This window comes from Mesorhizobium sp. M7A.F.Ca.US.010.02.1.1, from assembly GCF_004023085.1.
Lineage (GTDB): Bacteria > Pseudomonadota > Alphaproteobacteria > Rhizobiales > Rhizobiaceae > Mesorhizobium.
The window spans coordinates 115,343-173,013 of record NZ_RZRV01000004.1 but is presented as its reverse complement, the minus strand read 5'-3'; the positions used below and the strand labels follow the sequence as shown (position 1 = coordinate 173,013).

At 60.2% G+C, this 57,671-nt stretch carries 43 protein-coding genes, 1 tRNA gene and 1 pseudogene (1 of these 45 cut by a window edge); 22 read left to right on the top strand and 23 right to left on the bottom strand.

Annotated features, from left to right (window positions below):
- The 4 genes and pseudogenes from EOA19_RS05795 to EOA19_RS05780 all read left to right on the top strand — a co-directional run.
- Nucleotides 1–171: the 3' portion of a haloacid dehalogenase type II gene (locus tag EOA19_RS05795; RefSeq protein WP_128302979.1), read on the top strand. 492 nt of this gene lie to the left of the window's left edge; the window shows 171 of its 663 coding nt (coding positions 493–663); its start codon lies beyond the left edge, outside the window; it ends in the stop codon at nucleotides 169–171.
- Nucleotides 172–340: 169 nt separating this feature from the next.
- Nucleotides 341–1,165, top strand: coding sequence for a L,D-transpeptidase (locus tag EOA19_RS05790; RefSeq protein ID WP_023812778.1), 825 nt, complete (start codon nucleotides 341–343; stop codon nucleotides 1,163–1,165).
- A gap of 121 nt (nucleotides 1,166–1,286) precedes the next feature.
- Nucleotides 1,287–2,369 (top strand): annotated as a pseudogene (locus EOA19_RS05785) (alpha/beta fold hydrolase).
- 158 nt (nucleotides 2,370–2,527) lie between these two features.
- Nucleotides 2,528–3,577, top strand: coding sequence for a class I SAM-dependent methyltransferase (locus tag EOA19_RS05780; protein ID WP_023812776.1), 1,050 nt, complete (start codon nucleotides 2,528–2,530; stop codon nucleotides 3,575–3,577).
- Nucleotides 3,578–3,719: 142 nt separating this feature from the next.
- On the opposite strand, the gene EOA19_RS05775 is transcribed toward EOA19_RS05780, so the two are convergent.
- Nucleotides 3,720–5,267: a helicase HerA-like C-terminal domain-containing protein gene (locus tag EOA19_RS05775; protein WP_128302978.1), complete on the bottom strand. Its 1,548-nt coding sequence runs from the start codon at nucleotides 5,265–5,267 to the stop codon at nucleotides 3,720–3,722.
- Nucleotides 5,268–5,615: 348 nt separating this feature from the next.
- On the opposite strand from EOA19_RS05775, the gene EOA19_RS05770 reads away from it, so the two are divergent.
- The 4 genes from EOA19_RS05770 to EOA19_RS05755 all read left to right on the top strand — a co-directional run bounded on the left by EOA19_RS05770 (nucleotide 5,616) and on the right by EOA19_RS05755 (nucleotide 9,914).
- Entirely contained in the window at nucleotides 5,616–7,058 is a 1,443-nt protein-coding gene (locus tag EOA19_RS05770) for a methylmalonyl-CoA mutase subunit beta (protein WP_128302977.1), read from the top strand.
- The gene (scpA, locus tag EOA19_RS05765) at nucleotides 7,055–9,172 is read left to right on the top strand and encodes a methylmalonyl-CoA mutase (RefSeq protein WP_128302976.1); all 2,118 of its coding nucleotides are present in this window, start codon (nucleotides 7,055–7,057) and stop codon (nucleotides 9,170–9,172) included. The genes EOA19_RS05770 and scpA overlap by 4 nt, the downstream gene beginning before the upstream one ends.
- Nucleotides 9,173–9,300: 128 nt before the next feature.
- On the top strand, nucleotides 9,301–9,531 hold the full coding sequence (locus tag EOA19_RS05760) for an AbrB/MazE/SpoVT family DNA-binding domain-containing protein (protein WP_081734931.1): 231 nt from the start codon (nucleotides 9,301–9,303) through the stop codon (nucleotides 9,529–9,531).
- Entirely contained in the window at nucleotides 9,528–9,914 is a 387-nt protein-coding gene (locus tag EOA19_RS05755; RefSeq protein WP_023812771.1) for a type II toxin-antitoxin system death-on-curing family toxin, read from the top strand. Before EOA19_RS05760 ends, EOA19_RS05755 begins: the two co-directional genes overlap by 4 nt.
- Here the strand turns inward: EOA19_RS05755 and greA are convergent.
- Complete coding sequence (gene greA, locus EOA19_RS05750; RefSeq protein WP_128302975.1) at nucleotides 9,911–10,384, bottom strand: transcription elongation factor GreA; 474 nt, start codon at nucleotides 10,382–10,384, stop codon at nucleotides 9,911–9,913. The genes EOA19_RS05755 and greA overlap by 4 nt on opposite strands.
- A gap of 121 nt (nucleotides 10,385–10,505) precedes the next feature.
- Here greA and EOA19_RS05745 point away from each other — a divergent pair, with 121 nt between their 5' ends.
- The gene (locus tag EOA19_RS05745) at nucleotides 10,506–11,882 is read left to right on the top strand and encodes a TIGR03808 family TAT-translocated repetitive protein (RefSeq protein WP_128302974.1); all 1,377 of its coding nucleotides are present in this window, start codon (nucleotides 10,506–10,508) and stop codon (nucleotides 11,880–11,882) included.
- Here EOA19_RS05745 and EOA19_RS05740 read toward each other — a convergent pair.
- Both EOA19_RS05740 and EOA19_RS05735 read right to left on the bottom strand, forming a co-directional pair.
- On the bottom strand, nucleotides 11,875–12,879 hold the full coding sequence (locus EOA19_RS05740; protein WP_128302973.1) for an asparaginase: 1,005 nt from the start codon (nucleotides 12,877–12,879) through the stop codon (nucleotides 11,875–11,877). The two genes, EOA19_RS05745 and EOA19_RS05740, sit on opposite strands and share 8 nt — an antisense overlap.
- A 25-nt stretch (nucleotides 12,880–12,904) precedes the next feature.
- Entirely contained in the window at nucleotides 12,905–14,071 is a 1,167-nt protein-coding gene (locus EOA19_RS05735) for an acetyl-CoA acetyltransferase (protein ID WP_128302972.1), read from the bottom strand.
- 200 nt (nucleotides 14,072–14,271) lie between these two features.
- On the opposite strand from EOA19_RS05735, the gene betI reads away from it, so the two are divergent.
- The 5 genes from betI to betB are packed head-to-tail and all read left to right on the top strand — an operon-like array spanning nucleotide 14,272 to nucleotide 20,555.
- Nucleotides 14,272–14,862: a transcriptional regulator BetI gene (gene betI, locus EOA19_RS05730; protein ID WP_128302971.1), complete on the top strand. Its 591-nt coding sequence runs from the start codon at nucleotides 14,272–14,274 to the stop codon at nucleotides 14,860–14,862.
- Nucleotides 14,859–16,388 carry a choline-sulfatase gene (gene betC / locus EOA19_RS05725; protein WP_164892860.1) on the top strand — a complete coding sequence of 510 codons (1,530 nt, stop codon included), beginning with the start codon at nucleotides 14,859–14,861 and terminating at the stop codon, nucleotides 16,386–16,388. Before betI ends, betC begins: the two co-directional genes overlap by 4 nt.
- On the top strand, nucleotides 16,388–17,389 hold the full coding sequence (locus EOA19_RS05720) for a threonine/serine dehydratase (protein ID WP_128302970.1): 1,002 nt from the start codon (nucleotides 16,388–16,390) through the stop codon (nucleotides 17,387–17,389). Before betC ends, EOA19_RS05720 begins: the two co-directional genes overlap by 1 nt.
- Nucleotides 17,382–19,034 (top strand): choline dehydrogenase, encoded by a 1,653-nt coding sequence (betA, locus tag EOA19_RS05715; RefSeq protein ID WP_128302969.1) that lies wholly within the window; start codon nucleotides 17,382–17,384, stop codon nucleotides 19,032–19,034. The genes EOA19_RS05720 and betA overlap by 8 nt, the downstream gene beginning before the upstream one ends.
- 57 nt (nucleotides 19,035–19,091) lie before the next feature.
- Complete coding sequence (betB, locus tag EOA19_RS05710) at nucleotides 19,092–20,555, top strand: betaine-aldehyde dehydrogenase (RefSeq protein WP_128302968.1); 1,464 nt, start codon at nucleotides 19,092–19,094, stop codon at nucleotides 20,553–20,555.
- A 6-nt stretch (nucleotides 20,556–20,561) separates the two neighbouring features.
- Here betB and EOA19_RS05705 read toward each other — a convergent pair whose 3' ends face one another.
- From EOA19_RS05705 to EOA19_RS05695, 3 genes are read right to left on the bottom strand one after another with little or no spacing between them, the layout of a single operon-like run.
- Nucleotides 20,562–21,170, bottom strand: a complete 609-nt coding sequence (locus EOA19_RS05705) for an STM3941 family protein (protein ID WP_128302967.1) — start codon at nucleotides 21,168–21,170, stop codon at nucleotides 20,562–20,564.
- Nucleotides 21,171–21,174: 4 nt separating this feature from the next.
- Nucleotides 21,175–23,412 (bottom strand): mannose-1-phosphate guanylyltransferase/mannose-6-phosphate isomerase, encoded by a 2,238-nt coding sequence (locus tag EOA19_RS05700; protein WP_128302966.1) that lies wholly within the window; start codon nucleotides 23,410–23,412, stop codon nucleotides 21,175–21,177.
- Between the two features lie 11 nt (nucleotides 23,413–23,423).
- Complete coding sequence (locus tag EOA19_RS05695; RefSeq protein WP_128302965.1) at nucleotides 23,424–24,944, bottom strand: phosphomannomutase/phosphoglucomutase; 1,521 nt, start codon at nucleotides 24,942–24,944, stop codon at nucleotides 23,424–23,426.
- 200 nt (nucleotides 24,945–25,144) lie between these two features.
- Here EOA19_RS05695 and EOA19_RS05690 point away from each other — a divergent pair.
- Nucleotides 25,145–25,221 (top strand) — tRNA-Pro (locus EOA19_RS05690).
- A 611-nt stretch (nucleotides 25,222–25,832) separates the two neighbouring features.
- Here the strand turns inward: EOA19_RS05690 and EOA19_RS05685 are convergent.
- The 5 genes from EOA19_RS05685 to EOA19_RS05665 form a co-directional block, all read right to left on the bottom strand.
- The gene (locus tag EOA19_RS05685; protein WP_128302964.1) at nucleotides 25,833–26,525 is read right to left on the bottom strand and encodes a hypothetical protein; all 693 of its coding nucleotides are present in this window, start codon (nucleotides 26,523–26,525) and stop codon (nucleotides 25,833–25,835) included.
- A gap of 32 nt (nucleotides 26,526–26,557) precedes the next feature.
- Nucleotides 26,558–27,739: a hypothetical protein gene (locus EOA19_RS05680; RefSeq protein ID WP_023812758.1), complete on the bottom strand. Its 1,182-nt coding sequence runs from the start codon at nucleotides 27,737–27,739 to the stop codon at nucleotides 26,558–26,560.
- Nucleotides 27,740–27,819: 80 nt separating this feature from the next.
- The gene (locus tag EOA19_RS05675; RefSeq protein WP_023812757.1) at nucleotides 27,820–28,542 is read right to left on the bottom strand and encodes a TfuA-like protein; all 723 of its coding nucleotides are present in this window, start codon (nucleotides 28,540–28,542) and stop codon (nucleotides 27,820–27,822) included.
- A gap of 4 nt (nucleotides 28,543–28,546) precedes the next feature.
- A complete protein-coding gene (locus tag EOA19_RS05670; protein WP_023812756.1) occupies nucleotides 28,547–29,701 on the bottom strand; it encodes a YcaO-like family protein in 1,155 nt (384 codons plus the stop codon).
- Between the two features lie 22 nt (nucleotides 29,702–29,723).
- Nucleotides 29,724–32,885 carry an AAA family ATPase gene (locus tag EOA19_RS05665; RefSeq protein ID WP_023812755.1) on the bottom strand — a complete coding sequence of 1,054 codons (3,162 nt, stop codon included), beginning with the start codon at nucleotides 32,883–32,885 and terminating at the stop codon, nucleotides 29,724–29,726.
- Between the two features lie 338 nt (nucleotides 32,886–33,223).
- Here EOA19_RS05665 and EOA19_RS36520 point away from each other — a divergent pair, with 338 nt between their 5' ends.
- A complete protein-coding gene (locus EOA19_RS36520) occupies nucleotides 33,224–33,904 on the top strand; it encodes an EF-hand domain-containing protein (RefSeq protein ID WP_348629820.1) in 681 nt (226 codons plus the stop codon).
- An 82-nt stretch (nucleotides 33,905–33,986) separates the two neighbouring features.
- Here the strand turns inward: EOA19_RS36520 and EOA19_RS05655 are convergent, their stop codons facing one another.
- From EOA19_RS05655 to EOA19_RS05645, 3 genes are all read right to left on the bottom strand, one after another.
- Nucleotides 33,987–35,753, bottom strand: a complete 1,767-nt coding sequence (locus EOA19_RS05655) for an adenylate/guanylate cyclase domain-containing protein (protein WP_031213570.1) — start codon at nucleotides 35,751–35,753, stop codon at nucleotides 33,987–33,989.
- Nucleotides 35,754–36,217: 464 nt separating this feature from the next.
- Complete coding sequence (locus tag EOA19_RS05650) at nucleotides 36,218–37,252, bottom strand: hypothetical protein (RefSeq protein ID WP_128302962.1); 1,035 nt, start codon at nucleotides 37,250–37,252, stop codon at nucleotides 36,218–36,220.
- A gap of 236 nt (nucleotides 37,253–37,488) precedes the next feature.
- Nucleotides 37,489–37,881, bottom strand: a complete 393-nt coding sequence (locus tag EOA19_RS05645) for a hypothetical protein (protein WP_128302961.1) — start codon at nucleotides 37,879–37,881, stop codon at nucleotides 37,489–37,491.
- A 478-nt stretch (nucleotides 37,882–38,359) separates the two neighbouring features.
- On the opposite strand from EOA19_RS05645, the gene EOA19_RS05635 reads away from it, so the two are divergent.
- Nucleotides 38,360–38,752: an alpha/beta hydrolase gene (locus EOA19_RS05635; protein WP_245486071.1), complete on the top strand. Its 393-nt coding sequence runs from the start codon at nucleotides 38,360–38,362 to the stop codon at nucleotides 38,750–38,752.
- Between the two features lie 288 nt (nucleotides 38,753–39,040).
- On the opposite strand, the gene EOA19_RS05630 is transcribed toward EOA19_RS05635, so the two are convergent.
- Together EOA19_RS05630 and EOA19_RS05625 are read right to left on the bottom strand one after the other, a co-directional pair.
- Nucleotides 39,041–41,617: a PAS domain S-box protein gene (locus tag EOA19_RS05630; RefSeq protein WP_164892857.1), complete on the bottom strand. Its 2,577-nt coding sequence runs from the start codon at nucleotides 41,615–41,617 to the stop codon at nucleotides 39,041–39,043.
- Between the two features lie 734 nt (nucleotides 41,618–42,351).
- The gene (locus tag EOA19_RS05625) at nucleotides 42,352–42,987 is read right to left on the bottom strand and encodes a response regulator (protein ID WP_128302959.1); all 636 of its coding nucleotides are present in this window, start codon (nucleotides 42,985–42,987) and stop codon (nucleotides 42,352–42,354) included.
- Nucleotides 42,988–43,203: 216 nt separating this feature from the next.
- Between EOA19_RS05625 and EOA19_RS05620 the strand changes: the two genes are divergently transcribed.
- A complete protein-coding gene (locus EOA19_RS05620; protein ID WP_031213567.1) occupies nucleotides 43,204–43,608 on the top strand; it encodes a response regulator in 405 nt (134 codons plus the stop codon).
- Here the strand turns inward: EOA19_RS05620 and EOA19_RS05615 are convergent.
- A complete protein-coding gene (locus tag EOA19_RS05615) occupies nucleotides 43,603–49,500 on the bottom strand; it encodes an AAA family ATPase (protein WP_128302958.1) in 5,898 nt (1,965 codons plus the stop codon). The genes EOA19_RS05620 and EOA19_RS05615 overlap by 6 nt on opposite strands.
- A 414-nt stretch (nucleotides 49,501–49,914) precedes the next feature.
- Here EOA19_RS05615 and EOA19_RS05610 point away from each other — a divergent pair, with 414 nt between their 5' ends.
- Both EOA19_RS05610 and EOA19_RS36370 read left to right on the top strand, forming a co-directional pair.
- Nucleotides 49,915–50,739, top strand: coding sequence for an enoyl-CoA hydratase/isomerase family protein (locus EOA19_RS05610; RefSeq protein WP_164892871.1), 825 nt, complete (start codon nucleotides 49,915–49,917; stop codon nucleotides 50,737–50,739).
- Nucleotides 50,740–50,784: 45 nt separating this feature from the next.
- Nucleotides 50,785–50,910, top strand: a complete 126-nt coding sequence (locus EOA19_RS36370) for a hypothetical protein (protein ID WP_023812740.1) — start codon at nucleotides 50,785–50,787, stop codon at nucleotides 50,908–50,910.
- 1,246 nt (nucleotides 50,911–52,156) lie between these two features.
- On the opposite strand, the gene EOA19_RS05600 is transcribed toward EOA19_RS36370, so the two are convergent.
- From EOA19_RS05600 to EOA19_RS05585, 3 genes are all read right to left on the bottom strand, one after another.
- The gene (locus EOA19_RS05600; RefSeq protein ID WP_023812739.1) at nucleotides 52,157–53,272 is read right to left on the bottom strand and encodes a redoxin family protein; all 1,116 of its coding nucleotides are present in this window, start codon (nucleotides 53,270–53,272) and stop codon (nucleotides 52,157–52,159) included.
- A 106-nt stretch (nucleotides 53,273–53,378) separates the two neighbouring features.
- Nucleotides 53,379–53,654 (bottom strand): hypothetical protein, encoded by a 276-nt coding sequence (locus tag EOA19_RS05595; protein ID WP_023812738.1) that lies wholly within the window; start codon nucleotides 53,652–53,654, stop codon nucleotides 53,379–53,381.
- A gap of 550 nt (nucleotides 53,655–54,204) precedes the next feature.
- The gene (locus tag EOA19_RS05585; RefSeq protein WP_023812737.1) at nucleotides 54,205–54,801 is read right to left on the bottom strand and encodes a redoxin domain-containing protein; all 597 of its coding nucleotides are present in this window, start codon (nucleotides 54,799–54,801) and stop codon (nucleotides 54,205–54,207) included.
- Nucleotides 54,802–55,329: 528 nt separating this feature from the next.
- Here EOA19_RS05585 and EOA19_RS36365 point away from each other — a divergent pair.
- A complete protein-coding gene (locus EOA19_RS36365; RefSeq protein ID WP_164892856.1) occupies nucleotides 55,330–55,578 on the top strand; it encodes a heme-binding protein in 249 nt (82 codons plus the stop codon).
- 504 nt (nucleotides 55,579–56,082) lie between these two features.
- Here the strand turns inward: EOA19_RS36365 and EOA19_RS05575 are convergent.
- Nucleotides 56,083–56,784, bottom strand: a complete 702-nt coding sequence (locus EOA19_RS05575) for a type 1 glutamine amidotransferase domain-containing protein (RefSeq protein WP_128302956.1) — start codon at nucleotides 56,782–56,784, stop codon at nucleotides 56,083–56,085.
- Between EOA19_RS05575 and EOA19_RS05570 the strand changes: the two genes are divergently transcribed.
- Nucleotides 56,771–57,274 carry a hypothetical protein gene (locus tag EOA19_RS05570; protein WP_128302955.1) on the top strand — a complete coding sequence of 168 codons (504 nt, stop codon included), beginning with the start codon at nucleotides 56,771–56,773 and terminating at the stop codon, nucleotides 57,272–57,274. The genes EOA19_RS05575 and EOA19_RS05570 overlap by 14 nt on opposite strands.
- Here EOA19_RS05570 and EOA19_RS05565 read toward each other — a convergent pair.
- Complete coding sequence (locus tag EOA19_RS05565; protein WP_128302954.1) at nucleotides 57,252–57,488, bottom strand: 4-oxalocrotonate tautomerase family protein; 237 nt, start codon at nucleotides 57,486–57,488, stop codon at nucleotides 57,252–57,254. The genes EOA19_RS05570 and EOA19_RS05565 overlap by 23 nt on opposite strands.
- Nucleotides 57,489–57,671 lie beyond the last annotated feature (183 nt).

Sequence of the window (57,671 nt, the reverse complement as noted above, 5' to 3'; positions counted from 1 at the left end):
TACCCCGGCGCGGTTTCCTTCCAGTCCTCCAACCGCTGGGACATTGCAGGCGCCACCAAATTCGGTTTTCGCACGGTGTGGATCAACCGCTCCAACCAGCCCGAAGAATATCCGGACTTCCCACCGGCCCTTATCCTGCCGTCGCTCGAAGCCCTTGTGCCCGGCAGCTAGGAGACCTGTGTCTCTGGCGCCACAGTAGCGGCTCGGTCACAGCTTCGCCTTTGTTTGCCCACGTTCGGGCCAGAATCGGAACCGCCTATCGCCCCAGGTGTTGTCAGGCACCCCGCGGAACTGTGCGAATTCACGCTTTGTTGCGATTTGAGACTTAAAGAAGGCAACCATGTCCATAACCGAAATCGAATCTTTTCGCCTGAGCCGTCGCGGCTTTCTCAACGCCGCAGCCCTGGGCGCCGCTTCGATCGCGGTTTCCGCATGCGCCACTACCGGGCCGGGCCCGGTCGAGCCGCCGCCGCCAGCCTATGTCGAACCGCCCCTGACCGATTATGTGACGATGTACGCGGCAGTCAGCGACGGCGGCTTCGATTTGCCGGCCATCCCCGTCGACAAGATCGATCCGCAGTTCCTGCGTCAGATCGTTCCCGACCCGACGGGACAGAAGCCGGGAACCATAGTCGTCGATACCACCGGCCACTTCCTTTATCTGGTTCGTCCAGGCGGTCAGGCGATACGCTACGGCGTCGGCCTTGGCCGCGCCGGTTTCGAGTGGTCCGGCGACGCCGTCGTTCAGTGGAAGCAGAAATGGCCAAAGTGGACGCCGCCGGACGAAATGATAGCCCGCCAGCCGGAATTGAAGCCCTACAGCGCCGACAATGGCGGCATGCCCGGCGGCCTGAAGAACCCGCTCGGCGCACGCGCGCTCTATCTGTTCCAGGGCAATGTCGACACGCTCTATCGTCTGCACGGCTCGCCTGAATGGCGGTCGATCGGCAAGTCGGTATCGTCAGGCTGCGTGCGTCTGATGAACCAGGACATTATCGACCTCTATGATCGCGTGCCCTCGAAGACGCCGGTCGTCGTGACCAGCGACGCCAGCCAACCCATGGTGGCGACGGCCAACCGACAGGCGATCCCGATCGACGCCGGCGTGCCGGACGGTTCGGTGCTACTTGGACCGGTCAAGGCGATTACCAATTCGATCTTCTGAGCAGGCGAAGGGGCGGCGGTTACGACGCTCCTTCACCGGATTGTCTCTCTGAAACGGAACCGATTCTGCATCGGCGGAGACCGGTCTGTCGCGTGGCGGCCCACTGCGATATTCTGTGGTGATGAAACTCAGCCAGAGCATACGGTTCTGCACGTCCGAGGACGGTACCCGCATCGCTGTCGCATCATGCGGGGAAGGCAAGGTGATCGTTCGGGCGGCGCACTGGCTGAGCCATGTCGATTATGATCTCGAAAGCCCGGTTTGGCGGCCATGGCTCCAGGCCCTTTCGGCCCACAACCAGTTTGTGCGCTACGATCCACGCGGTTGCGGTCTGTCGGATCGCCATGTCGCCGACCTCTCGATCGAAGCGTGGCACGCAGACCTGGACGCCGTGACGGCGACCATCGAGCAGCCAAGTTTCGTTCTGCTCGGTCTTTCGCAAGGCGGCGCTCTCAGCATCGCCTATGCGCTGCGGCATCCTGAGCGGGTGTCGCATCTGGTGCTGCTGAATGCCTACGGCCAGGGTGCGAGAGTTCGAGCGCAGACCGAGGCCGAGCGGTTGGAAGCCGAAACACTCGTCAATTTCGTGCGCATTGGCTGGGGACGCGAAAATCCTGCGTTCTGCCAGTTCTTCACCAACCTTTTCATTCCCAACGGGACACAAGAACAGCACCGCTGGTGGGGCGATCTTGAGCGCGTGACGGCAAGCGCCGACGTAGCCGCCCGCCTGCTCTGGCAGATGCAGGGGATCGACGTCCTCGACCTCGCGGTGAAACTCCGCGTCCCGACGTTGATCGCGCACAGCCGCGGGGACATGCGCGTGCCGTTCGATGAAGGCTGCAAGCTTGCCGCAGCGATCCCTGGAGCGCGCTTCCTGCCGCTTGAAAGCAAGAATCATGTTCTCCTGCCGACCGAGCCAGCCTAGAAGGTGTTCCAGGATGAACTCGATGCCTTCCTCGGACATGAGCGGCCCAGGCAGCCGCGCGCAATCCGAGAGGCCGGCCTGACACCTGCCGAGGCGGCGCTTCTGGATCTGGTCAAACAGGGGCTGGACAACCGCGCGATCGCGCAGCGCTTGAGCAAGAGCGTGAAGACCGTGCGCAATCAACTGTCGATGATTTTCAGCAAGCTCGGCGTCCACAGCCGATCGCAGGCAATCGTGATGACGCTGTCCGACAGAGAGCGAGCGCCCCAGCCCGATTGAGTTCCTCGCAGACCACAAATAAGGGACTTCTGTCCCTATTTGCATTCGCTTTCACTTCCCCCACGGGACTGCTGCATCATGCCCATCATCAGAGGGGGTCTCATCCTCGGAATCGGCGGAGCGACAAGCCGTCGTCCGAAGATCAGGAGGAACCCGACATGACGCAACTCAATGAAACCAGGCTCAATGAATTGGTAGGCCGCGTTCTGGGCGACCTTGGTGGCGCGGTCAGCGTGCCGTTGGTTCGGATCGGAGATGCGCTGGGTCTCTACAAAACGCTCAAGGAAATCGGCCCTGCGAAGGCCAACGAACTTGCCGATGCTGCAGGATGCGCGCGTCGCTACGTTCGCGAATGGCTGTCGGCGCAGGCGGCGTCCGGCTACGTGCACTATGAACATGGACGGTTTTCGCTGACGCCCGAGCAGTCATTCGTATTTGCCGAACCCGACAGCCCGGTCCATCTGATTGGCGGTTTCGACACCGCGGCTGCTATGGTCGAGAACCAGCCAAAAGTGGAATCGGCTTTCAGGACCGGGCGAGGCGTTGCCTGGGGCGATCAGGCAGGGTGTCTGTTTTGCGCCGTGTCACGTCTGTTTCGGCCGGGTTATGTCAATGCCCTGGTGAAGGACTGGCTGCCGGCGCTTGACGGTGTCGTCGCCACGTTGAAGGCAGGGGCATCGGTGGCCGACGTTGGGTGTGGGCACGGTCTGTCGACGATCCTGATGGCGCAGGCCTTCCCCGCCTCCCGCTTCATAGGTTACGACTTCCATCCGGCCTCGATTGCCGCCGCGACCGCGCATGCCCGGTCGTACGGACTGACGAACCTGAATTTCGAGGTCGGCCGGGCGCAAGATTTTGGCGGGCGTGGCTTCGATCTGATCACCTGCTTCGACTGCCTGCACGATATGGGCGACCCAAAGGCCGCGGCGGTGCATATTCGCAAATCGCTAAAAGAGGGCGGCACCTGGATGATCGTCGAACCCATGGCGGGAGATACTCTGGAGGAAAATATCAATCCGGTCGGACGGCTGTACTACTCGGCCTCGACGATGATCTGCGTTCCCACATCACTGGCACAGGAGACGGGCCTCGCGCTCGGAGCTCAAGCAGGAGAGAACCGGCTGACGGAAGTGATCCGGTCGGGTGGGTTCTCTCGTGTCCGGCGGGCTGCCCAGACCCCACTCAACATGGTGCTCGAAGCGACCTGACGCAGAAAAGGTCGGTTCGGGCCCTCCTCGAACCGGCCAACCAACGTCTGTCCGCCAAAACCGGCTCAATGCCGCCTATCCGATGCGGCTTCAAGCCACGGGCATTTCGCCAAAGCGGATGCCTCTGCCTCAGATCCGAAGCTCACCGCCCCCTGGAAAGACTGCCCAATATCCCGCGCACGATTGCCCTTCCGACCGACGAGCCGACCGAGCGCACCACCGACTTGATCGCCGCCTCGGCCACCGTCTGGCGGTTGGACGGGCGCGGTGCAGATGTGCGCCTGCCACCCGATTGCGGCGCGGGATCGTCATTGCCGAAGCCCGGAATGGTCCAGCGCGAGCCGCCGCTGCCGGCCTGCTGGGCCTGCTCTTCGGCATCCTGCGCGTCCTTGGCCTTTTTTTGCAGCATTTCGAAAGCCGATTCGCGGTCGACGGCCTGATCGTACTGGCCGGCGACCGGGCTTTCCTGGATCAGCTTTTGCCGCTCAGCGGCAGTTATGGGTCCAAGCCGCGAGGATGGCGGGCGGATAAGCGTCCGCTGCACCATGGACGGAACACCCTTGGCCTCCAGCGTCGAGACCAGCGCTTCGCCTGTGGCAAGCTGGGTAATGGCGGTCAAGCAGTCAAAATCGGGATTTGGCCGGAACGTCTCGGCTGCCGTCCGGACTGCCTGCTGCTCACGCGGCGTATAGGCGCGCAGCGCGTGCTGGACGCGATTGCCGAGCTGGGCCAGGACTTTTTCAGGGATATCCAAAGGGTTCTGCGTGACGAAATAGACGCCGACGCCTTTCGAGCGGATCAGTCGGACCACTTGTTCGACGCGATCGATCAGCACCTTGGGTGCTTCGTCGAACAGAAGATGCGCCTCGTCGAAAAAGAACACCAGCTTCGGCTTGTCGGGGTCGCCGACTTCCGGCAGCACCTCGAACAGTTCCGACATCAGCCATAGCAGGAAGGTCGCGTAGAGCCGCGGATTCATCATCAGCTTGTCGGCGGCAAGCACGCTGATGGCCCCGCGTCCGTCGCGGGTGGTGCGCATGATATCGGCGATACGCAGTGCCGGTTCGCCGAAGAAGTTCGCCGCGCCCTGCTGCTCCAGGACGAGCAGCGTGCGCTGGATCGCCCCGACCGATGGCTTCGTCACATTGCCGTAGCGTGAGCCGATCTCGTCGGCACGCTCGGCGATGTTGGCCAAGAGCGCCTGCAGGTCCTTCATGTCGAGCAGCAGCAGGCCTTCCTCGTCAGCCAGGCGGAAGGCGATGTTCATGATGCCTTCCTGCGCCTCGGTCAGGTTCATCAGGCGCGATAGCAACAACGGCCCCATTTCCGAGACCGTGGCGCGGATCGGATGACCCTGCTCGCCGAACAAGTCCCAGAAGATAACGGGGAATTCCTGGAAGTCATAAGGATCGAGCTTGACCTGTTCGGCCCGCTTGACGAGGAAATCCTGTGCCGTGCCCATCATCGCGATGCCCGACAGATCCCCCTTGATGTCAGCGCAGAACACCGGCACGCCGGCGTTGGAAAATCCTTCGGCCAGGATCTGCAAGGTGACTGTCTTGCCGGTACCGGTGGCGCCCGTCACCAGGCCATGACGATTCCCATATTGCAGCAACAGCTGCTCGGCACGCTGATAGCTGTCGTCGGGCTTGCGGCTGGCGCCGATGAAAATACTGCTGTCGTCAGCCATATGCACGGTCTCCGCAAACTGATGTGTCTAAAGCCAGTGGCCTTGCCGCAGGTATAGTGAGGCCATTGCACAGCGACAATGCCATTCGTCCAAATCGGGGCCATTCGTCCAAATCGGGGCCATTCGTCCAAATCCGGGCCATTCGTCCAAATCGGCCCCATTCGTTCAAATCGGGTTTTTGGAGCTTGCGGATTTTGCCGCTGTTTGGCAATCGTCGTCCTCGCGGACTGACCTATATCTGATGGATCGAATCCGGTCTCTGGAAGCGCATTGCATTGCGATATCGGACCGGGGACCGTAGACTGGACCGCTCCCGGCCGGTGCGGCCGCATGAAACGAGGAGGACGGATGGGCGCCGGAGCCTTGATCCAGGACGTGGAACCCGAAAACATCGAGCGCCAGCGATGGCTCGCCTTGGCGGAAAAGGCTTTGGCAGGCGCTTCTTTCGAGGAAAGGCTGGTCTCGCACAGCGACGACAACATCCGTATCGAACCGCTCTACGATCGCAGCACCGCGGCGGAACCGACCGTGCGCGCAAACCCGAAATCGCCATGGATCGTCAGCCAGCGAGTCGACGATCCCGACACCAACCGCGCCAGAAGCCAAGCGCTGGAGGATGTGGCACAGGGTGCCACGGGATTGTCGCTGGTCTTCGAGGGGGCGCCGAACGCGTTCGGATACGGCTTGCCGAGAACGGCGGAGGCGTTGGAGGCGGTGCTGGACGGCATACCGCTCAACCGCATCCAGGTTCGCATCGACGCCCATCCCTGGAGCCGCGCCGTGGCCGACTGGCTGGTCGCTTTCCTGAGCAAGCGGCGGTCGGACCCGGCAAAACTCAACCTCTCCTTCGGCATCGATCCAGCGGCGATCTTCGCGGGAACCGGTCGGCTGCGCATGTCGATCGAGGCGCTGCAGGCCTCCATGCCGCAGTCGCTGGCGCATTTCTTCGCGATGGGCGTTCCGGGCGTGCTGCTGGAAGCTGACGGGCGCGTGTTCCACAATGCCGGCGCCACGGAAGCGCAGGAGCTTGGCATCATGCTGGCTTCGGCTGTCTCCTACCTCAGAATGTTCGAGACGGCGCGGCAGCCGCTTGTCTATGCCGCACCTCATATCGGTTTTGCACTCAGCGTCGACCAGGACCAGTTGCTGTCGATAGCCAAGATGCGGGCGCTGCGCAGGCTCTGGGCGCGGGTGCAGGAGGCTTGTTCGATCCCGACATCCACGGCCAGTATCCATGCCGAGACCTCGTTTCGCATGATGACGGCGATGGACCCGGAGACCAACATCCTGCGCACCACCATTGCATGCTTTGCTGCGGCGTGCGGCGGCGCCGATTCGATCTCCATCCTGCCGCACACGATCGCGCATGGTCTGCCGGCGGGTTTTGCACGTCGTGTTGCCCGCAACACGCAGCTGATCATGGCCAATGAAAGCCATATCGATCATGTCGCCGATCCCGCCTATGGTTCCGGCGCTGTCGAGGCGCTGACCATGGAATTGTGCGAGCTGGCCTGGGCGGAATTGCAGACGATCGAAGCCGAGGGCGGTGTCCTGTCCAGCCTTCAGGACGGACACATCCAGAAGCGCGTCCACGCAGCGGCGGAGCAGCGCAATGCAGCCTACCGCACAGGTGAACGGGCCATCATCGGCACCACGCTCTATCCATCAAAAGACGAACGCCCGGTCGAGACGCTGGCGGCGGAACGGCGACCGGCCTTCACCGAAGGCGTTGCCGTCTGCGAGCCGCTGTTTCCAGTCCGCATCGACCAATCGATCGGAGCCGGCTCTTGATCCCGGACTTCGGCCAGATCGGCTGGATCCCGCCACGCCGCACGCCTGTCGAGGTCAAAGGCCAGCGGACCACGCCGGAAGGGCTCATTGCCAAGCATCTGTACAATCAAAGCGATCTCAAGGGGCTGCCGCATCTCGACACCTATCCCGGCCTGCCGCCCTTCGTGCGCGGCCCCTACCCGACCATGTATGTCCAGCAGCCCTGGACGATCCGGCAATATGCCGGTTTCTCGACGGCCGAAGATTCCAACGCTTTTTACCGACGCAACCTTGCCGCCGGCCAGAAAGGGCTGTCGGTCGCCTTCGATCTCGCCACGCATCGCGGCTATGACAGCGATCATCCGCGCGTTGCCGGCGATGTCGGCATGGCGGGCGTCGCCATCGATTCCATCCTCGACATGCGGCAGCTCTTCGACGGCATTCCGCTCGACGAGATGACGGTATCGATGACGATGAACGGCGCGGTGCTGCCGATCATGGCGCTTTACATCGTCGCTGCGGAAGAACAAGGCGTTGCGCAGAAGTATCTCGCCGGGACCATTCAGAACGACATTTTGAAGGAATTCATGGTCCGCAACACCTACATCTATCCGCCGAAACCTTCGATGCGGATCGTGTCGGACATCTTCTCATACACATCGAAGAACATGCCGAAGTTCAATTCGATATCGATCTCCGGCTATCACATGCAGGAGGCCGGCGCGACGGCCGACCTTGAGCTCGCCTACACGATCGCCGATGGCATCGAGTATGCCCGCGCCGGCGTCGCGGCGGGCCTCGACATCGACCGCTTTGCGCCTCGCCTGTCCTTCTTCTGGGCCATCGGCATGAATTTCTTCATGGAAGTCGCCAAGCTGCGGGCTGCGCGCCTGTTGTGGGCGACCCTGATGCAGAAGAATTTTTCGCCCAAGGACGAGCGCTCGCTGTCGCTGCGCACCCATTGCCAGACTTCTGGCTGGTCGCTGACGGCGCAGGATCCCTACAACAACATCATCCGCACCATGATCGAGGCGATGGCTGCAACGCAGGGCCATACCCAGTCGCTGCACACCAATTCCTTCGACGAGGCGATGGCGCTGCCGACCGACCATTCGGCGCGGATCGCCCGCAACACGCAGCTCATCCTGCAAAAGGAATCCGGCACCACGCGCATCATCGACCCGTGGGGCGGTTCGGCCTATCTCGAACGGCTGACGCATGATCTGGCGGCGCGCGCCCTTGCCCATATCGAGGAGGTCGAGGCGCTCGGCGGCATGGCCGCTGCGACCGAACAGGGCATACCCAAGCTGCGCATCGAGGAAGCCGCCGCACGCACGCAGGCGCGCATCGATTCCGGTGAGCAGATGCTGGTCGGCGTCAATGCCCATCGGCCCGAGTCCGACATCGAGGTCGACGTGCTGAAGATCGACAATGCCGAAGTCAGGGCGCGGCAATTGTCGAAGCTGCAACGGCTGAAGGGCACGCGCGACGTCGCCGCCGTCGAAAGCGCGCTCGATGCGCTGACCCGTGCCGCGCAAGGCAATGAAAACCTGCTGGAATTCGCCATCCGAGCCGCGCGCGCCAATGCCACGGTCGGCGAGATTTCATTCGCGTTGGAAAGGGCGTTTGGGCGCCACGTCGCCACGGTGCAGACCATTTCCGGGGTCTATCGCAAGGCGCTTGGCGATCATCCCGTGGTCGAGGGTCTGCAGGACAAGCTTGACGCCTTCGAGAAGAAGACCGGCGGCAAGCCGCGCATCCTGGTCGCCAAGATGGGTCAGGACGGCCACGACCGTGGCCAGAAGGTCATCGCCACGGCCTTCGCCGATCTCGGCTTCGACGTCACCGTCGGCGCGATGTTCCAGACACCGGATGAGATCGCCAGGCTGGCGGTCGCACAGGACGTCCACATCGTCGGCGCCTCGTCGCTGGCGGCGGGACATCTGACGCTGATCCCCGAACTACGTGACGCGCTGAAAAAGCTCGGCCGCGGCGACATGCTGATCGTCGCCGGCGGCGTCATCCCGCCGCAAGACTATGACGCGGTGCGGCAGGCGGGAGCTGCCGAGATCTTCCCGCCGGGCACGGTCATACCGGAAGCAGCGGATCGTTTGTTGGACCGGCTGCTGGCTTGACATTCAACGCTTGTCGTTATAATCACTGTTGCAACAGCATATAGAGTGTCTCCTCCTGCACGGCTAGTGGACTTGAGCGTTAACTCAAGTCCACTAGCCGTGCAGGAGGAGACTGAAGGAGGTCACAAATGAACATTACCGTACGCAAAATCGGCAATTCCGAAGGCGTGATTTTGCCCCGGGAAATGCTTGACCGGCTAAATGTTCGAGCAGGGGATACGCTTGTTGCCGCCGAGAACGCAGGCGAGCTTCGGCTTCGTCGGCTTGCGAGCGATCCTGAAGAATTTGAGAACAAAATGAAGGTAGCTCGCGAACGGATGAAAAAATATGAAGTTGCTTATCGCGCACTAGCGAAGTGAGTCAGCATCATTCGCGAGAATTTGTCGAGGCGCTTCACACTGAGCAATTGCGCCTTCACGGTGGCGCGCCGGGCATCCGCGATGAGGGTATGCTGGAATCGGCGCTCCACCGGCCGCAACAGAGAGAGAGCTATGGAGAGCCCGATCTCTGCGAATTAGCATCGGCGTATCTCTTCGGTATCGCCAAGAACCATCCCTTCGTTGACGGCAACAAACGCACTGCTTTTGCCGCAGCAGACTTGTTTCTCTACTTCAACGGGTTGAGCATTGAAGCCGATCCTGCGGATATCATCCAGTTGGTTATGATGGTTGCCGCCAGCGAGATCGATGAAGCCGGTGCAGCCGCTTTCTTCCGCGACCATGTCGTCAAGCTTGAAGACTAGCCATCGGAAAGCTTGACGATTTCCCATTCCTTGCCGTTGACGCTGGCCAAGTCGCCGACCTTCTTGCCGAACAGGGCGACAGCCATCGGTGACACATGGGAAATCGTGCCCTTGGCCGGATCGGCCTCGTCCTCGCCGACGATCTTCCAGTGCACCTTCCTGCCGTCATTGCTCTCGATCGTGACGCCCATGCCGAAGCGCACAAGGTTACTGCCCGGCTCCGGTACGGAGAGTTCGGCGCTTTCACGCCGGGCGGTCCAATAGCGCAGGTCGCGCGACACGACCGCGATGCGCTCGCGGTCGGCTTTGCGTTCGGCCTTCGCCAAGATATCGCGCAGATCGGCGAGATTGTCCTCAATCTGCGTCAGGCCGCGTTCTGTCACCAGATTGCGATGGTGGCTGACTGGCCGTTCACCGACGCCGGGGATGGCATTTTCGCTGTCTTCCTCGCGCGTGAAAGCTCTGCTCATTTCCTGAACTTAGGCCCGCAGAAGCTGCTCGACAAGCCATTGTCGCGCGCTCGGCAGGAGAGACAGAACGGCTGGCACGATTCCTGCGATAAGCAGGCTTGAACGCTGGGATTCTGTGCCGATGTTGAACAGACGAACGCTGCTGACCGGGACCGCCGGCTTTGCCGTCATGGGGCTTGCGCTTGGCAAGGCGGTGGCCGCAAACCTGACTGGCATCGAGAAAGCCTCGATCCGCGGCTCGATCAATGCCACCGACCTCGGCGTGCAGCCCGGCACATCAGACGATCAGAGCAAGGCCTTCGCCAAACTCCTGCGTGACGCAAACAGCCGCGACATGCCGATATTCCTGCCGCCCGGCACCTATGTCGTCTCCAATCTTTCGCTGCCCGGCCGCGTGCGTCTTTCCGGCGTGCCGGGCGCGACGCGCATCGTTTACGGCGGTGACGGCCACCTGTTCATGGCCGAACAGGCCGACCATATCGAACTCAGCGGTCTGGTCTTCGATGGTTCGAACCGCACGATGGGCGATTACACGCAAGGGCTGCTCGATCTGCGCCGTATCGCGCACCTCGCCATCGACAATTGCCAGATCACCGGCAGCGGCAAGAACGGACTGGCGCTGGAACATGCGGCGGGCGGGGTCGAGCGCAGCGAGATATCGGGTGCCGCCGATGCCGGCATTTACTCGGTCGAGGCTGGCGGGCTGTCTATCACGGGCAACACCGTCTCCGATTGCGCCAATGGCGGCATCCTCGTGCACCGCTGGCAGGCGGCGGAAGACGGCACCATGGTCACCGGCAACCGCGTCCAACGGATCCAGGCACGCGGCGGCGGAACCGGGCAGAACGGCAACGGCATCAATGCCTTTCGCGCCGGCAATGTCGTCATCTCGGGCAACATCGTCTCGGACTGCGCCTTCTCGGCGATCCGGGCCAACAGCGCCAGCAACCTGCAGATATCGGGCAACACCTGCTCGCGCTCGGGCGAAACGGCGGTCTATTCCGAATTCTCGTTCGAAGGCGCCATCATCAGCAACAACATCGTCGACGGTGCCGCCAACGGCATCTCGATCGTCAATTTCAACGAAGGCGGCCGCATGGGCGTCTGCTCGGGCAACATTGTGCGCAATCTGTCGACCAGCGGCCCCTACCCCGCCGACTCGCCAGGGTTTGGCGTTGGCATCGGCGTCGAAGCCGACACAACCGTTTCCAACAACGTCATCGAGAACACGCCGCTCTATGGCATGCAGATCGGCTGGGGCCCGTACCTGCGCAATGTCGTCGCCACCGGCAACATCATCCGCAAGGCCGGAACCGGCATCGTCGTATCCGTGGTCGAGGGCGCCGGTACGGCCGTCATTTCAGACAATGTCATCGACGGCGCGCTGAACGGAGCGGTTGTCGGGCAGCGCTGGGCCGACCCGGCGACAGGCGATCTCGCCTCGTCAAACGATAGCGGCTATGCGCATCTGACCGTCGAGCGCAATCACGTCAGTTGAGGGCTGCTGTCGGCCTCAGCGCCCCGACCTTGGCACCGTTGCGGTTTTCGATGGGCGTGTTTGCCAATTCGCTCAGCTTGAACGCCAAGGCCTCGTCGGCGCGCAACAGTTTGGCAAGGACGGCGGCAACCATGGCTTCGCCGGCGCGGCCGGCGCCATCGTCGCATTTGAGCGCGATGCCGAGGCCAAGTTCCGGAATTGCGGCACAGTGGACGCCTTCGGCGCCGCCTTTCGTGAAAATCCGCCCTGGCGCGGCCTGCATCAGCGCGACATCTTCGCGGCCGGTGCCGGCAACGAAGAAAGGCTCGGCCATGCAGGCGGCCAGCAGCCGCCTCGCGGCCTTGGCTCGCTCGGGACCAAAACCATTGGTCGTGGCCATGCGGGCAAAGCCGAGCGCGAAGCTCCTGAGCGGCACCGCATAGGTCGGGATTGAGCAGCCATCGGTGGCTCGCTCATCAACGCCGTGGACAGCACCCGTCACCGACTGCATGGCGTCGCGCACCATTACCTGCAAGCCGTGCCCCGGCTTGACATAGCCGCGATGCGCAATGCCGGCGTGGACGCATGTGCAGAGGAAGCCGGAATGCTTGCCGGAACAATTGTTGTGCAATGCGTTCGGCGAACCGCCGGCGCGGGCGAGCGCAATCTCGGCGTCATGATTGGACGGCCAATGCGTGCCGCATTCGAGCGCCGATCCGTCCAGCCCGGCCTTGGCCAGCATGGAGCGCGCAAGGTCGACATGGGCCGGCTCGCCCGAGTGGGACGCGCAGGCGAGCGCCAGTTCGCGGTTGCCGAAGCCATAGGCATCCGCCGCCCCGCTTTCGACCAATGGCAGTGCCTGGATCGCCTTGACGGCGGAGCGCGGAAACACCGGCTTGGCCGTGTCGCCGATCTCCCAGACGGGCTTGCCGTCGCCATCGAAGACCGCGACCGAGCCGCGATGCGCGCTCTCGACGATCGCGCCGCGCAAGACTTCGATCAGAACCGGATTTGTCATGAACCCTCCCGTAAATGCGGGCGGTTTATCTGATCCGGTCGAGAATGGAAACGTAGTTGGCCACCGCCGCACCGCCCATGTTGAAGATGCCGCCAAGTTTTGCGCCCGGCACCTGGATGCCGCCGGCCTCGCCGACAAGCTGCATGGCGGACAAGACATGCATCGACACGCCCGTGGCGCCAATCGGATGGCCCTTGGCCTTCAACCCGCCGGAGGGATTGACCGGCAGGCGACCATCCCTGGCCGTTGTGCCGTCCAACGCCAGCTTTGCCCCCTCTCCCGGCTTGGCCAGGCCCATCGCCTCATATTCGATCAATTCGGCAATGGTGAAGCAGTCATGCGTTTCGACGAAGGACAGATCGTCGAGCGTCACGCCGGCCGATTTCAACGCCCGGGTCCAGGCCTGCTCGCAGCCTTCGAAGGTCAGGATGTCGCGCTTCGACATCGGTAGGAAATCCTGCACATGCTCGTTGGCGCGGAAGGCAACGGCACGGCGCATCTTCAGCGCCGTGGCGGTGTCGGCAAGGATAAGGGCGGCGGCGCCGTCGGAGACCAGCGAGCAGTCGGTGCGCTTCAGAGGACCGGCAACGAAGGGGTTCTTCTCGCTCTCCTGGCGGCAGAACTCATAGCCGAAATCCTTGCGCATCTGCGCATAGGGATTATCGACGCCGTTCTTGTGGTTCTTGGCGGCAATCATGGCCAGCGCATCCGACTGGTCGCCGTAGCGCTGAAAATAGGCCTGCGCGATCTTGCCGAAGACGCCAGCGAAACCCGCCGGTGTCTCGCCGTCCTCGGGCAGATAGGACGCCTTGAGCAGGTTTTTGCCGATCTCCGGCCCCGGCGTTGTCGTCATCTGCTCCGCGCCGACCACCAGCACGATGCGAGCGGCATTCGCGTCGATGGCACGGATGCCCTGGCGGACCGCCGCCGATCCGGTGGCGCAAGCGTTCTCGACGCGCGTCGCCGGCTTGAAGCGCAGCCGGTCGTCGGCCTGCAGCACCAGGCTGGCGGTAAAATCCTGTGCCGAAAAGCCGGCATTGAAGTGGCCGAGCACGATCTCGTCGACCTCGTCGGGACCGATGCCGGCATGGTCGAGCGCGTCCGTAGCGACCTTGACGATGAGGTTCTCGAGCGTTTCGCCCTCGAGCTTGCCGAAGCGCGAATGCGCCCAGCCAACGATGCATGCGGTCATGGCGGTCTCCATCCTTGGCGCCAGCCTAGCATGTGGGCCACGGCGCATTTCGCCTCTATTGTTCAAATATAAACAATCCTGCTCGCCTCGTGAAGGGCTGGGAGCAGACAATCGCTTGGTACAGGCGACGCCAGTGCTGATTTTTTTGTTGATTGACCCGTCAATAAAAAATAATCCTACTCGAAAGGGATCATTGCAAGATGCCGAAAATCGGAATGGAACCGCTGCGCCGCAAGGCGCTTATCGACGCGACGATCTCGGCGATCGGCGAGCGCGGCTCGCTCGACGTGACCATGTCCGAAATCGCCGGGCGCGCAGGGGTTTCGTCGGCCCTTGCCCATCACTATTTCGGCGCCAAGGACGAGCTGCTGCTGGCAACGATGCGCCACATCCTGGCCGAACTGACCGCCGACACGTTGCGCGCCCTTGGTTCGGCCAACACCGCGCGCGAGCGCGTCTCGGCGGTGGTCGCCGTCAACTTCTCCGACATCCAGTTCCAGCCGGAAACCATCGCCGCCTGGCTCGCCTTCTATGTCGAGGCGCAGAAATCATCGGCGTTGCGCCGACTGCTCAGGGTCTATGCGCGGCGACTGCATTCGAACCTGATGAGCGGGCTTGTCGGCATCTTGCCCAGAGCCGAAGCCGACCGCGCCGCCGAAGCGACAGCGGCAATGATCGACGGGCTCTACATCAGGCGGGCGCTGAAGGACGGCGTGCCCGATGCCGCGACCGCGATCGCGCTGGTCGAGGACTATCTCGAAACCAAACTTGGCGGGCGGCGCAAACAGTGACAATCAAGCGACCCAATTTTCTGATCGTCATGGTCGACCAGCTCAACGGGACCCTGTTTCCGGACGGGCCGGCAGAGTTTCTGCACACACCGCATCTGAAAGCGTTGGCCGCGCGTTCGGCGCGCTTTGCCAACAACTATACCGCGTCGCCGCTCTGTGCGCCGGGCCGTGCCTCGTTCATGAGCGGGCAATTGCCGTCGCGCACCGGCGTCTATGACAATGCGGCCGAATTCGCCTCATCGATCCCGACCTTCGCTCATCATTTGCGCGCCGCCGGCTACTACACCTGCCTGTCGGGCAAGATGCATTTCGTCGGGCCGGACCAGTTGCACGGTTTCGAGGAGCGGCTGACGACCGACATTTATCCTGCCGATTTCGGCTGGACGCCGGATTACCGCAAGCCCGGCGAGCGTATCGACTGGTGGTATCACAATCTGGGCTCGGTGACCGGCGCAGGCGTCGCCGAGATCACCAACCAGATGGAGTATGACGACGAGGTCGTGTTCCTGGCCACGCAGAAGCTCTATCAGCTTTCGCGCGAACAGGATGATGCGAACCATCGGCCCTGGTGCCTCACCGTATCGCTGTCGCACCCGCACGATCCCTATGTCGCGCGCAAGCAGTATTGGGATCTTTACAAGCACTGCCAGGCGCTGGACCCGGAAACCGGGTTCATCGCGCATGACGAGCAGGATGCGCACTCCCGGCGGCTATACCACGCCAGCGACTATCCTTCTTTCGAGATCACGCCGGAACAGGTGCGTCGTTCGCGGCAGGGCTATTTCGCCAACATCTCCTATGTCGACGACAAGCTCGGCGAGATCCTGGATGTTCTCGAGCGCACCCGCATGGCCGACGACACAATCATCCTGTTCTGCTCGGACCACGGCGACATGCTCGGCGAGCGCGGCCTGTGGTTCAAGATGAGCTTCTTCGAGGGCTCGGCGCGGGTGCCGCTGATGATTGCCGGCAAGGGCGTTCACGCCGGGCTGATCGAGACGCCGGTCTCCAATCTCGACGTGGCACCGACGCTTTGCGACCTCGCCGGCATCGACATCGCCGCGATCGCGCCGTGGACCGACGGCCAGTCGCTGCTGCCGCTCACCGAGGGCATTGAGCGCACCGCGCCGGTGTTGATGGAGTATGCCGCCGAAGGGTCCAACGCGCCTTTGGTGGCGATCCGCGACGGCAGATACAAATTCGTCCATTGCGAACTCGATCCGCCGCAACTGTTCGATCTCGAAGCCGATCCGCTCGAACGGGACAATCTGGCCGACGACGCGGCCAATGCGGACCTAGTGGCGGTATTCATGGACAAGGTCCAGGCGCGCTGGGACATGGCCGGCTTCGACGCCGCTGTCCGCGAAAGCCAGGCGCGCCGCTGGGTCGTCTATCCGGCGCTGCGCAACGGCGCCTATTACCCCTGGGATTTCCAGCCGCTGCAAAAAGCGTCCGAGCGTTACATGCGCAATCACATGAACCTAGACAATCTCGAAGAGAGCAAAAGGTATCCGCGAGGCGAATGATGTCAGACCTTCTCGTCCCCTCCCTCGACCATCTCAAGCAGGCCTATGCCGTCACATCCAGGGCGACGCAGATCACGCCGCTGCTGGAATCGACGGCACTGGCCCGCGAGACGGGTGCGGCCCGCGTCTTCATCAAGCCGGAATCGCTGCAATGGGCCGGCTCGTTCAAGGTGCGCGGTGCCTATTGGCGGCTGAAGCAGCTTTCAGCTGACGAAGCGAAGAAGGGCGTCGTCGCCTACTCCTCCGGCAATTTCGCGCAAGGGCTGGCGGCCGCCGGCCAAGCGCTTGCCATTCCGGTCACCATCGTCATGCCGATCGACGCACCGGCCGCCAAGCGCGACGCCACGGCAGGCTATGGCGCTCGTGTCGTGCTGACCGACCACGGCGAGCGCGCACGTGAGGAAGTCGCGGCCGCCAAGGCACGCGAGATCGCCGAGACCGAGGGGCTGGCGCTGCTGCATCCATTCGACGATCCGGAGATCGTCGCCGGCCAGGCGGGCGCCGGCCTCGAAGCGCTCGACCAACTCGAAGCCAAAGGTGCCAGCGCTGATCTTTTGTTCTGCTCGGTCGGCGGCGGCGGACTGATCGGCGGCGTTTCGCTTGCCTTCCACTATCTGTCGCCCGCCACAGAGATCATCGGCGTCGAGCCGGAAGGTTTCAATGGCATGGGCTCGTCGCTGGCACATGGCAGCATCGAGACGATGCCGATCGGGCCGAAATCGATATGCGACGGTTTGATGTCGCGACGGCCGGGCGATGCTCCGTTTGCCGCGGTGAAGACGGCAGGTGTTCGCGGCATCACCGTCGACGACCAATCGGTGCGGCGTGCCATGCGGATCGCCTTCGAGCGCATGAAGCTGGTGCTCGAACCATCGGGCGCAGCGTCGCTGGCGGCACTGCTCGGCGGCAAGGTGAATGTGGCGGGCAAAACCGTCCTGGTTGTGGCTACCGGCGGCAATGTCTCGCTCGCCGACTTTATGGCACATACGAACCATGCTTGAAGCAGATTTCGTCATCATCGGCTCCGGCTCGTCCGGCTCGGCCATGGCCTATCGGCTGTCGGAGGACGGCAAGCATTCGGTCATCGTCATCGAATTCGGCGGGACCGATATCGGGCCGCTGATCCAGATGCCGTCGGCACTGTCGATCCCGCTCAACATGAGCCTCTACGACTGGGGCTTTGCCAGCGAGCCGGAGCCGCATCTCGGCGGCCGCGTGCTGGCGACGCCGCGCGGCAAGGTCATCGGCGGCTCGTCTTCGATCAACGGCATGGTCTATGTGCGCGGCCATGCCCGCGACTTCGACCATTGGGCCGAAGAGGGTGCGGCCGGCTGGAGCTTCGCCGACGTGCTCCCCTATTTCAAGCGCATGGAGGACTCGGATGGCGGCGAGGATGGCTGGCGCGGTCACGGCGGGCCGCTGCATGTGCAGCGCGGCTCGCGTAAAAATCCGCTCTACGGCGCCTTCGTCGAGGCTGGCCGCCAGGCCGGGTTCGAGCTGACCGACGACTATAACGGCTCCAAGCAGGAAGGTTTTGGGCCGATGGAGCAGACCATCAGTGGCGGTCGCCGCTGGTCGGCGGCATCGGCCTATCTGAAACCGGCGCTGAAGCGCAAAAATGTGAGTCTGGTCAAGGGCTTTGCGCGGCGGGTGATCATCGAGAATCAACGCGCCATCGGCGTCGAGATCGAAGCTCTCAAACAGATTCAGGTCGTTAAGGCGCGACGTGAGGTGATCGTTGCCGCATCATCGATCAACTCGCCCAAGATCCTGATGCTGTCCGGCATCGGCCCGGCCGAGCATTTGCGCGAAAACGGCATTGCCGTGGTGGCCGACAGACCCGGCGTCGGCCGCAACCTGCAGGACCATATGGAGCTCTACATCCAGCAGGAATCATTGCTGCCGATCACGCTCAATTCGGTGCTGAATCCGTTCTCGAAAGCGCTCATCGGCGCGCAGTGGCTGTTCCTCAAGACCGGGCTTGGCGCCACCAACCATTTCGAAGCGGCGGCCTTCGTGCGCTCGCGCGCCGGCGTCGACTACCCCGATATCCAGTACCATTTCATCCCTGCGGCTGTCCGTTATGACGGCAAGGCGGCGGCCAAGTCGCACGGCTTCCAGGCGCATGTCGGGCCGATGCGCTCGAAATCGCGCGGCTCGGTGACGCTGCGCTCGCCGGACCCGAAATCGAAGCCGGTGATCCACTTCAACTACATGTCGCATCCTGACGACTGGGCGGAGTTCCGCCACTGCATAAGGCTGACGCGCGAGATCTTCGGCCAGTCGGCATTCGACCCCTATCGGGGCAAGGAAATATCGCCGGGCAGCCACGTGCAGTCGGACGACGATCTCGACATCTTCATCCGGGATCACGCAGAGAGCGCCTATCATCCCTGCGGCACCTGCAAGATGGGCCGCGCCGACGACATGATGAGCGTCGTCGATCCGGAGTGCCGGGTCATCGGCGTCGACGGCTTGCGGGTCGCCGATTCCTCGATCTTCCCGCGCGTCACCAACGGCAATCTCAATGGGCCCTCGATCATGACCGGCGAGAAGGCATCCGATCACATCCTTGGCCGCACGCCGCTGGCGCCGTCCAACCAGGAACCATGGATCAATACGCGCTGGCAGGCGTCGGACAGATAGAGCATGATCGTGTGACTGCACGATCCGCATGCCGCGAAAGACAATCTGGAGACTTCCATGCGCGCTCAGCCCACGGCATCGCACTATGTCAACGGACGCTACATCGAGGACGAAGGTGGCGCCCCGCTGCCGGTCATCTATCCGGCAACCGGTGAGATCATCGCCATGCTGCGTTCGGCGACGCCGAACGTGCTGGAGCTCGCCGTCGAGGCAGCCCGCGCTGCGCAGCCCGCCTGGGCGCGGCTGAAGCCGGTCGAGCGCGGGCGCATCCTGCGCCGCGCAGCCGACATATTGCGCGCGCGCAACGCCGACCTCGCCCGCATCGAGACATTGGATACCGGCAAGGCTATCCAGGAAACGCTGGTGGCGGACGCCCCTTCGGCAGCGGACTGCCTTGAATATTTCGGCGGTGCGGTTGCTGCCTACAATGGCGAGTCGGTCGATCTCGGCGGACCCTTCGCCTACACAAGGCGCGAAGCGCTCGGCGTCTGTGTCGGCATCGGCGCCTGGAACTACCCGATCCAGATCGCCGGCTGGAAATCGGCACCGGCGCTCGCCATGGGCAATGCCATGGTGTTCAAGCCGTCGGAAAACACGCCGCTGTCGGCGCTGGCGCTGGCCGAGATATACAGCGAGGCCGGGCTGCCCGACGGGCTGTTCAATGTCGTGCAGGGCTATGGCGATGTCGGCGCCGGGCTTGTCGGCCACGATGTCGTCGCCAAGGTCTCGGTGACCGGCTCGGTGCCGACCGGCCGCAAGGTGCTGTCGCTGGCCGGCTCAAAAATGAAGCACGCGACGATGGAGCTCGGCGGCAAGTCGCCGCTGATCGTGTTCGACGATGCCGACATCGAGAACGCCATTGGCGGCGCCATGCTCGGCAATTTCTATTCGACCGGCCAGATCTGTTCCAACGGCACGCGCGTCTTCGTGCAGAGCGGCATCCACGGCCGCTTCGTCGAGCGCCTTGTCGAGCGAACCAAAAAAATCCGCATCGGCGATCCGCTCGATCCCGAAACCCAGATGGGGCCGCTGGTCTCCAAGGCGCAGCACGACAAGGTGGTCGGCTATATCGAAATCGGCAAGCTGGACGGCGCCGTTCTCGCCTGCGGCGGCAACGTGCCTTCACTGCAGGGTTTTCAGGGCGGGTTCTTCGTCGAGCCGACGGTGTTCACCGGCGTCACCGATGGCATGCGTGTCGCTCGTGAGGAAATTTTCGGGCCGGTGATGAGCGTGCTGAAATTCGACGGCGAGGACGAAGTGATCGACCGCGCCAACGACACCGAATTCGGCCTTGCTGCCGGCGTCTTCACCCGCGACCTGCCACGCGCCCACCGCGTCATCGCCGAACTGCAGGCCGGCACCTGCTGGATCAACGCCTACAATCTGACGCCGGTGGAAATCCCCTTCGGCGGCTTCAAGCAGTCAGGCATCGGACGCGAGAATTCGCTGGCAGCGCTGGCTCTCTATTCGCAGCTGAAGTCGATCTATGTCGAGACTGGAGACGTGGCGAGCCCGTATTGAATGGATTCAGATTTCGGCTTTTTTAGCAAGGGCGACGATCACCTTCTCAACGAGATCCTCGTCCTCCAAGTCTGACAGCAAGACGACTATATTTGACCTGAGCCCGCTCTTTATCGCGCCACCAACCCGAAACAGTCCACTCCTAACATACACCGGTTGCGCAAGTTTCAGATACAGGACCGTAGTATCCCTGACGGACTGAAACCTTATGCGCTCGACATCGCTCCATTGGATTGGCTTGTCTAACTGACGCTGATCCCACAACGTTTCTCTGGTAAGAATGAGCAATGGGAGAGAGTTCGCGGCGTCGACTATCATCCTTACCAACATTCCCGCAAAGAGAACGCTGACAAAAAGGCATCCGATCACTCCAGCTACCCACGCCATTCGGTCGAGTGAATTTCCGAGCTCCCAATTTTGGACTGCGACGAAATAGAACTTTATCGAAGAGGACAGTGCCAACAAGGCAGCGATTCCGAAGATTGGGTAATACCAACGAAAGCGGCCACCGACCTCCAATGGAAGATCAATTCTTTGTGGCGGAATGTCCTGAGTCTTCCAGAGAGTTGTGTCACCCGGAACGTCCACAAATTCCTTGGCAGTCGTCTGTCCCAACGCCTCATCCCTTCTCCGCCGTGCTGTCCAGATACTGGGTCAGCGCGCAGACCAGATGATAGAAGATGCTGGCCGGCACGTCCGATGCCAGCGAGCGGCCGCGCTCGTCGATGCGGTCGATCCACAGGCCGAGCGGCGCCGGGTCGATGTGCCAGCGAAACAGCCGGCCGACGCGCGCTTCGATTTCCGGCTTGAGATCGGGGCCGCCCGAGCCATCCAGCGCGATCGCCGCCTTCACCGCTTCGGCCTGCGGCCAACTGCGGGATATCAGGTCGAGCGGCAGGCCTTGCCTGGAGACGGCGCCATAGGCAAGCCCGGTGGCGCGGTTGAGGCCATTGGCGGTGGCCGAGGCGTAGAGTTTCCTGGCAAATCCGCTCAACTCGGCCTGGCCGCTGCGTCCAGCGAAATCGACCAGCAGCGAGGCCCACTCGAAATGGTGGCCGGGCTCGGTCCATGACCCTTTCTCGCCGGCGGAGGGTTTCCATTCGGCATCGAAATACTCGCCAAGCGTCCAGCTTTCCGGATCGAAGAAATGACTGCGGAAGAGGTCGATGATACGCGCCGCGCGCCGCAGATGGGCGCGCTCGCCGGTCGCCTGGTGCCAGGCGAGAAAGGCCTCGAGCAGGTGCATATGCGGGTTGGAGCGGCGCTCGCCTTTGCCGTCCGATGTCTCAAGGAAGCCGGTCATACGGCTGTCTTCGAGATGCGCATCGAGAAAGGCGAAGGTTTCCTCGCCGAGGCGCAAGGCGTCGGGATTGCCCGACATATGCGCATGCGCGAGCGCCAGGAGCACGCAGGAATGATCGTAGGCATCCTCGGTGGCGTCGGCGACCGAGCCGTCGACGTTCAGCGTGCGAACCCAGCCGCCTTTGTCGGTGCGGCCCTTGCCGGCCATGAAGGCGATGCCGTGGCTGATCAACCGATCGGCCGGACCATCCCAGCCCCGCGCCCGCGCGACGGCGAAGGCATAGACCTGCCTTGCCATGGTGCGCATGCGCTTGGGCTTCATCAACGGCGAGGCGTCCAGGCCGAGCGCTTCGTGAAAGCCGCCATGGCGTTCGTCGACCCCCGATGTCGACCACAGCGGCAAGGTCTCCTGAAACAGCCAGTGATGCACGCGCCGGCGCCAGGCGCCGCTTTCGATGACGCGGTCATGCGCCGGCGTGAACCTGGTTTCCAGGCGACCCGATTTTTCGAGCTGCTCGACGATCTTCTTGACGTGTTGACTGTGGCTGACCGGGGCAACGAAGGTGGCATCCGATGTCGAAACGATGGCGATGTCCTTCATGCCGATCGCCGACAGCAGGCGGCCGTCACTGCGAATGTAGGAATTCTCGCAATCGATAGCGACGACATCGCCGATGATGACATTGCCCCGGTCGTCGGCGGGGCCGACATCGAGCAGCGACTGCCACGAGCCGAGATCGTTCCAGCGGAAGCCGGCCGGCACCATGGCGATGTCTTTTGCCCGCTCCATGATGGCGTAGTCGATCGAATTCGACGGAATGGCGGCGTAGAGTTCCAGCGGCATGTAAAGGCCGGACAGATCCGATGTCGCTGCCTTGTAGGCTGCTTCGGTGGCCTGCCAGATATCCGGCTGCAACGCTATGAAGGCGTCACGCATGGTGCGGGCGCGAAACAGGAAGATGCCGGTGTTCCAGTAGAAATTTCCGGCCTTGAGATAGCTCTGCGCAGTCGCAATATCCGGCTTTTCGACGAAGCGCGACACGTCGAAGGTGCCGCCGCTTTCGGCCGCGACCTCGATATAGCCGTAGCCGGTCTCTGGTTGCGTCGGCTTGATGCCGAACACCACCAGCCTGCCCTCGCGTGCTGCCTCGGTGCCGGCTTCTACGCTCTGCCAGAATTGGCTTGCGGTGGATATTTCGTGATCCGATGGCACCACCAGCACCAGGCTATCGCCGAATTCAGACAGTGTGCGCAGCGTCGCCAGTGCGACGGCGGCGGCTGTGTTGCGCCCGGTCGGCTCGAACAGCGGACCGCCGCCGGCGAGGTCGAGACCAGCAAGATCGGCGTGAACGCGATCAGCATGGCGCTCCGCGGCGATCAGGAAGATCGGCGTTCCGCCTTCCAGCCGGGCGGTCAGCCGACGCAAGGTCTTGGCCAGCATCGAGCCGTCGCCGGACAGATCGTGGAACTGCTTGGGGTTGTCCTCGCGCGACAGCGGCCACAGCCGCGAGCCGACGCCACCGCTCATGACAAAACTGACGATCCGCTCGGTCATTCAACTACCATTCAAAAGGTCTGGTTGTAGGCGCCCACCTCGGAGCTGCGGCGCAGCACGGCGTCGACAGCCTCGAACATCTCCCGTCGACGCTGCGACGACACCGGGCTTTCGACCACCACGACCAGTTCCGGTTTGTTCGACGAGGCGCGCACCAGCCCCCAGGTGCCGTCGTCGGCGACGACGCGCACGCCGTTGACGGTGATGAGGTCTGCGATCTTCTGCCCAGCGAAAACCCTTCCATCCCGCTTCATGGCCTGAAAATCGGCAACCACCCGTTCGACCACACCATACTTCACCTCGTCCGCGCAGTGCGGCGACATGGTCGGCGTGCCAAAGGTCAGCGGCAGCGCGCGATAAAGATCGGCCATCGAACTGCCCGGGCTGCGATCCAGCATCTGGCAGATGGCGATGGCGGTGACCAGGCCGTCGTCATATCCGCGCCCGATCGGCGGATTGAAAAAGAAATGACCCGACTTTTCGAAACCGGCGACAGCACCGAGTTCGGCGACGCGGCGCTTGATGTAGGAATGGCCGGTTTTCCAATAGTCAGTGACGGCGCCATTGGCGCGCAGCATTGCGTCGGTATGGAACAGGCCGGTCGATTTGACGTCGACGACGAAGGTCGAGTTGGGATGCTGGCTGGAAATATCCCTTGCCAGCATCACACCGACCTTGTCGGCAAAAATTTCATTGCCTTCATTGTCCACGACACCGCAGCGGTCGCCATCGCCGTCGAAGCCAAGGCCGATGTCGGCGCCTGATGCCAGCACCTTGTCCCGGATGGCATGCAGCATCCGCATGTCCTCGGGATTGGGATTGTAGCGCGGAAATGAATGGTCGAGCTCGACGTCGAGCGCGATGACCTCGCAGCCGATGCGCTGCAACGCTTGCGGCGCGAAGGCGCCGGCGGTGCCATTGCCGCAGGCTGCGACCACTTTCAGTTTTCGGGCGATGCGCTTGTCGCGGGTCAGATCGTCGAGATAGGTCGCGCGAAAGTCACGGATGAAATCGTAGGAGCCGCCGCCGATAAGGTCAAAATCGCCGGACAGCACGATTGCTTTCAGCGCGCTCATCTCACCCGGGCCGAAGGTCAGCGGCCGCGCCGCACCCATCTTGACGCCGGTCCAGCCATTTTCGTTGTGCGAAGCGGTGACCATGGCGACCGAGGGCGTATCCAAAGCGAACTGAGCGAAATACGCCATCGGCGACAACGCCAGTCCGATGTCCCTCACCCGTGCGCCTGCAGCCATCAAACCGGACACCAGGGCCAGTTTGATCGACAGCGAATAGGAGCGGAAATCATGCCCGGTAATGATATCGGGACCGGCGCCGAGACGGCGGATTAGCGTACCAAGCCCCATGCCGAGCGCCTGGACGCCGATCAGATTGAGTTCCGGTCGTTGCGCGGAGCCGGGATGGCCGAACCACCAGCGCGCATCATATTCGCGAAAGCCGGATGGCTTGATCAGCGCTGTGGTTTCGAATTCGAAACTGTTGGGCCGGGCGTCGCCAACGATGCTGAAGGACAAGACTGGAAACTCCGAATGGCCGAAATTACGAATTGTCGAGGGCTGCGGCTTAGCACACAAGGCTTTAAGCCACGTTTATTCCGGAAGGGAATCCGGGCCTTTCGGGCAATGCTCGACGAAAGCCGACGAAATGCGACAGAAGTGCCGCCGTGCCGCTTGCAGGAACCAAGTCTGGCGGCTATAAGCCCGCGGTCTGGTCACGGAGTGTAGCGCAGCCTGGTAGCGCACCTCGTTCGGGACGAGGGGGTCGCAGGTTCAAATCCTGCCACTCCGACCAGAAAAAACAGACACTTAGGTGTCTGTTTCTCCCGATACCCCACAGATTTCCCCACAGAAAAGCGGAAAGAACCGGGCGCATGCACCTCAGCAGCGTTTAGTCACCGACAGTTGTCGGATGACTGCTATGGGGCCGCTTCCTGCCTGTCCGGTTTCAGGCGGTAGCACTCGCAAAGCTGACACACTCGTTGACTGGTGCGACTGCTAAAATGCCGTTTGCCGGACACGCCTGCGGTGACAACGACAAACATTGGTTGCGCTCGGATACCGCTACTTCCCCCCGGGAACTTGGGCCTGCGTACAACCGTGAAAATATCAAAAATCACCGCTGTTGATTTCCTCGACGATCTTGGAGGTAGGGCCAAGGTGGGGAACTCCCGTGGCCAGTTATGTGGCCGGGCCGATGCGCCGGAAGCCCGCCCCCTGGATCGAGGACAGATCCGAGACGAAGACACGGAAGGCCGGTATCCAACCCGCGGATGAGAGTCTGATCAACCGTCGTCTCTGAGTTCAACGCCCAGCCCTGTGCAGCTTCAGCCGATCCGACTGCATGGCAAACCTGCCAAGCAGGCGAGCCTTCTTGCCTTCAACCTTGACAGGGGACATGAGAGACTAGTCGTTCAGCTTTCCGCTGCGGTGGCCCATCGTCATCTTGGAAGCGTACATTGTTGGTGAGCGCTTCCCCGGCATGTTGGCGTCAAGAACGAGCTGTTCAATGAAGCCTTGGTTCATCTCCAACTCCACGCATTCGTCGAGCTTATCGACGAGCCAAACCGCGTAGCCTTCAGGTTCCTTGGCGTCAAAATTCGAATCGTCGGCCGGAATCTTGGGCTCCGGAAACGCCGGGATGATCATTATCTTGGGCTTTGGCAAATCGTAGGTATGTCCCTCATAGGCATAACCGACAATTATCCCGCACGATGTTTTCTGCTCTGGAGATGATCCGAGCATGAAGGTACTGCCTACTGTTGAAAGAACCGCAGTGCCAAAATTCTTCAGGTCTATCTTGAAATGAAAGGAGACTCTGATTGGTATCTTTGGGAATGGAAGATTTCCATTTATTATATCTTGGCGGCCTTTGTTGCTGTCATATTTCTCCAACACTTCAAGTGCGTTGACACGTTGCTCATCGGTGATGGGTTCCCCGGGCGCGGTTTCGACATACATGCCCGTGTCCCCAAAGGGTGCTGGCGCACCGGGCACGCTGAGTCCAATTTCCGCCCCCAAGCCATAGAGCCTGACCTGTGTTGCGTTGTAAGCGCCTGATGGAAACGTTAGTGTCGGTCGGTGATAGTCGTCGCTCATTTTCCTCGCTCCTTTTTGCTGCATCCTTCAGTTCACAAGATCTCCCGCCAGCTAAAGTTCTCATCGAATTTTTCCGCGAGCATCGGCGCAACGCGATCGCTGGCATCCACCACCAACCCCGCGGCCTTTTCGAACGACAGGTCATCCGCATCGAGGCGTGGCCATGCCTGAGCAAGTGCGAGAGCCACCTCGTCCCTTGCTCTGATCAGCATGCTCTTGAACATGAAGGGCCGAGCGCGAAAGGCGCGGGACGTGAAATCCGAGATGCGCTGCATGTCGGATTGGTCGACATCCTTGATATCTATCCCCAGCAGCCGCTCGTCGGCCAACCCCTCGTGCACCAGTGCCGCGTGGTAGACGTCGACGATCGTGTCGAACACAGCCCCCGTGAATGGCCGTGACCTGTCATGGATTTCCGCCGTGACCTCCGACATGCGGCGTGCGTTGCTGGCGAGGCGGATCTGCCGATCGCCGGTCAGTTCGGCAATCCGGTTCAATTCATTGAGAACAAGCAGGTTGCCATCGCAGTGCCGCAACAGCCGGTCCATGCCGCTGTCGAAATTCAGGAAGGACAAGAGCGAGACCAGATCCGAGCTGGCCTCGTGGAACGGTCCGAAATCGCCTTGAGTCAGGCCGCCGGCTGGTGTCCCGAACAGCGAAAACAAGATTGCGTGGCCGACCTCATGTGCGATCACATCGAAGTTGAGCGCATAGGGATAGTTGCCTCCGTCGATGCCGCGCTCTCGGCCGAGCTCCAGATAGCCATAGCCTGATTGCGCATTCTCCCAGTCGACGAAGGGGATGATTTCGAGCCGCTCGTAAGTCTCGGCAAAATACCAGACGATCGGTTTGCCGAGGTAGCTTTCCCAGATGTCCAGCACGCGGCTGACCGAGGCGAAAGCGTGCGCAGAAAGGAACTGCCGCGAGGTCAGGGAAAGCTGATCGAAATGGCCGTCAAACCCAGCCTCTGCAGGCGGAAAGATTTCGCCGACAAACGGTGGCAGATAAGGGTAGTCGTAAGGCTCCTTGTCGAGGAGCGGATCGCGAACGTAGATGCGGTGATCTTCTGGGCCGGAGCGGATCAGATCGGGTGGAGTAGAAATCCATACTGTTTCGGGCGTTCCGTAACCCGAAAGGTGAGGGACCTGCGGGTAGACCAGGAACCGCGTTCCCAGCAACAGATCTTGCGCAACGACACGATTGACCGCGTCCAATTGCTTGGCCCCCTTTGACGCTACCACGCTATCACGGCACTTACGTTACGTAAATCGTCGGCCGCCAAGAGACTCAGGGCCTATAGCGCCAGCCCCGCATCATCCATATCCTTGGAGAAGGCCGAGGTTAGCTGTAATTCCGGCATGGGGTGTGCTTTTTCAAATGCTTGCTCCCGCAAAAGTTCGAGTGCCCGCAGGGCATCTTGCTTTTTTTGCTGGACGAAAGCCGCGCCGAGCTCCCTGCACAATTTCTCGACGTCGCCCTTGCCGTCGTGCGCATCCCGAACCATCCGTGCCAGGGTGCGCTCGCGAAAGTTGACGGCCTTTGCCGCACCCTCGAGCCTCGCCTGCTGTTCGGGTGAAATCACGCCGCGCCGGCAAGCAGCGCGAAGGGTTCGGCGCAGGTCAATCAGCGCATGCGTCAATTGAGCGAAATTCACTTCGGCCGGTCCATGCAATACCGCTACTGCGTCGTCGGGTGCAAAGGCGAAGCGGCGATACCATCGGTAGATAAGCCCGACGCCTTGCATATGGGGGAACAGCTCGGCTGCTCGAAGGGCACCCATGCTGGCCGCGCCGACGACGTGAATGCGGCGGCTGAGGGCCCACAGGATTTCCTTGTGCCGAACCGCCGGCTCGGTCTGAAAACCGCCATCTATGAGAAGGATCGCACTCGGGTCGAAATGCTGCACGGCCGAAACGATCGAGCCTTGCACGGCCGGGGGAAGGCATACCGCATCGACGACGTTCAATGCGTCGGAATGGGACACGGTAGGGCCGGTGAAGACGAGTTTCGGGCGCATAATCCTACCCCTGCAAGAGCGGCTGCAAGGCAGGGATGACAATCCTGACAACCGACAGTGCGTCGAGCGGTTTCGTTCCCAGCCGGATTAGGTGAACCGCATCGAACCCTCTCTCTTCGAGAATTGCCAAGAGGACCGACAGCCCATCCGACGCCGTGTTGAACTTCTGCTCGGCGAGCGCGCGGAAATCCACGCTGCGCGGGCCATCGCGGAGGAGCCGGCGATGCGCTGCAATCATCTGCCGATCGGGGTATTTCGGATAGGACGCGCGCGTCAGGTCATCGCGCGCGCCCGAGATCGCCGCCAGACGGGCCTGGGCCGCTTCGTAGATGGCGTGCGCCGCCGCGCCGGCAGGACTGAAACCGGCGGCCGAGCCATCAGCCGGGTGATCCAAAAGAACCGTTTCCGTCGGTTCGTCTTCCAGCAGATGGCACCACACCACCGGTATGCCCAACGGCGACAAAGCTTGCCAGAGGCCGACCAGCACGTTCTTGGCCGCCAAAGTTTCCAGGATATCGCGGAGCGACGGATCATCGATCGTCTCGGGATCGATGCGTTGACGGTGGAAAAACCCGTGAGTCCGATATGCCGTGGCGATCGCGTCGCGTTCGATGCATTCAAGCATGCCATGAACGATAGCATCCGGCTCCTCGAAGCCTGCAGCCAAACCGCTCGTCGATGCCGCGAAAATGCCGTCATGGGGCAGCGACGGAATCACATAGGCGGTGTGCACGAGCTCGAACGGGACCAGGTCGCGGCTGCCGGTAAGAAGATTGTCTGCGGCTACCCACGCCGTCTCCCTGCCACGCCATCCGGGCGCCGTGCCCCCCTGGAGATGCCGTTCGAAACGATCTGGCGGGATGCCCAAGTGATCGGCGCAGCCGACGACTGGTTTGAAATTCGCTACCTGCTCTGCAAAGAAGCTCTCGGCCGATTCCAGCATGGCCGATATCGCGGCTTGCGCTAGGATGGCGCCCTTGCCTTGCGCGACCGCGTTGGAGAGCGAGAAAGGTCTTGTCACCTGCACGACCGGGATGCCGAGCTGGTCGAGCCCCGTAATGTCGGCGATCCGCGTGATGCCCAGGCCTTCGCGCATCTTCATCAGGCTCGCCAGCCCCTCGTCGGGCGGCGGACCAAGGCGTTTGTATCGCTCCAGCATCGCGGTTGCTCTTGCAGGGCGGCTAGTGGCGAACGGCCGATTCGGGATTGACGATCAGCGCGGCGCCCGGCTCGAGAGCGGATTTCGCACGTTCGACCCGATCGCGATAGCGCGACGACAGTTCAGGCGACAGGCCTGATGATTGAAGGGTCTCGTATGTACTGACGAGGAAAGGCACGGCGCTTTGCTCCGCGGCTATGGCGATGCTCTTTTCGAGGGCAGCGATTACGTCCGCCTCCGCATCGCCCTGGAGAAGAAGTAGCTCCGCCCTTCGCCTGTAGAGCTCTGCCAGCCAGAAGCGGCTGCCGCCGGCCTCGGCCTGCGCCACAGCCGAGCCCAGCAGTGCGAGCGCCTCATCGACCTCGGCAGTTCGTGTCAAAAGCTCTGCCAGCATGCCGCAATAGACCGGTTCGTCCTCAGGCGTCTGGAACTCGCCATGGAGGCCAAGGCCTTGCCGCATTTTTGCCCTGCCGCTCTCGACCTGGCCGGCGTTGCCGTCGCACCAGCCTTCGAAGATTTGCGCTGCGGCGGCGAGAGCGGGCATATAATGGCGCTCCGTCAAGTGGCGCAGATCCGCTATCACGCTTCGCAGCATCGAAAAATCGCGGCGATAGCAATGCAGCATCGCCTCGTTGAGATAGGCATGCGCGATGCTGCCGGCATGTCCGGTTTGCTGAGCCCATCTCCTAGCTTCCGACATCGAATGGATCGCGCTTGCCGGCTTTCCGACGAACCAAAGCGACAAGGCGCGGTGGGCGAGCCCGCAGACCCTCGCGTCATGCCCGCCGAACAACGCAGCATTGGCTTTGCCCTGGCCGTGCTCATAGAGCGACAGTCCGGCGTCGACGGCCGCGATGCAGCGGTCGTGGCGGCCAAGATTGAAGTCGATTGCCCACACGCAATGCCTGGCCTGGAGTTGCACTTCAGCATCTTCGACATCCCTGAGATCGCTGAGCACGACTTCCGCGCGCTCGCCGTCCACGACAGTATCCGTGAACCACCAGCCCCAGTAGATCGGGAACCACTTGGCCCGCTCGGCCACCGGCCGACGCCGGGCGATCACCACGCCGTCCTCGTACAATTTGCGGGCGGGCGCCGAGTTCGGACCTTCGACACCGGTCAGGATGGGACCGAGCACGATCATTGCCGATAGCCGCAGCGCGTCTCGCATGTCGGCTGCCGCAACGCGCTCGCAGAGCGCCAAAGCATGCTCGAGTATCTGCCTCGCTTCCGCCATTGCCGAGCGGGACGAGCTTTCCGTGCCTGCGATCACGAACTGAGCGATCGCGTCCTCCAGAAGGCCTGCGCGCTCGGCGTGCTCGGCAACCTCGGCGGTGCCCAGCCACCCGGCCAGGTTTCGGTTGCGGCTCACCGCGGCAAACAGGCGGCGATGCAAGGTCTGCCGTCTCTTGCGCAGCGTTGCGTTGTAGATCGTCTCCTGGATAAGCGCATGGCGCACGCCATAGACCGGAACGCCGGAAGGCCGCACGCGCATCAGGAACCCGGCCTCGCTCAGCGAATCCAGCGCGTTTGCGATGATTTCGTCATCGAGCTCCGGCAACAGGGCGCGCAGCAATTCCTGATTGAAACGATTGCCCGCGACGGCTGCGGCGCGCGCGACTTCGCGGGCCGGCCCCAGCGTTTCGAGCCTGGCCTCGATCACGCTTTCGAACACCGAGGCATGACTGCGCATTGCGGTCTGCGCCAGCCGATCCGTTGCCGACGCCGCGTTCTCCGTCATCCACTGGCAGATCTCTTCGATGAACAGCGGGACGCCGCCGGTCACGCGTTCCACCATGTCGAGCAATTCCGGGGAAGTTGAGGGCTTGCCTTGCGGCCACATGGCCGCGATCGCCAGCCGGGTTTGCTCGCTGTTGAGCGGCTTTAGCGAGATATGCCTTGGATTCGATGCTGCCAGCCAGCTCCCGGATTCAGGGCGCGTGGTCGCGATGACAAGCGCCGGGAAGTGACGGGCTGACTGTGCAAGCTCAGCCAACAATTGTCTCGACGTTAGGTCGATCCAATGGATGTCCTCGACCACCAGGACGATCGGTCCGCTGGCGCACAGGGCTTCGAGCGAGTGGCGAACCGCCCAATTGGCTTTCGCGCGCATTGCCTCAGCGTCGATTTCCCTGAGCATCGGATCGGCTCCCGGAGCGCCGAGCAGGAACGAGAAGATGTCGATGATTTCGGGATCGTGGACGTCATGATCGCGGAATACTTCCGCCACGGCGGCAGCGCTCAGCTGTCCTTCGTTGCCGGCGAGATGGCCGCGTACGTTCTGCAGCAGCGGATGCAGCGCCGAGCGCAACCCGCCGGGCGTGCACTGGAAGAGCAGCAGTTTCGTGCGCTGTTGGCGCGTGCGCCGGCGCACTTCGTGAAGAATGCGCGACTTGCCGATCCCCGCCTCGCCCTCGATCACCACCACGCCGCCCTTTCCTGCAACGGCACTAGCCCATGTTTCGGCGATGCTGGCGAGCTCGGCCTCGCGATCTACGAGCGGACTGCTCAGCTGCCCGAATGCGAAGAAGCGGTCGACCTCGCGCTTGTGACTGAGCGCGCGCCAGACCAGCTCCGGCTCGGCAAATCCCTTGATCGCATGGGGGCCCCTGAAGCTGAACACATGCGACCGTCGCGCCAGGTTGCGCGTCGCGTCCGAGACCAACACCGTATCTGGTTGCGCGATGGCCTGGAGCCGTGCGGCCATCGCGAAGGCAGGGCCGGTGACATTATCCTGACCGGTGTCGGCGTCACCCTTGTGGATCAGCGTCATCGATGTCGCGATTCCGACCCGGACATGCAAATCGGCGCGGCCTTTGTCCGAACCGACGCGCCTGCAGGCGTCGATGATTTCGAGCCCGGCCCGGATCGCCAGCGATGCTGCGTCCTTGGCGTCTATTTCGGCACGAAACAAAGCAACGCCGCCATCGCCGACCTCGACCTGGACGGCTCCCGAACACGACGCGACCGCCTGTCTCGCGGCCCGCTGGAAGGCTGATATCAGTTCCTCGAACTCTTCGATGTCCAGGATGGCAAGAAGGTCGGTCGATCCGACCAGGTCGTAGCAGAGCGCGGTCAGGATCCGGCGCTCGTACCGGGCTTCGGACGCATTGTTGCCGTTGCCACCCAGAAAACCTGTTGCCATCGAGGCCGCCGGCAACGCGACCGGACCCTTTTCCGACATGCTGCGATTTCCTCGCCGAGCGCAGTGACGGCAATATTAGCACGATGCTGTTCACAAAACACTTGATCGGTGGTCAGGCAGGAAAAAGCCGATGCTGAGATCATTATGGAGATATGCTCATGGGGCCGCTTTTGGTGGGCGGCTGGGATGACGCGATGACCAAGATAGGTGCAAAGCTGTCCGGCAATTTTGGGCGGGAAGCGGAATGGCAGCGCTCAGGCCCGCAAGAAATAGGCGGGCTTCCCTTCTGTGCCTCAGCAAGGAGGGCTGTATTTCCTGGCGAAGGCCGTGATCGAGGCCCGGACGGGGACATGCCCCGTTAAATTCGCCGTGACCTGATGCCCTTCGGGGGACAATCAGATCGAGTTCCAGTTTGGCCGTCCAAGCAGACACGACCGATGGAGCATGCCATGAGATTTCCACACAGCACGACGGCCGCGGCCGCCGCTTTCATAGCCTTGGCCTCCCCGGCTCTCGCCCAGACGAGCGGAACACCAGCACCCTCGACACCTGCACCCGCTCCGGCGACCGAACCGCCGGGCGCCGGGCAGTTGCCGGATGTGACCGGACAAGCGGATGGAAAAATACGCGAAATGATCCGCCAGATGGTTGAGCAAGCGGTTCGGGATAGGATGCAGCAGGATCGCGATTCTGAAGAACGTTTCCGAGAGGAAGATAGCCGAGCCTACCAAGGCGATCGCAACGAGGATGCTGGCCGCCACGACGAAGTTAGCCGTCATGGCGACCGCAGGCGGAATCATGGTGACTGGGGCCGAGGACATAGAATGGCTGGACACCGGGACCATCAAATGATGCGCGGCGCCGGCATGCGGCTGACGTTCGGGCTGTTGGACACGGATGGCGACGGATCGCTGTCCGAGGACGAGGTTCATCGCGCGGTTGGCAGGATATTCAGCAGCGTCGACGAGAATGGTGATGGCAAGATCGATCTGGACGAAATCCAGTCCTTCATCCATGGCTCCAGCATAAATGGCACTAATAGCGAAGACACGCCGTAGGTCGCGCGAAGGGGACGTCTCTTGGCTGTTAGGCGCCCGGCGGCCCTAACCAGCACCCCTTTCCAGTCTTGCTGCCAACGCGCTATTCCCGCAACCCCACCAGACGCCAGCCATCAACTAACGGCTGCGCATCACTCGGGCTCTTGAAGGGTGAGTTCGCCACCAAATCACCGACCTTCCAATTTGGATTGCCCGCCAGAAATAGGCGGGCTTCCTGCTGTGCCTCAGGAACGCGACCGGCAAGGGCAAGCGCGGGAACCAGGTGCTCCCTCGAACCCGTCCCGTACGTTTCCTCTCGGCTCAAGGACGCAACTGCTTCTTCGTAGTGACCGGCGGAAATCTGCGCCATGCCCATGATCCAGAAATACCAACCGGGTGGACGAGGATTTATACGGAGCGCTGCGCCACAAGCTATCAGCGCCGCTTGCGGATCGCCTAAGTAGATTTGCAGCTCACCCATCCACGCAACCGCATCTGCATTGTTGGGATTAAGCTGAACGGCAGCATCGAATTGGGATTTTGCTTCATCCCAGTTGCGCTCATAAAGCTGAACGCAGCCTAGGATTCTGCGAGCGTGGGAATCGTCGGGATCGATTTTCACGGCCCGTTTCGCGTGCATCAGAGCCTTTGCGCGGCTGGGTTCCTGTGGCTCACCCCAGATAATCCAGCCAAATAGCAGTGAGATGGCAAGATTGCTGTGCCCCTCGCAGTAGTTTGGATCGATCTGAACGGCACGCTCCAGGTCAGCACACGCCTCACGATTGTCTGAACTGGAATTGTTGCACTTGCCTCGCGACCTAACACAAAGATCATAGGCTTCGAGATTTGACGGTCGGGAACGGGCAACAAGTTTCTTTTCACCAAGCTTGCCAGAAATCGCTTCAACAACGCGTCGCGTGACTTCGTCCTGAACGTCGAATATGTCGGCGATTTCGCGGTCGAAGCGCTCGGCCCACACGTGATCGCCGCCTTCTGCCGCATTGATAAGCTGAACATTGACGCGCAACCGGTGGTTGGATCGGCGGGCGCTGCCCTCGAGAACATATTTGACGCCCAGATCGCGAGCGATCTGACGGACGTCGGTGGGCTTGCCTTTATAGGCAAAGGTGGAGTTGCGGGCGATCACGAAGAAGCCGGACACATTCGACAGATCGGTGATGATGTCCTCCGTCAGCCCGTCGGTGAAAAATTCCTGTTCGGAATCGCCACTCATGTTGATGAAGGGCAGCACAGCAATTGAAGGCTTGTCGGGCGGTGCGAGCGGCTGCGAAAGCTTCTCTAGAACAAGAGGCGCAGTTGGTGCCGCAGGCTTTGCCTTAGTTGGGACGCCGACCTGCAGCGAATAAACCCGGATCGGATAGGCAATGTTCTTGAGTTGCACCTCACCGCGATCGTTGATCGCGATATCGAGCCTTGACTTAACCTGCCAATAGGCTTGTTCGGAAAGACAGATATTGCCAGGTTCGCAGATTCCTTCCAGGCGCGCGGCGATATTGACCCCATCGCCCATAAGGTCGCCATCGCGTTCTTGCACGACGTCGCCCAGGTGAATGCCGATCCGGAACTCGATGCGGCGGTCATCCGGCACCCCGGCATTGCGCTCAACCATGGCATTCTGCACTTCGATCGCGCAGCGCACTGCTTCTACAACGCTGCTGAACTCGATGAGGCTCCCGTCGCCAGTGCGCTTGACGACGCGACCACGATGAATGGAGATGGTGGGGTCGATGAGGTCGCTACGCAGCGCGCGCAGCCGTGCCAAGATGCGGTCTTCATCCGCGCCGGCTAGCCGACTGTAGCCGACTACATCCGAGACCAGGATCGCTGCTATTTTGCGGGTCTCACTCATGTCGTGCTCCCTCCGTCCACTCTGGCACTACTGCCGAGCCAAAGGAAGATAGCTCCGAGCCATTGTTCGGATGGTCCGCGTAGGACCGACCCCAGTCGTTCGAGATGGATGTCGGGCGCACAACTTGCCTGTGGCCTGCAAATGTGTGATGTCCGCTTTGGTGGATGGACGGCGTCGTGGGAATGACACATTGAGGCGCATTGCTGACCGGCAGCCTTGGGGCCGAAAGCGAACAGACGGCTTCTGGCTGCAATCTTTAGGAGCGAACATTACGGTCGGCGTGAGCATTGTCGCCGGATACCTCATCTGAGAAAGCCCACCTACCTACCTACCGCAACGGGCCGATCAGGCAGCGAAACGATCCAGACTAAGAATGACCCGCCGATCCGTATGGTTTTCCAAAGAAAAGGCTCCCAGCCTTTGGATCCTATTCACTTCGTGATGAACCGAGCGTCGCCGAGTCATCAGAGTCGGTCGAATAAGCCTCCCGAACCGGCTGCGCTGCCAACCATATCTCCATACTGGCCGAGGAGTGCATCCAATGCGTTGCCATCAAGCGGCGGCGCTAGGGTATTTTCATTATATTCTAGGACCCGCAGAACGCGGGTGTCCTTCAATTTGCCCATTTCTGAACGGAAAGCCCACTGCACCTTTATGGTATCGAAGATGTGCGGATTCAGCTTTTGATTTGTGACAAGGTGCCAGAACTGCTCGTCTTCGATCCTGAAAAGCCGCTCATGGCCTGAACTGTCTCTGCCCTTCCATTGTCGCTGCTTGTCGCCGCGCTCCCAATTGGGCGACGTCACTTTGACGGTATCAATTGCAACATGCCATGGCCGGTCATCGAGATCCTTTTCCTTCGGCGGAAGCGCCACATGCAACCGCCCGAAGTCACCGCGCCTGATTGGAAATTCATCGGCATCAGTGAACCCAACTCCCTGTATTTTAGTATCTGCAGCACATGCTTCATAGAATTTGTTGCGAGCCTCATACCCTTCTCGGAATTGCGTCGGACGAATACCGATCTTGTTGAGTTCTGAAACGTCTTTTTGCAAGAATGATTTTGTACTCTCGCTTAGGATTAGTGCGCCCGTACGGCATTCTATTCGGGCGTCAGTGGCGGAAGGCGGTACTTTCATCTCGTCGGCGAGCAACTCGCCTACATAACCACCAGCGAGTTCCGACCAATAGACTGGTTCATGCCCGGTGAGCCCCTTGATGAATGCCGCTCCAATGTCGCTTTCGACAGCACCCCATGATATTGTCGCAGCGGTTGCAGCAGCTATTGCCAATCTGGTTTTGAATGTTCCGATTTCTGGCGGTAGTACTAGAACTTGATATTCAAGCCTTCCTTCAAACAGGTACTCATTGAGACCTGCTATAATCAGCTCTGTCTGTGCGGCAGTCTCAATGAAGGTTTTCAGTTCAAGGTGGTGTTCGGGTACGTCGAAGTGGATCGGGATGATTTCTATGGCACCCGCCCCGGTAAGCTCTGCCACGATATTCGCCCCTTTGCTGCACCCATGTCTAATATTTCCCCATTCACATGAGTACAGCGCAAACTAGTAATTGTGAAGCTAGCTCAACCAGCATGGCCACCCGCGGTGTCGGGTTCCGGGTACAAGGGGCGTGCATTTTCCCAAGGCATACCCACTTGGAAGAAGTGAGAAGGCTGTTAAGACAACGCGGTAGGAGAACTGCGCCGTGGACCCCACAAAGTCAGAGCCCCAAACTTTCACGACGGTTTGAACCGTCTCGCCAGCCTGCTTCGGGACGAAGATGAGCGTGGGCTTGTTCTGACCACGGCAGCATTTGCCTTATCCGCGCCTATCTGGTCGACGTAAAAGCCTCCGGCGAGATGCTCGAGGGCAGCGCTGGCGATCAGGGTCACAACGGCCATGAACCAGAAGCCGGAGACGATGTAGACAGTGGCTGTTGCGCCAATGCATTCGCTTTCAGCAATGAGGCAGCTCTGCTGAACGCCCTCATGAAGAATACCCGGCCACCACGAAAACAACGGCATCAAATGGAATGGCGAGCCAAAGGGGAAACCGAACCGCAAGCCAATAGCGGAGGCAACGATCACGACTATTGGTGCAACGAAGGTGAGAAGTAGTGGGTCTACCATCCTCCATCCCTATAGAAGCGGATGTCCTCTTTCCACACCCATCTCAGTCATACCGCATTTATGAGTTCACGGCCTAGTACGGCGAATTTCGCAGACCTTCAAACTTCCGCACACACCCTTGAGGAAGAAACGGCTCAATTCCCTGCGAAGAGGAGCGCTGCGATGCTTGATTGAGAGTGGTCCATCGGGTGTTCCCAATCACCCCTCGCCCTTTAAGCCCCGGCGATCCGATCGCACTACAACCCTGTCGCGCTGACCCTCTTGAGCTAGCTCCTGAATGACTGGAGGGCTCGTCTCCGCGTGGCTTCGACTCCGGAAACGAAAGAGCAGCAGTGTCTGACCGGCGACGAGGATTGTGCCGCCGGCCAGCCCCTGGACCATACGGCAGACGCTGATCCAGGTGAGATCCACCGACAATGTCATTGCGGCAGTTGCCAGCAGAAGGGTGACGATCCCAGCGCGCAGGCATGCTGTCGGCTTGACCGCCGCAACGAAAAAGCGGAGCGATAATAAAGGCCGTCAGCTTCGCCGCGGTGAAGACGATGCCGACGCGCGGCTGATTGGCGCCGCCCAGCGTCCTGTGAATCGAGCCGCCCTGTCCGACCGAACGGTTCGGGCGGCGTGGAAAACGATCCCGTCCTGGTCAAATTACAGCGCCGCAGACCGCAACATTCCGCCCCCTGCTATGGCTTTCATGGCCACCCGCGCCCATGCTCGGGAGGTCGTGGTCGTCCCGGACGCTTCGCACCTAGTAATGGTCTCCCACCCCCATGAGGTGGCCGCGCTGATCCAGGATGCGGCGAGCGCCATAGGGATATGTGATTTTCCGCGGGATGAGGACCTGCTCTTCATCCAGGGCGTCTTAAAGTAGGACGTCCCCTTTGAATGTTGGTCGCATTTGAATAGCCTCGACCGACCGGGTACTTATGCTGCATGTTGCCACGCTCGGCATGACGAACCGGATTCGCGAGCGAATTTGTGCGCCGGCGTCAAGCGATCACGAGGACTTTGTGTCGACTGCAAAGATGATGCCGCGGCTTTCAAGCCTTCACGGGGCATTGCAGGAGGGCTTGAGCTTCGCATCGCACGTCAATTGATGGTACGACGATAGCCCGATCGGATGCCTGCCGCTCCATGGCTCTGCATGAGGGAGAGTATTTCAGCCACAATCTGGTATCGAGAACGAGAATGTCGCCCCGGGACCGTCATTGGCTTGCGCCCAAAGCCGACCGTTGTGCCTCTCGACGATCGATCGGCTGACGGACAGTCCGATTCCCATGCCTTCGCTCTTCGTAGTATAGAACGCCTCAAAAAGCCGTTCCGTGCCCTCCGTCCCGAACCCAATGCCAGCATCGCGTACAGAAAAGCGAACTTGGCCATCTGCATCGCGGCTTGTGCAGACGGATAGCAGCCGCGGACGATCGTCGATGACGCTCATAGCGTCCGAGGCGTTGCGCAGAAGGTTCATGATCACCTGCTGCAGTTGCACGCGATCGCCGGCGACCGGCGGTAAGTCGTCAGCCAGTTCGGCACGGAGCATCACGCGGTTGCGCTGCAAATCGCTCGACGACAGTGCAATGACTTCTCGCGCGGCCTCGTTGAGATCGACGGGCTCATTGGTCACCTCGCGCTTGCTAAAGAGCGCACGTAATCGCGCGATCACATCCGTGGCACGATTACTGTCACGTATCGCACGTCGCGCTGTCTCTCGGGCGACTTCGATATTGGGTGGATCGCTTGCGAGCATGCGAAGGCAGGTGCTGGCATTGGTGAGTATTCCCGCGAGCGGCTGGTTGACCTCGTGAGCTATCGAGGCTGTCAATGCGCCAAGGCTCATTACGCGAGTGACCTGGGCAAGCTCCGATCGCAGCTTCTCCACCGCTTCCTCAGAGCGCCGGCGTTGCGTAATGTCGAGCACTGCCCCGATATACTCGACCTGATCTTCATCATCGCGAGCACGGTGGGCTATCAAACGTAGGTACTTGATGGAGCCGTCAGGCAGCACGATTCGAGGCTGGTATTCGAAATCGCTCTCACCGCGCTTGGCCCGCGCCACCATATCCTGCAACTGCGGCTCATCTTCAGGATGGATCCGGCTGGCAATCCGATCGAGCGTTACCCTAGTCCCCTGCTCGAACTCGAAGATCCGGTAGAGTTGTTCGGACCAGACGATGTCGCCACTCGCCACACGCCAGGAAAGGTTCCCCATTCGAGCCAGATCCTGTCCTTCTGCCAGAAATGCCTCGCTGCGCCGCAACCTTTCTTCCATCTGCTTTCGCTCGGTTATGTCGCGTGTGATTCCCAGTTGCGCGACTGATCGGTCTCCGTTGCGCAAGGGAGCCGCGTGGGTCTCCACGTGACGGCGAACGCCAAGCGCATTAATCAGGTCGAACTCGATGAAGGCTTTTTGCCCGGCGCAGATACTGTCGTGGAATGCCCTATACTTTTCGCGGTGCTCGGTAGCGACAAAGTCAAAGAAGTTCTGGCCGACCAGCACGTCGGCCGACGAAACGCCAGCCATGACCGCGCCGGCGGAATTTACACGCAGCACGGTGCCCTCGCGTGCAATCACCTTCACGGATTCGGGCGTCGTTTCGACGATTGCGCGGAAGCTTTCCTCACTGTGCTTCCGGTCTTCAATGTCAGTATTGACACCATACCATTTGACAATGTTCCCACTGTCGTCGTGCAACGGACTTACGCGGAAGATGAACCATCGATACTCGCCATCAAAGCGACGAAGCCGCGCTTCGGCCTCGCCCGGCAATCCCGAGGCGAGCAAAGACTTCCAGATTGCGGTAAGCCCAGCCAGGTCGTCAGGGTGGACAGCTGACGACCAACCCCAGCCTTGGGCTTTTTCTGCCGACACTCCAATGTAGTCGAGATAATGCTTACTCAAAAACTCGGCCGCACCGTCCGGTCGCGCCGACCATGCCAGGGCCGGAATAGTATCGATGGTCAGCCGCAGATTGCGCTCGCTTGCGGCCAGCGCGTCTTCGGCCCGCTTCCTTTGATCGATGTCCATGAGCAAATCGAGCCAACGTAGGATGTTACCTGGCTGGTCCGGCAAAGGCATGCCGAGGACGTTGTTCCAGCGGTACACCCCGTCGGCTCGGCGAAGCCGGCTCTCCATGTTGTATGCGCTCCTTGACCGGTGCGCCTCCAATTGGACAGCAATCGATTGTTCGAGATCATCTGGATGGACGACTTCGGAGGCTTTCCGTTCCTTCAGGTCGTTCAATGTCTTGCCAAAAAATTCCAGAGCAGGTCGATTGACGCCCTCGACTTCGCCTGTGGCCGTCGTCACCTCCGTGGGTACAGAGATGCTGTCGATACTCAACTGCAGGTCGAGCTCGCCTCGCCGCAGCTTTTGCTCTGCGCGCCGAACATCCTCGACGTCGGTCGCTACCCCCAACCATTTGACGACTCGTCCGGCCTTGTCCTGCAACGGGTTGAACTGCATAAGAAACCTGCGATACCTCCCGTCCAAGCGCCGCAAGCGCGCTTCCATCTCACCTGGCTTCCCGGATTTCAGGATCACTTGCCACTCTTCACGCAGTTGTGGCAGATCACTCGGCTCGGCCGCAGCCTGCCATTCCCAGCCACCGCTTTGGCCCATTCGAAAGCCCGTGTACTCCCACCAGAGTCGATTGATGAAATCTACAGATCCGTCCAGCAATGTTGTCCACGCCATGACCGGAAGCGCATTCAATATCTCGCTCTGATCAATCTCCATTGCTGCAGTCCTCTTGAAACTGCCACGAGACTCCGCAAGCCGTTCTTGCGTTTGCCTTCTATCGCGCCAGCGCCCCACCGCGCCTGTCGCCAAGTGCTCGGCAGGCTCGATCGGATGCCTCTTTGGCTTTGTTCGTGCGACCCTCTCTGTTCGGTTGATCTCGCCGCCAGGGGTGGTGCGTGAGGGCATTCGCATCGTCGAACCGTCTTGTAGCCTAGACGTCAGTTTCGCCGGTGATCGCACCTAGTCCGATCACCATTTCCAGGCACCACGGTGCAACGGCTTTGGTTGGCTGGATTCCGAAAGTAGTTTCTTTGTGAACAGCCCAAGAAAGCATGATCAACCCCTCGGCACGATGCCAGCCGATCCGGCGATCCAGAGCCGGCTCCTTTGCCCGCAGTCTGGTGCTAGGCTGCGGTTCGAGATCATAGTGGTTCCAGGTTGTCATCTTGGTCCAGGGCGAGCGATCGTGGTTCTGGTCTATCCTGACTAAGCCGTAGTCGTTTTCGCGAGCTCTGAAGGGCTCTCATTTGGTGACTAAAATGACGATTAATCGGCCGTGCGCTATTGGCCGCTGGGACTCGATAGTTCTCTTGTAGTCGACTGGGATAAGCTATCGTTTAGGAGGAGGGCATGCGTCTCTTCCGACGCGTTCTGAATTCACCGTGCCAAAGCACCGATCACATGGGGCAAGTGTCCATGTAAAGCTGGCGTCGATGACGCCAATTGCCCGATTACTGATGCCTAGGCTCGTCCGAAACCAAGTTCAGCGCACCCGCCATTCGGCTGAGTTCGGGAAGCGACTGCGCCCTCATTTTCCGCATCAGATTTGTCCGATGTACCTTGACGGTGGATTCGGAGATCCCGAGATCGCTGGCAATCTGCTTGTTCAGGCGGCCGGCAACGACTTCGACGAAGATCTCACGCTCCCGGGAACTAAGCGAGCCGAAACGCTCGCGAAGCGCACGCAGCATCTTGTCGCGATCCTTGTGGGCCCGATCGCGAGCAAGGCCGGTCTCAACGGCATCAAGTAGATCCTGATCGCGGAAAGGCTTGGTGAGAAATTCCAGCGCACCGCCCTTCATCGCTTGCACGCTCATCGTTACGTCAGCATGCGCCGTCATAAAGATGATGGGCAGTTGTCGATTGGCTGCAATTAGCTCGCGCTGAAACTCGAGACCACTCTGCCCCGGCAGCCTCACATCCAGAACCAGGCAGGTGGGGCCGTCCGTGGGATTAGCCTTGAGAAATTCGGAAACGGACGAAAATTGCCGTGTCTCTAAGCCGACCGTCCGCAACAGGCGCGCAACCGAGTCACGAAACTCAGGATCGTCATCAATGATCAGGACACTGGGATTTGCGTCACCCATCCGGTACTTGCCTTTAAGCGGAGTGCATCTTCCGACGATATCAGCTTCATCCTACAGGCAGTCGCCGAAGTCGAACAGCACCTCTCATCTAAGCGAACGGCTGAGCGATCTAAGCCATCGCTTAGGGATCGCGGCATTGCATCACAAGGAACTGCGGTTGACACTAGCGGTGTACGCAGGCGCGAGATCGAGGAGCGCCGTCGAAGCGAGGCTAAGATGCCTGATCCCGCCATATCAAAGCCAGCGCTGATATCGATTGTTGACGACGATCAGCTATTTCGCGACTCGATGCGGAGACTGATCACACTATTGGGCTACAATGTAGAGGCCTTTCCATCAGCTGCCGATTTTTTGGCCTCTCGTGTCTTGGCTGAGACCGCTTGCCTGGTCGCCGACATTCACATGCCCGGCATGACTGGCATTGAGCTCTATCGACATCTAGTCAAGGTGAGGTGCGCCCTCCCAACCATCTTGGTGACGGCATACCCCGATGAAGCAGCGAAAAAACAGGCGATGAAAGACGGCGTGGTTTGTTACCTTGGGAAGCCGATGGACGATGGCGAGCTTGAGCACTGCCTTAGCTTGGCCTTAAGCGCCAAGCCATTCGGAGAATATTCATGAGTCGTCCCGCGGAGGTGGCAGCGTAAACTGAAATAGGGCGCCGAAAGGCTTGTTCGGCTCCGCCCATAGCTGGCCACCATGGCTTTTGATAATGGATTGGCAGATCGACAGTCCCATCCCTACTCCGCTGTCCTTGGTGGTGTAGAAGGGTTCGAACATACGCTCAAGATTTTGCGGACTAATGCCTGGCCCTGTGTCCGCGACTTTGACGAGCACCACTCCGTCGGCTTCCCCTCGTTCGATTCTGACCGTTAGCTCATTTGCTCGTTCGTTACCCGAACCCATCGCGTCCACAGCGTTGAGAACCAAGTTTACAATTACTTGTTGCAGCTGAACGCGATCCCCTTGAACAGGAATCTGTTCTTCCGGCAATCGAGCAGTGATCGCGATTTTATTTTTCGCGAATGCGCTGTGTACCATGGCAAGAGCCTCGCGGACCGCCTCGTTGAGATCGAAGGGTTCCTTACGCGGAGGCGCTTTTTTGATGTGATCGCGTACACGGCCGACGATGTCCCGAGCCCGATCGGCGTCTCTGACGACACAGCCGATTGCCTCCCTGGCTTCATCCAGATTTGGCGGATCCATCTCCAGAAAACGCATTCCCGCGCGCGCGTTGTTACGCGCCGTGGCAATGGGATGCAGGATTTCGTGAGATAGCGAAGCAGCCAGCTCTCCCATTGTGCTCACGCGATTGATGTGAGCGAAATCCGACTGCATCTGCTGCAATCGGACCAACGCTTGCGTGCGATCCTCGACATCGGTCAGCAGAACGTACCAGCGGGTAATGCGCTCCGATGCGTCGCGGACTGGAATGCCGCGGATGTCGAACCACCTGAATTCGCCATCGAACCGTCGCAAGCGCGCCTCGATCGAATAGGGAACGCCCGAGGCGATAGACTTGGTGAAAATCTCTAGAAGGCGCGACAGGTCGTCACGATGTACAATTCCGCCTAGGCCCGAGCTCCTCAGTTCATCCAAATGCCGGCCACAATAGTTGACGATTTGGCGATTTACGGCTTCGACTTCACCGTTGGGAGCCAAGATCGCAACGAGGCCGGGTATCCCATCAATTGCAGACCGTAAGTTTCGTTCACTTTCAAGGAGTGCCTCTTCGGCGCGCTTGCGTTCCGTCAGATCGAGTACGAAGGCGACGCCTCCGTTACGGCCTTCTTCAAATCGAGTGCCGCCAAGCAACACAGGCGTTCGACCACCATCCTTACGAAAAAACTCTTTCTCGAATGCTTGAAAGGTACCGTTTGCTCGGAGCTCTGCCATGGCACGTTCATCCCGTTCGCGCCACTCTGCTGGGGTCAGGTCCTTCCAACGCAACCGGCCGGACACGACATCCTTACGCTCGTAATGAAGGATACGCAGGAAAGCTTCGTTGGCTTCAACGATGGTGTCTTCGTCACTCCAAATGCAGATGCCCAGGATGTTGGCGTCAACGAGGCGCCGGATCTTTCCCTCTCGATCCGCCAGATCGCGATAAAGTCGCGTATTCTCGAGCAAAATTGCAGCTTGCGACGCAAGCATCTTCAGGACGGTGACACGGTCCGGCGTGAACACATCTCGGATCAAATTGTTTTCAAGATAGAGAACGGCGATCAGCTTACCCTGGTTGACCAACGGGAGACAGAGGATGGAATGAACATGGCCTTGAACGATGTGAACATCGCCAGAAAATGCGTTTCGGGCCGCTGCATCACCGAGGATCACGGTCTCTCCGGTTCGTATTGCGTAGCGAATTAGCGTCTCTGGCATCTGGGCCGTGCTGGGCGCCCGCTGTTCTGGTACTCGCACGACGACGACCTCGCCACGCGCGGTCGCTTCTGCGTCTATCCGCAATTCTCCACTCTCGGGAGAAATCAGAAGCCCCCGCTCGGCGCCTGCGTGCTCGATAGCCGATCGCATGAGCCTGTCGATTAGCGTTTCCAGTACCATCTCGCCCGATAGCGCTTGCGAGACTCGGATGATCGTCGCGAGATCGAGATGCTCGACCGGCGTCGTGATCGTGGAGGTCGGACCGGCGATCGGGTGCTCAGGCCTGAGCCCAGGAAGCAGCCGATCGAGTTGCCTCACCTTTCCATCGGCTCCCCAGCGGAGATAGCAGTCACGGGCGTTTCGAAAATACGCGTTCGCAATCGTCTCGAAGCCGCGGGCAGCCCAGAATCGCGCGGCCAACTCGTTAGCCAGCCCTTCATTATGTAAGAAGCCTTGCTCGCGAGCCAGGCGAATTGCCCGTTCGTAAAGCTGCATTGCATCATTTTCTCGTCCTTCAAGCCTGGCCAGTTCAGCGCCGAGGAGTGCTGCGCGATTGGCGAAATTCTCGGGCCCGCTCTCGGCCCAATGAGCGATCCGGTCGTGATGAGAGCGCAATTCCTGCAGAGCATGATGCCGGCCCTCGGGAATAGCGGCTTCGCAATGTCCAGCCCAGGCGAGCGCTGTATAGAAATGGTATTCAGGCAGCTCTTGCTGGGACGGTAGCGTCCAAAGAAGCGACTCCGATTTCGATGCGGCCTCCACCGCTCCAACATAGTCGTCGGCGTGGACCTTGGCCTGCAGTTTTCGAATCCAATATCGCGAGGCGGCGATAGCCAGGCGAGCATCGCCTTCAAGACGCTGCTCGAAAGATCTTTCGCGGAATTCATCGTCCTCGAACGAATTCAGATCATTTGTTTGTCCTCGGAGCGCCCGGATCAACCTGATTTGCGCTACGATGACGTCGCCGATCTGCCCGAAGCCCACGCTTTGCACAAAAGCGAGAGCGCTGTTGGCCTCGTCCTCGACCTCCTCAAGTGGGTGTCCCGTTGCCAAAAGATTTGTAACCAGGTCGACCCGAGCGAAGGACGCAATGGTCAGATCGCCGACAGCCCGAGCGGACTCGAAGGCGCGTTGGAACAGTTCCTGACAGGTAGCCAGGGGCTGTATCCAGTGCGCGATGAAAAGTGTAAATCCATAGTGGGCGATACCCCTGCTGCGATGGAATCCGCGCTTCTCGACCAATTCCAAGGCAATTTTACCCACCCGGTATCCGGCCTGAGCTTGGTCCGGATACGGACTTGGCACGCTGCCTAAGACTGCGTACGCAAGACACGAGCCTTCGGTGTTTCCGTATTCAAGGCTGAGAGCAGCCATATGGATGATGATGAGGTGAAAAAGATTCACGTCGGTGAACTGCGCTGCTCCAATCACCGCCGTTAGTACGTTCATCGTCGCCTGCTGGTTCGGATCGCTCATCGCTGGCAGATCAAGCAGCGACTCGATCGATAACGTCTCGATCTGCCGCCACAATCGACCGCATTCCTTCCTGACATCTTCTGCTGTCGGGTTCAGCCGCCATCGAGGTTGATGCCGACGCAGATAGGCGTGACCCAAGGCGACGGCATCGTCGCTTCGATCCATTACCATGTAGAGGTTGACGCGCAGAGAGACGACAGCGCCGGCATCGACGGGGTTTTGAGCGCGCTTCGACAGCGCTGAGAGGCGCCGTTCCGCTTCCGCTAGTCGCCCAAGCAGATACTGGCACTCGCCCAATTGGAGCTCGATTTCGAAGATGAGCCTACGGTTCCGTGCCCATGCTGCTTTCCCAAGCAGGGAACGGCCGGCCGAGAGATATCTCAGCGCCGCCATTGAGGCGCCTGCCGCTTTTGCCCTTTTCCCGGCAATCAGGTTTAGTTCAGCGACTTGTTCGCGTTCCGGCTCGGTGGTGATCAGTCTCGCGGCTCGATCAAACTGGTTGACTATGTTGAAGATCGCCTCGCCTCTCTCTTCCGGTGGGATACCGGATGCGAGCAGTCGACCGATTGTCAAATGTGCGCTGGCTCGCGACCTTCTCGGGATCATCGCATAAGCGGCTTCCTGCACGCGGTCATGAGCGAACCTGTAACTGCGATCAAGGCGGTAGATCAGCTGATCGCGCAGCGCCTCCCAGAGGACGCCATGCATCTGTTCCTCGGGCATCTCCAGAATCATCGAGAGCGTCGCCACTTCGGCAAAGTTACCGAGGCAGGCGAGCTGCCGTAACGCGTTCTGCGTGTCGGGCGGTAATCGCGCCAGCTTCGGGGCGAGAAACTCCACGACATTTTCCGTATATTGCTTTGCGCTGATACTAGTAAGGTCCCAGGTCCACTGCCTCTGCTCGTGATCGAAGGTTAGGAGGCCTTCGTCGGCTAATACGTGCAGGAACTGGATCGCAAAGAAAGGATTGCCGTTCGTCTTCGCATGAACCAGTTGGGCCAGGGAGGACGCCCGCTCGACTTCGCAATGGAACGAGGCAGCAACAAGTTCCCCCAGATCCGGTACCGTCAGCGGGTTGAGCTTAATTTCCTCAATCCTGCCGAGGGGACGCATCATGTCCAACTTGCGCATGAGGGGGTGAGCCGCCGTGACTTCATTGTCGCGGTACGCACCGATGAGAAGAAGATTGTGCAGGTCGGACCGGCTCAACAGATCCTCAAGGAAGTCGAGAGTTGCGGCGTCGAGCCACTGCAAATCATCGAAGAAGAGGGCCAGGGGATGCTCAGGCCGCGCAAATACGCCAATGAACTGCCGAAGCAGCAGATGGAAACGCCGTTGCATGTCCTGAGGCGGCAGCTCAACCGCCGGAGGCTGCACTCCGATAATGAGCTTTATTTCGGGAACGAGGTCGACAATCAGTGCTGCGTTTTGGCCCAATGCTTCCCGCAACGCATCGCGCCACGGAGCAAGTTCGACTTCGCTTTTGCCGAGTAGCGGCCGGATCAGGCTTTCGAAGGCTTGTGCAAGCGTTGAGTAGGGAACGTCGAGTTTGTACTGGTCGAACTTGCCGGAGGCAAAAAGCCCCCGCGGAGGAACGAGTACCGGCTGAAGCTCGTTGATAAGCGAGGATTTGCCGATGCCGGAATAGCCGGAAACCAGCACCAATTCGGGCTCGCCACCTTTGACAGCCCGGTCGAACGCGGCAAGCAAAGTCCCGATGTCTCTCTGCCGACCGTACAGTTTTTCCGGAATCAAAAGGCGATCCGGCGTGTCGTGTTTGCCAAGCGAAAAGTCGTCAATCCGGCGCTGCGCCCTCCATTCGTGCGCGCAGCGGCGAAGGTCGCTCTCAAGGCCGGACGCGGTTTGGTAGCGGTCTTCAGCCGTCTTCGCGAGCAACTTCATTACCAAGGCCGAAACGATGTCGGGGATATCGCCCAACCGTTCAGCAGGCGCGACGGGCCACCTAGCGAGGTGGCAGTGTACCCATTCCATTGGGTCTTCGGCCGTGAACGGCAAAGTTCCGGCGAGCATTTGATAGAAGGTAATGCCGAGAGCGTAGAGGTCACTGCGGGAGTCGATCGACCGGTTCATTCGCCCGGTCTGTTCTGGCGCCATATAGGCGAACGTACCGGCGATCGTGTCAGCAGGGTGGACTGGCTGGCGCTCCCGCGGTAACGGCGATGCGATACCGAAACCCGTCAGCCGCACTTGATCAGTCGCAGCGTTAACCAGGATATTCGCGGGTTTGATGTCTTTGTGGATCAACCCGCTGCGGTGCAGCCTCTCAACAGCCTCTGCAATTCCGATGGCCAAGCGCAGAAAGTCAGCTATTTCCATAGGCCCCGTTAACAACTGGTCGAGTGGCTCGCCCCCCTCATCGTCGAGTATCAGTGTGGTTCGACCACCTTCGCGTACGAAATCCAGAGGTCGCGCCGCCCATACCTCGTCGAGCTTATCCCGAAGCTCGTATTCATGCATAAGGCGATCGACGCTTGCGCGTGATGGGCGCCTCGCGGCAAGCTCCACCATGAGGACAGCACGGTGTTCACCATTGTCGGTCGATCGCAAGCCGCGACGGAATATTCGCTCCCCGTCCTCCCACAAAATCTGAGAGTTGTTGCGTGAATAGTGTTGGCCGATCGGTGGCGGCTCCATTCGTCAGACTCCGGGCCACACCGGATCGGCCGCGGGCACCTTCCATTGAGTTGCCCGAGGCACGCCGATGCGGCATCTAATAAGCAACAATCTGACGCGTTTAGGGACGTTTTGCTAGCCGGGCAGCGCAGATGGTGGCTGATGCCGACATGGCCTTTGCCAACTATCTGCAGGATGGAGCGCGTTGTTGCGTTCGAGCGTGAGAAATCGGGCTGCCCGAAAACAAGGCAGGACGGCACGGCGCGGCTTGGGACGGCGCAGAAGCCCGCTTGAATCACCGTCGGCCCTGCTCTGCCAGACCGACACTATGGTCCTGACGATACGTTGGTCCAATCGCGTGCCGGAAGCCGGTGCCTCATGTTGAACAGATCCAGGATGCAAACACCGAAGGAGGGTCAAGTGGACGCCAAGACAATGACCTCGCAGATTCGCCTGACACGCCGGACGCCCGCCTATTGGCGAGTTACGTTTGACAATGCTCCGCTCAATGTCATGGGTCCGCAGATGGTGCAAGAATTCACACATCTGATTGACACCATTGAGGCTGACGAAGACGTTCGAGTTGTGGTGTTCGACAGTAGCATCGACGGATACTTCCTCAACCATTCAGACTTCAAGGCACGGATCGAGGATATGCTCGCGCTGCCGCCGGGGTCTACAGGGCTGCCGCCCTGGCCGGATTTTCTTGTGCGACTGACGCGCGCGCCTGTGGCCTCGATCGCTCTAATCCGAGGTCGCGCGACGGGTAACGGGAGCGAAATCACCCTTGCCTGCGATATGGCTTTCGCTAGCAAGGAAAAGGCCATCATCTCCCAGTGGGAGGTTGGCGTGGGTATGGTCGCCGGCGGCGGGCCGATGGCCCGTCTGCCTCACCTGATCGGTCGCAATCGGGCTATGGAGGTCCTTTTGGCCTCCGAGGACATCCTCGGAGATCAGGCCGAGGCGTATGGGTACGTGAATAAGGCGCTGCCTGACGCAGATCTTGACGCGTACGTTGATGCGCTCGCCACGCGCATTTCCAGGTTCGATAAATGGGCGATCGCGCAGACCAAGCGCTTGGTCAACGCCAGCCTTCCACCAGATGTCGAGCTGGGCGCGGGCTGGGAAGCCTGCATCGCCTCGCTGAGCCGACCCGCCGCTCAGGAAGGGATCAGAACGCTTACCGCTAAGGGCTTCCAGGCGCCCGGAGATGTCGAGAATCGGCTGGCTTTTCACCTAGGCGAGTTGCCGCCGCGATAACCGCTGTCGATGGCAACGGCGTCCTCTCAAACAGAGGCTAATCCCATGGATCTGCCCAAGAAAGCGAAGTTGGTTGCCGAACGTGTGGAAGCGGAAGCGACAAAGGCCGACGTCCAGTCGCAGTATGCATCATCGACGTTCACGGCAATCTGGTACTCCAACACCGGATGAACGGCGCGCCTATCTTCGCGCTCGAGATTTCCGAGCGAAAGGTATACTTCTGCCCTCGTACGCCTGCGCACGGCGGACATCCTGCCGCTCGTCCAGCCAGGCCAATCGCTTCTAGGTGGCGGCTCACGCGGAAAATGGCCCTCGGTGGTATGATGCTGTCGTCCTTTGGGCCTTGGCCGCTCGTGGGCCATGCGGCATGCATCTACCGAGATCCTGCATAGCCGCTGCTATCGAAGAGGACGCCCACGCAGTCAGCCGCAGACGAACAACCAAAAAAGCAATGTAGGGCCGCTCCAGCACGGCCAGCACGCGACGCGGTTTCTGGCCAGAAGGTCCAGCAGTCGCATGATCGTGATCGCGCGCCACATCGCGGCAACTTCGAACACTGGTTCTGTTCCAGCACTGTCTATTTGTCTTTCATACATGCTCTCAATCGCTCAAGCGGGCGAACTCTCGTGCCTATTAGACGGCAGTTTGTCCCAAGCTGACTTCTATCGAGGGGGGGTGAGTCCACTTTGTGGGCCGCGGCACAAAGCAGCACTAAAATCAAAATGTTATAAGTGAATTTTGGTGGGCCTGGAGGACGAACAAGAAGTGCGATGCAAAATACGGCTTTGCCGGCACCTTGAGAGCGTCTTGCCGATGTCAGGATGGCATACCATCGAGGGTCCATGAAAGTCGACGGCTTGGGGATCCACCGCAGCCGGCGCGAGGAACGCAGTTGGGGTGTGGAAAAAGCGATATGACGTAACGAACGTTCGAGGCACTCTCAGGAATGTCGAGTGCTTCACCCACGCTTGGCCGACTTAGCCGGAAGGGCGGCGCGGTTAACGCCGTGACGTCGAGGTTGATAGTCTTCTCCAAAAAGCCAGCGCGAGGCCTACGAGCAGTTCCCAGGGCGTTGGCGTCCCGCACGACGATCCGTGGACCAACCTGGCGGAACCGGCAGCGGACGAAACCGCTAGAAAGAACTCAATCATGGCGCCCCTCGTATTCTTCCCAACCATTCGGAAAGTGCAGGACAAATTGACGACCTGATGCGCAAATCCATTGCACCAACGTGTTGCCGATACCTTCGGAACTCGCCGCACCAGAGATAGCAAAGCATCGATTGGGTAGCCTGCACACCAACCAACGCGCCGTAGTCGCCGAACCCAAAAATCGACAGCTTTGATCCCTCCACTTGCTAATCCCGCTTTTGCTCGGCTCGATCAAAGGGGCACGGGGATGGGCGACAGCTTCGTAATCAGCCAAAAGTGAAGCAGAATGCCTCGACGCCAGGGCCAAAAAATTCGATATCGAATTGGCGGTCTACGATGGGCCCTAGTTGCCGGATAAGCTGGTACAGGCGTTGTTCGCTTACCGTTCCGTTGCCGTGTTCATCGACGTCAAGTCCGTGAGATCCGCCTGGTGGATGACCATCGATAAGGACGCGGAATTTCACGGACGTTCCCGGCGATGCCGGCCCCATCACCAGATGCAGATCGCGGGCGTGAAATCGGTACGTTATGCGGCCGTTGGTCCTTTTCACCGACACGCCGTCGCTTGCCATGATCCAGTCGCCCGAAAGCGCCCATTCGTTCAGGCGCAACTGTGCCGGCGCTTCAAAGAGATGCGACTTGTTGCGAATTACTCCGCCCAGGGAAACAAAGCCTTGGGTGCGTTCATAGCCGACATAATTTTCCCGAGACTTCAGGTTGGCTTTGTCCGCAGCGGCTTCGAGGCCGCGCGCATCGACCGACACCAGATCACTGCCTACGACCTCGTTGCCACTTTCTGCCAGCAATCGCTGAACGATCTTCTCGGACTCGTCGTATGAACCTTCACCGAAATGCTGATCACGCACTCGCCCTTGAGCATCGATGAAATAGAATGCCGGCCAGAAATTGTTGTTGAAAGCGCTCCAGATCGCTCCCTTACTGTCGATGGCGACGGGATAGTCGACCCCCAGCGCTTTCACCTCGCGGCGGACGTTCTCGACGTTCTTCTCAAACCGGAACTCCGGGGAGTGGACGCCAATTACGACCAGCCCCTGGCTTTGGTATTTTTTCGACCAAGCGCGGAGATAGGGTTGTGCGCGCATCCAGTTGATGCAGGTGTAAGTCCAGAAACTCACAAGGACGACTTTTCCACGGAGTGCCGTCGGCGTCAGTGGTGGCGAATTGAGCCACTCGTCGGCTTGCGTGATTGACGCCAACTCCGATTGGCCGGCAAACCAGCCGAAAATCGAGCCCTGGACGGATAAGCCGTGTGATCCTTTGGAACTCATCGATAGACCCATAGCGTCGGCCCCAAAACTGCCATTCGGCAGCCCAATCGAAGTGATGAGTAGGAACGAGGCCAACAAGAGGTTCGTCTTCATGCGCGAACTCCCTCCATGGTTTGATTGTGGTCTTCGACGCGGAAAATTGATGGCGGGCTTGCCCGCCACCATTTTAGGCGCCGTTCGCGGGGGCAATGACGGGGGACTATTTCATCCCGCCGAGGGCATTCACGTTGGCGCAGAACTCGGCATAGGGCTTGCTCATCGCTGCGTCGTTGCATTCGCGCATGATCATTTCGCGCATGGGCTTCGGCTTGGCCATGAAGACCGCCTTGAACTCAGGCATAGGCTTCAGGGTCTTCATCGAGGCGTCGGTGTAGAATGGCCCGATGTTGTCGACGACATCGAGTGCGCCGGCGAGGGCTGTGCTGCCGACACAAAAAAGTGCAAATGCACCGAGACCAATCGCTTTGATGTTCATGGTGTAGACCTCTCTTGGGTTTCGCCATCGTCCCAATGACGATGGGCGTCCAAAGGTACATCTGACGAGGGTCAGAAGTGATATGCAGATGACCTAAGCGATCTATTGGATGCTATTGCACGTTGGTATCGGCGATACTTTTGTACCGACACCCACATCGGCCGCCCGATTGCCGTCCCGAATGGAACGCCGCGCAATTTCCAGCGCTCCATCCACGTTTTGTGGATCGGCCGCCAGTGCCCGGAGGCAGGCGCCGGCATTGGTGATAATGCCTGAAAGCGGCTGGTCTACCTCGTGCGCAATCGATGCTGTCAGAGCAGCACAGGCTCATGATAGTGCGTACAAGTTCGGATTGGACTTTCTCAAGCGCTCCTGTCCAAATACCTACAGTAGTGCCGGTGAAGGCAAGGCAGTCAGTCCGAATGCTGGTCCGTGGGGGCTGGCAGTCCGTGAGAATATCCAGGTTACGCTTCGGATGTCGCTGCGGACCCGAGATGGGACGGAACAAGCTGGCTGGCACTCGCCCTTCCCACTGCCTTCTACCAGTCCCTTACGGTTCGTCGGCAAGAGTTTGGGAAAAGGACCTACCGTACGGATAGAATTGTTCCTTGCGGCCTTGTTTCCAAGCGGTTCGAAGCTCTGGTTGCGTAATGTCCCAGTCCGGGAAACACTTCCGCCCAACGGCCCGGAGGTCTTGCCGCAGCTCCTCGATTGTGGGGCGGCCGAAGTACCAGTAGCCGTTATACACACTGTAAACGATCAGTCCGGGCTCGAGAACAACGACGTGTGGTATCATTGGGTTGTGCGCCGGATCCGTGTACTCCGCGATATCTAAATCCTTTTGGATGGTACGTCGCGGGTCTGACAGGAAAGGCCAATGCGCCCCTACGCCGCTCCGAAACTCGTGGGTTTCCGCGACGGTGTCAGTGCTGATGGTGACCATCTTACAGTATCCTACCTCCATCTCACGATGAAGCTGAAGCAGGCGTTCCGCTTGGCATCTGTCCTTGGGGCAGAAGCTGCCACGACTAAGGACAATCACCATCGGATTCCAATCTTGGAGTTCAGACAGCCTACGTCGCTTTCCCGTGTGATCGCTCAATTCATAGTCTGGAAATGGCGCGCCCGGCACGATGTCCGATCTCATATTGTTTCCCTACGGGTTGGCATTCGCGAGCCAGCCCTGCGAGGGCAGGTAGCCCGTATCCGCCGTCGCAGTCCACCCGGACCGTCTCAGTGAAAATAGCGAACAAAGCCATTGGCAATCTATAATACGATCGTATCGCCGACCGGAGTAGGTGGCTATATCTTGCCGGTGTGACGGTGCCCTCGTGAGAATCCCTGGCGGGAAGCGTCACACGCTCTGCGCATTCGAAAGCTGGCGTCACTCATCCATGTCGCCTGCCAACTCCTAAAAGACGTCGGCGTCGCCTAGGTGGACTTCACTGCTCGGCATTGATGATGCCGAGGCCCAGTCCGAACCGCACGTCCTGCGCACTCGCCGATGCTCCTCGCTGGAGCCTGCCCTCAGCTTCCTTGATCGGATCCGCTCCGAGAAGGTGACGCAGCCGAATACTTTGTCTCGGCGATACCAAGGTTCAGTAGCGATATGGCTGCTGCCGCCGCAAACTCCCAGTCATTCCAACCTGACACAACTCAACAGGGGAACAGTGACATGGACATGCTTGCTCTGGCGAAGGACATCGCCGGTCATGTGAAGACGGAATCTCTGCGTGCCCAAGTTCCGATGGGCGTCAGCGTGATCGATGTTCACGGGAACACTGTGCTCCAGCATAGGATGAACGGCGCCCTCGCCTTTTCGATGCTGATTTCAGAGCGCAAGGCTTACACCTCCGCGCTCACGCAACTACGAACATCAGCATTATTCGATCTCGTGCAGCCCGGTAAAGACTCTTTCATTTGATGTCACAAGAACGCTTTTGCGCGATGGGTGGTGGCGCACCTCTCGTGCAAAACGGCGTAGTCGTCGGCGGCGTCGGTATAAGCGGCGGCACTGTTGCCCAGGATGTTGGGATACTGGAGGCAGCGCTTAAGCTTCTCAGGAACGCTGACCCGGAGACTCTCGCCCCAGCCGTGGTGACCTAGTTTCCTTGCGACGCCGCTGGCTCTCTTTCGTCTCCATTCATCGCAGGACTTCGGCTTTGAGCGGTTGGTACTGCCGAGAGATTTGTGAGTCTCTCGAGGAGCCACGCACAAAAAAACCTGCACCACTACTGGAACGGTGACTTGCGGCATAGGTGACTCGCGGCATAGAGGAAGTCCGCCGACGTCCTCCGTGCAAATATATCGCCGGCTAAGGTCCTTGCCAGAATCGCCTCCTGGAGCGCGCCAATTTTTTCCACCACTAAGTCGCAAGGCCGCGCGACACTGGTCCCGCGACCTCTCTCTTTTCGCCTCACGGTTAGGGCTATGCGGCGGTAGCACTGGCCGCCGCGCTGTTCAGAAGCTTTACGAGCGCCTGCGCTCCTGCGGTGGAAGATGCCGGGTTCTGTCCGGTAATCAACCTGCCGTCGGTAATTGCGAAAATTTCCCAGTTCCCCTTTTTTTCATAGAGACCGCCGAGCCGCTTGAGTTCGTCTTCGACGAGGAACGGCACGACCTTCGTCAGTTGCACTTCTTCTTCTTCACCGTTGGTGAAGCCCGTCACCCGCTTCCCCTTGACGATCGGAGCACCTTGATAGGTCACGCGATGCAGGACAGCGGGCGCGTGGCAGACGGCAGCCACTGGCTTGCGGGCATTGTAGAAGGACTCGATGAGCTTGATGGAGTCGGGATTGTCCACGAGGTCCCACATTGGACCATGGCCGCCTGGATAGAAGATGGCGTCGAAATCATCGGAACGGACTTCGCTCAATTTCTTCGTGGTGGCGAACACTTTTTGCGCGGCCTCGTCCTGCTTGAACCTCGTCATGGCAGGCGTCTGGTTCTCTGGCAGATCGCTCTTCGGATCGACCGGGGGTTGCCCACCCTTGGGTGACGCGAGCGTCAGATCGAATCCCGCATCGCGGAAGACATAGTAGGGTGCAGCGCCCTCCTCGAGCCAGAAGCCCGTCTTTCGCCCGGTGTTTCCAAGTATGTCATGCGAGGTGAATACCATGAGAATCTTCATGTGTAAGTTCCTTCCATTTCTGTTTCACAGCGGGTGGCCGTACGAATGGAATGTTGTCTGGGATCATCCTGCTTTGCATCTGCACATTGGTATCGCCAGCACCTTGGTATCGGTTGAGCAACAGCGTGGTCCGAAGCAGATGGTCTTGAGCCGCAACAATGTCGCTCAGACTTTCATGGGCTTCAAATTTCGAGAACGGGACCCCAATCCACACGGCCAGTCAGCAATCATTCCCGATCTCGCTGCCAGGAACTGGTCTCCGCCTTTGCCGAAACGCTCCATCTGCAGCAGGATCCTACAGACAGAAGCGAACGCTACTGCACGATGGTATGCCCGATGCCCGGAGCGTTCTGTTGAAGAACTACTCGAACGCAAGAGCTTCGCATCCTTTGGCGCTCCGCGCGGCGGAACCAAATGCCGCCGGGCCGCCGGCGGCGTCATGTTAGCTTCACGAGATCAACTCGATGTCAGGCTTTCCCTTCGGCCTTAGTCTTCCGATACTGGACGGTTGGAAGACCTCCCCAGCCCCAGTTGTCGAGCTCGACCTCTTCGATGACCACGTAGGTTGATTCGAGCGGCTTATTGAGGACGTCGAGCATGACTTGGCTGACGCCCGCGATGATGGCGGCCTTTTCTTCGGCCGTGACCGAGTTGCGATCAGGAGCCGAGCCCTCACGCGTTACCTGTACAGTGACTATGGGCATTTCGTAATATCCTCGTTCAAGATTTCGAATCTTTTTTCTAGGTTTCTAGGCGGCCATTGCCGCAAGATGCTTCTCCAGTTCATCGACATGCGCATAGCCAGCGCCGACCCTTCGCAGAGTTCCACCCTTCTTGAGGAACAGCGTGGGAAAGCTAGAAACGCCTATGGCACGAGCCGTCGCGAA

Excerpts from the sequence above, each read along its gene's own strand:
- EOA19_RS05600 (WP_023812739.1), bottom strand. The coding sequence starts at position 53,272 with ATGAAGACGAACCTCTTGTTGGCCTCGTTCCTACTCATCACTTCGATT.
- EOA19_RS05675 (WP_023812757.1), bottom strand. The coding sequence starts at position 28,542 with ATGCGCCCGAAACTCGTCTTCACCGGCCCTACCGTGTCCCATTCCGAC.
- EOA19_RS05655 (WP_031213570.1), bottom strand. The coding sequence starts at position 35,753 with ATGAGTGAGACCCGCAAAATAGCAGCGATCCTGGTCTCGGATGTAGTC.
- betB (WP_128302968.1), top strand. The coding sequence starts at position 19,092 with ATGCGCGCTCAGCCCACGGCATCGCACTATGTCAACGGACGCTACATC.
- EOA19_RS05575 (WP_128302956.1), bottom strand. The coding sequence starts at position 56,784 with ATGAAGATTCTCATGGTATTCACCTCGCATGACATACTTGGAAACACC.
- EOA19_RS36365 (WP_164892856.1), top strand. The coding sequence starts at position 55,330 with ATGGACATGCTTGCTCTGGCGAAGGACATCGCCGGTCATGTGAAGACG.
- greA (WP_128302975.1), bottom strand. The coding sequence starts at position 10,384 with ATGAGCAGAGCTTTCACGCGCGAGGAAGACAGCGAAAATGCCATCCCC.
- EOA19_RS05630 (WP_164892857.1), bottom strand. The coding sequence starts at position 41,617 with ATGGAGATTGATCAGAGCGAGATATTGAATGCGCTTCCGGTCATGGCG.
- EOA19_RS05615 (WP_128302958.1), bottom strand. The coding sequence starts at position 49,500 with ATGGAGCCGCCACCGATCGGCCAACACTATTCACGCAACAACTCTCAG.
- EOA19_RS05665 (WP_023812755.1), bottom strand. The coding sequence starts at position 32,885 with ATGTCGGAAAAGGGTCCGGTCGCGTTGCCGGCGGCCTCGATGGCAACA.
- EOA19_RS05775 (WP_128302978.1), bottom strand. The coding sequence starts at position 5,267 with ATGGCTGACGACAGCAGTATTTTCATCGGCGCCAGCCGCAAGCCCGAC.
- EOA19_RS05565 (WP_128302954.1), bottom strand. The coding sequence starts at position 57,488 with ATGCCCATAGTCACTGTACAGGTAACGCGTGAGGGCTCGGCTCCTGAT.
- EOA19_RS05735 (WP_128302972.1), bottom strand. The coding sequence starts at position 14,071 with ATGACCGCATGCATCGTTGGCTGGGCGCATTCGCGCTTCGGCAAGCTC.
- betI (WP_128302971.1), top strand. The coding sequence starts at position 14,272 with ATGCCGAAAATCGGAATGGAACCGCTGCGCCGCAAGGCGCTTATCGAC.
- EOA19_RS05790 (WP_023812778.1), top strand. The coding sequence starts at position 341 with ATGTCCATAACCGAAATCGAATCTTTTCGCCTGAGCCGTCGCGGCTTT.
- betA (WP_128302969.1), top strand. The coding sequence starts at position 17,382 with ATGCTTGAAGCAGATTTCGTCATCATCGGCTCCGGCTCGTCCGGCTCG.
- EOA19_RS05740 (WP_128302973.1), bottom strand. The coding sequence starts at position 12,879 with ATGACAAATCCGGTTCTGATCGAAGTCTTGCGCGGCGCGATCGTCGAG.
- EOA19_RS05685 (WP_128302964.1), bottom strand. The coding sequence starts at position 26,525 with ATGAGCGACGACTATCACCGACCGACACTAACGTTTCCATCAGGCGCT.
- EOA19_RS05645 (WP_128302961.1), bottom strand. The coding sequence starts at position 37,881 with ATGGTAGACCCACTACTTCTCACCTTCGTTGCACCAATAGTCGTGATC.
- EOA19_RS36520 (WP_348629820.1), top strand. The coding sequence starts at position 33,224 with ATGCCCTTCGGGGGACAATCAGATCGAGTTCCAGTTTGGCCGTCCAAG.
- EOA19_RS05745 (WP_128302974.1), top strand. The coding sequence starts at position 10,506 with ATGTTGAACAGACGAACGCTGCTGACCGGGACCGCCGGCTTTGCCGTC.
- EOA19_RS05770 (WP_128302977.1), top strand. The coding sequence starts at position 5,616 with ATGGGCGCCGGAGCCTTGATCCAGGACGTGGAACCCGAAAACATCGAG.
- EOA19_RS05700 (WP_128302966.1), bottom strand. The coding sequence starts at position 23,412 with ATGACCGAGCGGATCGTCAGTTTTGTCATGAGCGGTGGCGTCGGCTCG.
- EOA19_RS05780 (WP_023812776.1), top strand. The coding sequence starts at position 2,528 with ATGACGCAACTCAATGAAACCAGGCTCAATGAATTGGTAGGCCGCGTT.
- EOA19_RS05570 (WP_128302955.1), top strand. The coding sequence starts at position 56,771 with ATGAGAATCTTCATGTGTAAGTTCCTTCCATTTCTGTTTCACAGCGGG.
- EOA19_RS05625 (WP_128302959.1), bottom strand. The coding sequence starts at position 42,987 with ATGGGTGACGCAAATCCCAGTGTCCTGATCATTGATGACGATCCTGAG.
- EOA19_RS05720 (WP_128302970.1), top strand. The coding sequence starts at position 16,388 with ATGTCAGACCTTCTCGTCCCCTCCCTCGACCATCTCAAGCAGGCCTAT.
- EOA19_RS36370 (WP_023812740.1), top strand. The coding sequence starts at position 50,785 with ATGGATCTGCCCAAGAAAGCGAAGTTGGTTGCCGAACGTGTGGAAGCG.
- EOA19_RS05620 (WP_031213567.1), top strand. The coding sequence starts at position 43,204 with ATGCCTGATCCCGCCATATCAAAGCCAGCGCTGATATCGATTGTTGAC.
- EOA19_RS05595 (WP_023812738.1), bottom strand. The coding sequence starts at position 53,654 with ATGAACATCAAAGCGATTGGTCTCGGTGCATTTGCACTTTTTTGTGTC.
- EOA19_RS05610 (WP_164892871.1), top strand. The coding sequence starts at position 49,915 with ATGACCTCGCAGATTCGCCTGACACGCCGGACGCCCGCCTATTGGCGA.
- EOA19_RS05760 (WP_081734931.1), top strand. The coding sequence starts at position 9,301 with ATGAACATTACCGTACGCAAAATCGGCAATTCCGAAGGCGTGATTTTG.
- EOA19_RS05670 (WP_023812756.1), bottom strand. The coding sequence starts at position 29,701 with ATGCTGGAGCGATACAAACGCCTTGGTCCGCCGCCCGACGAGGGGCTG.
- EOA19_RS05585 (WP_023812737.1), bottom strand. The coding sequence starts at position 54,801 with ATGAGATCGGACATCGTGCCGGGCGCGCCATTTCCAGACTATGAATTG.